Annotated in this window: 51 protein-coding genes and 1 pseudogene (1 of these 52 running past the window's edge); 24 read left to right on the top strand and 28 right to left on the bottom strand. The window is 72.7% G+C overall.

Annotated elements, in window-relative coordinates:
* From IG86_RS0129330 to IG86_RS0129320, 3 genes are all read left to right on the top strand, one after another.
* Positions 1-958 carry the 3' portion of an NtaA/DmoA family FMN-dependent monooxygenase gene (locus IG86_RS0129330; RefSeq protein WP_030825019.1) on the top strand. It extends 458 nt beyond the left edge of the window, so the window shows 958 of its 1416 coding nt (coding positions 459-1416); its start codon lies off the left edge, out of view; the stop codon is at positions 956-958.
* A 43-nt stretch (positions 959-1001) separates the two neighbouring features.
* Positions 1002-2135 carry an LLM class flavin-dependent oxidoreductase gene (locus IG86_RS0129325; protein WP_030825016.1) on the top strand — a complete coding sequence of 378 codons (1134 nt, stop codon included), beginning with the start codon at positions 1002-1004 and terminating at the stop codon, positions 2133-2135.
* Between the two features lie 68 nt (positions 2136-2203).
* Positions 2204-3430, top strand: a complete 1227-nt coding sequence (locus IG86_RS0129320; RefSeq protein WP_030900856.1) for an alpha/beta hydrolase family protein — start codon at positions 2204-2206, stop codon at positions 3428-3430.
* Between the two features lie 104 nt (positions 3431-3534).
* On the opposite strand, the gene IG86_RS0129315 is transcribed toward IG86_RS0129320, so the two are convergent.
* The 3 genes from IG86_RS0129315 to IG86_RS43215 form a co-directional block, all read right to left on the bottom strand.
* Positions 3535-3759 (bottom strand): DUF6480 family protein, encoded by a 225-nt coding sequence (locus IG86_RS0129315; RefSeq protein ID WP_030825009.1) that lies wholly within the window; start codon positions 3757-3759, stop codon positions 3535-3537.
* 119 nt (positions 3760-3878) lie between these two features.
* Positions 3879-4109: a DUF5133 domain-containing protein gene (locus IG86_RS0129310; RefSeq protein WP_030825007.1), complete on the bottom strand. Its 231-nt coding sequence runs from the start codon at positions 4107-4109 to the stop codon at positions 3879-3881.
* Complete coding sequence (locus tag IG86_RS43215) at positions 4103-4366, bottom strand: hypothetical protein (protein ID WP_030900855.1); 264 nt, start codon at positions 4364-4366, stop codon at positions 4103-4105. Before IG86_RS43215 ends, IG86_RS0129310 begins: the two co-directional genes overlap by 7 nt.
* Positions 4367-4401: 35 nt before the next feature.
* On the opposite strand from IG86_RS43215, the gene IG86_RS0129300 reads away from it, so the two are divergent.
* Positions 4402-4731, top strand: coding sequence for a plasmid stabilization protein (locus tag IG86_RS0129300; RefSeq protein ID WP_030900852.1), 330 nt, complete (start codon positions 4402-4404; stop codon positions 4729-4731).
* An 84-nt stretch (positions 4732-4815) separates the two neighbouring features.
* Here IG86_RS0129300 and IG86_RS0129295 read toward each other — a convergent pair whose 3' ends face one another.
* Positions 4816-5931, bottom strand: a complete 1116-nt coding sequence (locus IG86_RS0129295; RefSeq protein WP_030824997.1) for a glutamate--cysteine ligase — start codon at positions 5929-5931, stop codon at positions 4816-4818.
* Positions 5932-6098: 167 nt separating this feature from the next.
* Here IG86_RS0129295 and IG86_RS0129290 point away from each other — a divergent pair, with 167 nt between their 5' ends.
* The 4 genes from IG86_RS0129290 to IG86_RS0129275 all read left to right on the top strand — a co-directional run bounded on the left by IG86_RS0129290 (position 6099) and on the right by IG86_RS0129275 (position 11323).
* Complete coding sequence (locus tag IG86_RS0129290) at positions 6099-6281, top strand: hypothetical protein (protein ID WP_030660954.1); 183 nt, start codon at positions 6099-6101, stop codon at positions 6279-6281.
* A 192-nt stretch (positions 6282-6473) separates the two neighbouring features.
* Positions 6474-9797: a CHAT domain-containing protein gene (locus IG86_RS0129285; RefSeq protein WP_030900848.1), complete on the top strand. Its 3324-nt coding sequence runs from the start codon at positions 6474-6476 to the stop codon at positions 9795-9797.
* On the top strand, positions 9794-10318 hold the full coding sequence (locus IG86_RS0129280) for a hypothetical protein (protein WP_030900845.1): 525 nt from the start codon (positions 9794-9796) through the stop codon (positions 10316-10318). The genes IG86_RS0129285 and IG86_RS0129280 overlap by 4 nt, the downstream gene beginning before the upstream one ends.
* 3 nt (positions 10319-10321) lie before the next feature.
* Positions 10322-11323, top strand: a complete 1002-nt coding sequence (locus IG86_RS0129275) for a hypothetical protein (protein WP_030900843.1) — start codon at positions 10322-10324, stop codon at positions 11321-11323.
* A 156-nt stretch (positions 11324-11479) separates the two neighbouring features.
* On the opposite strand, the gene IG86_RS0129270 is transcribed toward IG86_RS0129275, so the two are convergent.
* The 4 genes from IG86_RS0129270 to IG86_RS0129255 form a co-directional block, all read right to left on the bottom strand.
* On the bottom strand, positions 11480-13774 hold the full coding sequence (locus tag IG86_RS0129270; RefSeq protein WP_107056299.1) for a S9 family peptidase: 2295 nt from the start codon (positions 13772-13774) through the stop codon (positions 11480-11482).
* A 43-nt stretch (positions 13775-13817) separates the two neighbouring features.
* Positions 13818-15599, bottom strand: coding sequence for an N-acetylglutaminylglutamine amidotransferase (locus IG86_RS0129265; RefSeq protein ID WP_030824985.1), 1782 nt, complete (start codon positions 15597-15599; stop codon positions 13818-13820).
* Between the two features lie 306 nt (positions 15600-15905).
* A complete protein-coding gene (locus IG86_RS0129260; RefSeq protein ID WP_030824983.1) occupies positions 15906-16103 on the bottom strand; it encodes a hypothetical protein in 198 nt (65 codons plus the stop codon).
* 124 nt (positions 16104-16227) lie between these two features.
* Positions 16228-16770 (bottom strand): cysteine hydrolase family protein, encoded by a 543-nt coding sequence (locus IG86_RS0129255; RefSeq protein WP_030824981.1) that lies wholly within the window; start codon positions 16768-16770, stop codon positions 16228-16230.
* A gap of 199 nt (positions 16771-16969) precedes the next feature.
* Here IG86_RS0129255 and IG86_RS0129250 point away from each other — a divergent pair, with 199 nt between their 5' ends.
* Together IG86_RS0129250 and dhaK are read left to right on the top strand one after the other, a co-directional pair.
* Complete coding sequence (locus IG86_RS0129250; RefSeq protein WP_234316091.1) at positions 16970-18229, top strand: PP2C family protein-serine/threonine phosphatase; 1260 nt, start codon at positions 16970-16972, stop codon at positions 18227-18229.
* Positions 18230-18288: 59 nt separating this feature from the next.
* Positions 18289-19293, top strand: coding sequence for a dihydroxyacetone kinase subunit DhaK (gene dhaK, locus IG86_RS0129245; RefSeq protein WP_030824977.1), 1005 nt, complete (start codon positions 18289-18291; stop codon positions 19291-19293).
* An 11-nt stretch (positions 19294-19304) separates the two neighbouring features.
* Here dhaK and IG86_RS0129240 read toward each other — a convergent pair whose 3' ends face one another.
* The 5 genes from IG86_RS0129240 to IG86_RS0129220 all read right to left on the bottom strand — a co-directional run bounded on the left by IG86_RS0129240 (position 19305) and on the right by IG86_RS0129220 (position 24720).
* Positions 19305-19877: a DUF2231 domain-containing protein gene (locus IG86_RS0129240; protein WP_051785491.1), complete on the bottom strand. Its 573-nt coding sequence runs from the start codon at positions 19875-19877 to the stop codon at positions 19305-19307.
* 88 nt (positions 19878-19965) lie between these two features.
* Positions 19966-20991 carry a phytase gene (locus IG86_RS0129235; protein ID WP_030824972.1) on the bottom strand — a complete coding sequence of 342 codons (1026 nt, stop codon included), beginning with the start codon at positions 20989-20991 and terminating at the stop codon, positions 19966-19968.
* A 110-nt stretch (positions 20992-21101) separates the two neighbouring features.
* Complete coding sequence (locus IG86_RS0129230) at positions 21102-23447, bottom strand: ABC transporter permease (RefSeq protein WP_030824969.1); 2346 nt, start codon at positions 23445-23447, stop codon at positions 21102-21104.
* A 2-nt stretch (positions 23448-23449) separates the two neighbouring features.
* Positions 23450-24217: an ABC transporter ATP-binding protein gene (locus IG86_RS0129225; protein WP_030824966.1), complete on the bottom strand. Its 768-nt coding sequence runs from the start codon at positions 24215-24217 to the stop codon at positions 23450-23452.
* Positions 24214-24720 carry a PadR family transcriptional regulator gene (locus IG86_RS0129220; protein ID WP_030824964.1) on the bottom strand — a complete coding sequence of 169 codons (507 nt, stop codon included), beginning with the start codon at positions 24718-24720 and terminating at the stop codon, positions 24214-24216. The genes IG86_RS0129225 and IG86_RS0129220 overlap by 4 nt, the downstream gene beginning before the upstream one ends.
* A gap of 168 nt (positions 24721-24888) precedes the next feature.
* On the opposite strand from IG86_RS0129220, the gene IG86_RS0129215 reads away from it, so the two are divergent.
* From IG86_RS0129215 to IG86_RS0129195, 5 genes are all read left to right on the top strand, one after another.
* Positions 24889-26163, top strand: a complete 1275-nt coding sequence (locus IG86_RS0129215; RefSeq protein WP_030900839.1) for an ABC transporter substrate-binding protein — start codon at positions 24889-24891, stop codon at positions 26161-26163.
* Positions 26164-26374: 211 nt separating this feature from the next.
* A complete protein-coding gene (locus IG86_RS0129210) occupies positions 26375-28087 on the top strand; it encodes a glycoside hydrolase family 13 protein (protein WP_078848307.1) in 1713 nt (570 codons plus the stop codon).
* Positions 28088-28134: 47 nt separating this feature from the next.
* A complete protein-coding gene (locus tag IG86_RS0129205; RefSeq protein WP_030824955.1) occupies positions 28135-29466 on the top strand; it encodes an ABC transporter substrate-binding protein in 1332 nt (443 codons plus the stop codon).
* 10 nt (positions 29467-29476) lie between these two features.
* On the top strand, positions 29477-30835 hold the full coding sequence (locus IG86_RS0129200; RefSeq protein WP_030900837.1) for an ABC transporter permease: 1359 nt from the start codon (positions 29477-29479) through the stop codon (positions 30833-30835).
* Positions 30832-31800 carry a carbohydrate ABC transporter permease gene (locus IG86_RS0129195; protein ID WP_078848306.1) on the top strand — a complete coding sequence of 323 codons (969 nt, stop codon included), beginning with the start codon at positions 30832-30834 and terminating at the stop codon, positions 31798-31800. The genes IG86_RS0129200 and IG86_RS0129195 overlap by 4 nt, the downstream gene beginning before the upstream one ends.
* A 79-nt stretch (positions 31801-31879) precedes the next feature.
* Here the strand turns inward: IG86_RS0129195 and IG86_RS0129190 are convergent, their stop codons facing one another.
* Entirely contained in the window at positions 31880-33295 is a 1416-nt protein-coding gene (locus IG86_RS0129190) for an amidase (protein ID WP_030900835.1), read from the bottom strand.
* A 279-nt stretch (positions 33296-33574) separates the two neighbouring features.
* Between IG86_RS0129190 and IG86_RS0129185 the strand changes: the two genes are divergently transcribed.
* The 3 genes from IG86_RS0129185 to IG86_RS0129175 all read left to right on the top strand — a co-directional run bounded on the left by IG86_RS0129185 (position 33575) and on the right by IG86_RS0129175 (position 36077).
* The gene (locus tag IG86_RS0129185) at positions 33575-34624 is read left to right on the top strand and encodes a terpene synthase family protein (protein ID WP_030900833.1); all 1050 of its coding nucleotides are present in this window, start codon (positions 33575-33577) and stop codon (positions 34622-34624) included.
* A 98-nt stretch (positions 34625-34722) separates the two neighbouring features.
* Positions 34723-35346, top strand: a complete 624-nt coding sequence (locus tag IG86_RS0129180) for a histidine phosphatase family protein (RefSeq protein WP_030824941.1) — start codon at positions 34723-34725, stop codon at positions 35344-35346.
* A gap of 305 nt (positions 35347-35651) precedes the next feature.
* Complete coding sequence (locus IG86_RS0129175) at positions 35652-36077, top strand: subtilase-type protease inhibitor (RefSeq protein WP_030900830.1); 426 nt, start codon at positions 35652-35654, stop codon at positions 36075-36077.
* A 35-nt stretch (positions 36078-36112) separates the two neighbouring features.
* Here IG86_RS0129175 and IG86_RS0129170 read toward each other — a convergent pair whose 3' ends face one another.
* The 6 genes and pseudogenes from IG86_RS0129170 to IG86_RS0129150 all read right to left on the bottom strand — a co-directional run bounded on the left by IG86_RS0129170 (position 36113) and on the right by IG86_RS0129150 (position 41928).
* The gene (locus IG86_RS0129170; protein WP_078906076.1) at positions 36113-37096 is read right to left on the bottom strand and encodes a DUF4344 domain-containing metallopeptidase; all 984 of its coding nucleotides are present in this window, start codon (positions 37094-37096) and stop codon (positions 36113-36115) included.
* 103 nt (positions 37097-37199) lie between these two features.
* Positions 37200-37937 (bottom strand): SAM-dependent methyltransferase, encoded by a 738-nt coding sequence (locus tag IG86_RS43745; RefSeq protein ID WP_167751174.1) that lies wholly within the window; start codon positions 37935-37937, stop codon positions 37200-37202.
* A 54-nt stretch (positions 37938-37991) separates the two neighbouring features.
* Positions 37992-39182 (bottom strand): annotated as a pseudogene (locus IG86_RS43740) (glycosyltransferase); the annotation flags it as partial.
* A 24-nt stretch (positions 39183-39206) separates the two neighbouring features.
* Positions 39207-40208, bottom strand: a complete 1002-nt coding sequence (locus tag IG86_RS0129160; RefSeq protein WP_030900825.1) for a GNAT family N-acetyltransferase — start codon at positions 40206-40208, stop codon at positions 39207-39209.
* A 61-nt stretch (positions 40209-40269) separates the two neighbouring features.
* Positions 40270-40911, bottom strand: a complete 642-nt coding sequence (locus tag IG86_RS0129155; RefSeq protein ID WP_030900822.1) for a hemerythrin domain-containing protein — start codon at positions 40909-40911, stop codon at positions 40270-40272.
* A 123-nt stretch (positions 40912-41034) separates the two neighbouring features.
* Positions 41035-41928, bottom strand: a complete 894-nt coding sequence (locus IG86_RS0129150) for a LysR family transcriptional regulator (RefSeq protein WP_030824920.1) — start codon at positions 41926-41928, stop codon at positions 41035-41037.
* Between the two features lie 145 nt (positions 41929-42073).
* Between IG86_RS0129150 and IG86_RS0129145 the strand changes: the two genes are divergently transcribed.
* On the top strand, positions 42074-43294 hold the full coding sequence (locus tag IG86_RS0129145) for a glycosyltransferase (protein ID WP_030824916.1): 1221 nt from the start codon (positions 42074-42076) through the stop codon (positions 43292-43294).
* A 44-nt stretch (positions 43295-43338) separates the two neighbouring features.
* On the opposite strand, the gene ppk2 is transcribed toward IG86_RS0129145, so the two are convergent.
* The 5 genes from ppk2 to IG86_RS0129120 all read right to left on the bottom strand — a co-directional run bounded on the left by ppk2 (position 43339) and on the right by IG86_RS0129120 (position 47620).
* Complete coding sequence (gene ppk2, locus IG86_RS0129140) at positions 43339-44136, bottom strand: polyphosphate kinase 2 (protein ID WP_030824914.1); 798 nt, start codon at positions 44134-44136, stop codon at positions 43339-43341.
* Between the two features lie 177 nt (positions 44137-44313).
* Positions 44314-44910 (bottom strand): hypothetical protein, encoded by a 597-nt coding sequence (locus tag IG86_RS0129135; RefSeq protein ID WP_030824911.1) that lies wholly within the window; start codon positions 44908-44910, stop codon positions 44314-44316.
* Positions 44907-46715 carry an alpha/beta hydrolase gene (locus tag IG86_RS0129130; protein ID WP_030824908.1) on the bottom strand — a complete coding sequence of 603 codons (1809 nt, stop codon included), beginning with the start codon at positions 46713-46715 and terminating at the stop codon, positions 44907-44909. Before IG86_RS0129130 ends, IG86_RS0129135 begins: the two co-directional genes overlap by 4 nt.
* Complete coding sequence (locus tag IG86_RS0129125) at positions 46712-47152, bottom strand: hypothetical protein (RefSeq protein WP_030824905.1); 441 nt, start codon at positions 47150-47152, stop codon at positions 46712-46714. The genes IG86_RS0129130 and IG86_RS0129125 overlap by 4 nt, the downstream gene beginning before the upstream one ends.
* A 198-nt stretch (positions 47153-47350) precedes the next feature.
* A complete protein-coding gene (locus tag IG86_RS0129120; RefSeq protein ID WP_030824901.1) occupies positions 47351-47620 on the bottom strand; it encodes an SH3 domain-containing protein in 270 nt (89 codons plus the stop codon).
* A gap of 402 nt (positions 47621-48022) precedes the next feature.
* Between IG86_RS0129120 and IG86_RS0129115 the strand changes: the two genes are divergently transcribed.
* Positions 48023-49726 (top strand): M4 family metallopeptidase, encoded by a 1704-nt coding sequence (locus tag IG86_RS0129115; RefSeq protein ID WP_030900814.1) that lies wholly within the window; start codon positions 48023-48025, stop codon positions 49724-49726.
* Positions 49727-49742: 16 nt separating this feature from the next.
* Positions 49743-51698 (top strand): M20/M25/M40 family metallo-hydrolase, encoded by a 1956-nt coding sequence (locus IG86_RS0129110; RefSeq protein ID WP_030900810.1) that lies wholly within the window; start codon positions 49743-49745, stop codon positions 51696-51698.
* Between the two features lie 52 nt (positions 51699-51750).
* On the opposite strand, the gene IG86_RS43210 is transcribed toward IG86_RS0129110, so the two are convergent.
* Positions 51751-52086 (bottom strand): hypothetical protein, encoded by a 336-nt coding sequence (locus tag IG86_RS43210; protein ID WP_157854924.1) that lies wholly within the window; start codon positions 52084-52086, stop codon positions 51751-51753.
* 505 nt (positions 52087-52591) lie between these two features.
* Here IG86_RS43210 and IG86_RS0129105 point away from each other — a divergent pair.
* Positions 52592-53095 carry an NUDIX hydrolase gene (locus IG86_RS0129105; RefSeq protein ID WP_030900807.1) on the top strand — a complete coding sequence of 168 codons (504 nt, stop codon included), beginning with the start codon at positions 52592-52594 and terminating at the stop codon, positions 53093-53095.
* On the opposite strand, the gene IG86_RS0129100 is transcribed toward IG86_RS0129105, so the two are convergent.
* The gene (locus tag IG86_RS0129100) at positions 53092-53538 is read right to left on the bottom strand and encodes a MarR family winged helix-turn-helix transcriptional regulator (protein ID WP_030900806.1); all 447 of its coding nucleotides are present in this window, start codon (positions 53536-53538) and stop codon (positions 53092-53094) included. The two genes, IG86_RS0129105 and IG86_RS0129100, sit on opposite strands and share 4 nt — an antisense overlap.
* A 265-nt stretch (positions 53539-53803) precedes the next feature.
* On the opposite strand from IG86_RS0129100, the gene IG86_RS0129095 reads away from it, so the two are divergent.
* Positions 53804-54385 carry a dihydrofolate reductase family protein gene (locus IG86_RS0129095; RefSeq protein ID WP_030900803.1) on the top strand — a complete coding sequence of 194 codons (582 nt, stop codon included), beginning with the start codon at positions 53804-53806 and terminating at the stop codon, positions 54383-54385.
* 90 nt (positions 54386-54475) lie between these two features.
* Complete coding sequence (locus IG86_RS0129090) at positions 54476-55093, top strand: hypothetical protein (protein ID WP_030824883.1); 618 nt, start codon at positions 54476-54478, stop codon at positions 55091-55093.
* 364 nt (positions 55094-55457) lie between these two features.
* Here the strand turns inward: IG86_RS0129090 and hemC are convergent, their stop codons facing one another.
* The gene (hemC, locus tag IG86_RS0129085; protein ID WP_030824880.1) at positions 55458-56390 is read right to left on the bottom strand and encodes a hydroxymethylbilane synthase; all 933 of its coding nucleotides are present in this window, start codon (positions 56388-56390) and stop codon (positions 55458-55460) included.
* Positions 56391-56648 lie beyond the last annotated feature (258 nt).

The raw sequence follows: 56648 nt of genomic DNA, 5'->3' as shown, positions 1-56648 counted from the left end.
CCGCGCCCAGGAGTTCCTGGCCACCGCGAACGAACTGTTCGACTCCTGGGAGCGGGGGGCGGTCGTCGCCGACGCCGCGTCGGGGCGGTTCCTGCGCGACGGACGGGCCGGGGCCTTCGCGCACCACGGCCGGCACTTCGACATCGAGGGCCGCTTCAACGTGCCGCGCAGCCCGCAGGGCAGGCCGGTGATCTTCCAGGCCGGGGATTCCGACGAGGGCCGGGAGTTCGCGGCGGCCTCCGCCGACGCGATCTTCGGCCGGTACGGGACCCTCGACGCGGGCCGGGCGTTCTACGCCGACGTCAAGCGCCGCCTGGCCGCGTACGGCCGTACCCGCGACCAGCTGAAGATCCTGCCCGCGGCCACCTTCGTCCTCGGCGACACCGACGCCGAGGCGCACGAAGCCGCGTACGAGGTGCGGCGGCTCCAGGTCAGCGGACAGACCGCGATCAAGTACCTGGAACACGTCTGGAACCGCGACCTGTCCGCATACGACCCGGACGGGCCGCTGCCCGACGTCGACCCCCTCCCCGGCGAGAACACCATCGCCCTCGGACGGGCCAGCGTCCGCCAGTTCCGCGACCCCCTGGAGACCGCCCGCCGGTGGCGCGCGCTCGCCGAGGCCAAGAACCTGTCGATCCGCGAACTCGTCATCTCCACCACCTCCGAGCAGACCTTCATCGGCTCCCCGGCCACCGTCGCCGACTCGATCGACACCCTGGTGCAGGCGGACGCCGCCGACGGCTTCATCCTGGTTCCCCACATCACGCCGGGTGGCCTGGACGTCTTCGCCGACACCGTGGTGCCACTGCTGCAGGAGCGCGGCGTCTTCCGTACCGACTACGAAGGCACCACCCTGCGCGACCACCTCGGGCTGGCCGTACCCGGTGCGGAGCCCGCCCGGCAAACCGCGGCCGCGGCCCCGGCCCCGGCCTCGACCTCGACCTCGGCCCCGTAAGGTTCCGGCCCTCATCCCGCCCCGACCACCAAGGAGCCCGGCCATGTCCGGCATTCCCCTCGGGGTCCTCGACCTCGTCCCGGTCCCGTCCGGTTCCGGCGCCGCCGAGGCCCTCCGCCACAGCATCGACCTCGCCCGGCAGACGGAGGCCTTCGGTTACGCCCGCTACTGGTTCGCGGAGCACCACCTGAACCCGGGGGTCGCCGGCACCTCGCCCGCCGTGGTGCTGGCCCTGACCGCCGCGGCGACGAGCACCATCCGGCTCGGCTCCGGGGCCGTCCAGCTCGGCCACCGCACCGCGCTGTCGACGGTGGAGGAGTTCGGCCTGATCGACGCCCTGCACCCGGGGCGGCTGGACCTGGGCCTGGGCCGCTCGGCCGGCGGACCGCAAGCGCGCTCCGCCGGGACCGCGGCGCCGGACGCCGCCCCCGTCGTGGACGGGTACGCCCCCAACGGGCTGCGCATCCCGGCCCGGTTCTCCTTCGCGCACCTGCTGGGCCATCCGCGGGTGGCGCTCCAGCAGCAGCTGCTCAACCTGCCCGGCGCCCGGCCCCAGGACTACGCCGAGCAGATCGACGACGTCCTCGCCCTGCTGCGCGGTGACTACCGCACCCCCGAGGGCCTGGAGGCGCACGCCGTTCCCGGCGAGGGGGCCGACGTACAGGTGTGGATCCTCGGCAGCAGCGGCGGGGTCAGCGCGGAGACGGCCGGCCGCAACGGGCTGCGGTTCGCCGCCAACTACCACGTCAGCCCGGCCACCGTGCTGGAGGCCGCCGAAGGGTACCGGGCCGCCTTCAAGCCGTCGGCGGAGCTCGACCGGCCGTACGTGACGGTGTCCGCCGACGTGGTCGTCGCCGAGGACGACGCGGCGGCGCGGGAACTGGCCACCGGGTACGCCCCCTGGGTGCGCAGCATCCGCACGGGCGAGGGCGCCATCCCCTACCCCACCCCGGCGCAGGCCCGTGCCCTGCCCTGGACGGACGCGGACCGGGCGCTGGTCGCCGACCGGGTGGAGACGCAGTTCGTCGGCTCCCCGCGGACGGTCGCCGACCACCTCGAACGGCTCCAGGAGGCCACCGGCGCCGACGAACTGCTGATCACCACGATCACGCACGGCCACGCGGACCGGGTCCGCTCCTACCGCCTGCTGGCCGAGGAGTGGGCGCGCCGCGCCTGACGCGGACCTGCGCCGCGTGCGGCCGCCCGGGGGCGCTCGTACGGTGGGGGTGAACTCCGGGAGGCGTCGTGGCGTACCGGTTCTGTGAGAACGAGCAGCTCGATTTCGAGGTGCGGGCACTCCTCGGGGCGGCCTGGCAGAAGGGTTCCGATCCCGGCGAGGTGCTGGCCACGGCCGCGGCCCTGGGCGGTGCGGACGGCCGCGGGTGGTTCGAGGGCTGGACGGAGCTGGCGCGGCGCGTCCGGTCGGACGGCGAACGGGCGGCAGCGGCGGGACGGCGGACGAGCGCCCGGGACGCGTGGCTGCGGGCCGCGGGCTACTTCGGAACGGGCCTGGTCGCGGCCGACGCGCTGACCGACGAGGGACGGCTCCTGGCGGTGTTCCGGGAGCACCGGGAGTGCTTCGACCGGTTCGCGGCGGCGTGGGAGCCGGCCGCGGAGCGGGTGGCGGTGCCGTACGAGGGGACCGAGCTGCCCGGCTACCTCTTCCGGCCCGCCGCGGGGCCCGCCACAGGCACCTCGGGCAGCGCGGGCGCGCCGACGGTGATCGTGAACAACGGCAGCGACGGCCCGGTGAGCACCGCGTGGACGATGCTCGGCGCGCCGGCCGTGGCACGCGGCTGGAACGCCCTCCTCTTCGACGGACCGGGGCAGCAGTCGATGCTGTTCGAGTACGGGATGCCGTTCCGTCCGGACTGGGAGAACGTGATCACCCCGGTGGTGGACTTCCTGCTGGGCCACGAGGGCGTCGACGCCGACCGGCTGGTGCTGGCGGGGATCAGCCAGGCGGGCTACTGGGTGCCGCGGGCGCTCGCCTTCGAGCACCGGATCGCGGCGGGGGTCGCGGATCCGGGTGTGGTGTCCGTCGTGGACAGCTGGTGGCACAACTTCCCGCCGGAGCTGCGCGAGCTGTTCGACACGGGTGATCGGGAGGCGTTCGACGGTGTCATGCGGGAAGGGTTCGCGCAGGACGGGGAGCTCGCCGCCTATTGGCGGTGGCGGGCCAAGCCCTACGGGATCGAGTCCCCCTACGATCTGCTCACCGAGGTGGCCCGGTACGAGCTGACGGGGGTGCTGGACCGGATCACGGTGCCGCTGCTGGTGACCTCGCCGGAGGGCGAGCACTTCTGGCCGGGGCAGTCGCGACGGCTGTACGAGGCGCTGCCGGGCGAGAAGGCGTTCGTGGAGTTCACTGCGGCGGAGGGCGCGGACCTGCACTGCGAGCCGCTGGGGCGGGCCCTGTTCGAGCAGCGGGTGTTCGACTGGCTGGCCGCCCGCCTCGGCGTCACGGCCTGACCGGCCGGCGGCCACGCGGGGCCGCGTCGAGCGTGCCGTCCCGCGGCTGCTGCGGTACGACCCCGCGTGCGGCGGACAGGCGGCGGCTCAGGCCTCGGCCGCCCTCATACGTTCAGCATGACGGCATAGGCGAGGAAGAAGAGGGCGCAGGCCAGGGCCACCAGGCAGATCAGCACGAGGGGGCCCTTGCCCCAGCCGCGCGTCAGCGGGCGGTACGGGCCCGCGCCCGAGCCGGTGCTCGACTCGCCGGGCGGCGTCTCGCCGGGCGGCACCCCGCCGTGGGGCCGGGGGGTGTTGCGCGGGTCCGGGTCCGGAACGTGTTGGGACATGTCTGCCTCCCTCACCTCGCCGGGCCGCGCCCGCCCTGCCGGCAGGGCGGCCGGGGTATCCGGCGCCTACCCACGGCGTGGCGCCCCATCCCTCGGCCCGTCGTCGGGTGGTGAACCCGTCAGCCGGAGGCGAGCACGGAGTCGTCGAGGGTGCCCGTGCCGGGCAGGTGATGGCGGGCGGCGATCAGCGCGGCGTGCACGTCCGTCGTGCCCGTGGCCACGCACAGCGCTCGCTCGACCGCCTGGATCTCCCTGCGTACGGGAGAGTCGCCTTCTGCCGCATCGAGTACGGACAGCGCCCAGTAACGGTCGACGAGGCCGGGCAGCACGGCCGGGTGGGCCATCAGCATGGGTGTTCGCCTTTCGTCGGCGGATCGGTCACGTGGCCGTCGCATACCCTGCCGATCACCGTTGAACCCTGCCGGAAATGAGTCGTCATCCGCAGGTCAGGCCGGTCCGCCGCGCCGTCGACCTCCGGGTGGAGGGCGAGGCCGGTGATGCGGTCGCGCAGTACGTCGGGGGTGACGTGGTCGAGGTCGAGGTCGCGGTCCGCAGCCGTTCGGTTCGTTTCGCGCGAAATGTGGGGATATGTGGGTACGCGCACCATGCCCGTCGCAACCCATCGTCGAGAAAGGTTCCGCCATGCCCCGAGGATCCAGCCCCAAGCGTGAGCGCCAGTACGAGCACATCAAGGAGTCCGGGGAGAAGCGCGGCATGTCCGAGGACCGCGCGAAGGAGATGGCCTCCCGGACGGTGAACAAGGAACGCGCACGTTCGGGTGAGAGCAAGACCGCGAGCCGCAGCTCGACCCGGGGCAAGTCCGCCTCGCAGCGCGGTGGCGAGAAGTCCGGTGGCGGCGGCAGCTCGTCCGGACGCACCAAGGACGACCTGTACCAGGAGGCGAAGAAGCGCGGCGTCGAGGGCCGCTCGACGATGACCAAGCAGCAGCTGAAAAATGCCCTCGGACACTGACCGCGGGTCGAGCACCCCTGTACGGGGAACGGGTGGCGGGACCCTCGGAACGGCTCGCGTCCGCCCCGCCGGCGGAGCCGCGCGTCACGGCCTGACGGTCAGCTCCGCGCACCGGGTGACGACGGACCCCAGGCTCTGCCCGTCGGCGTGCAGCCGCCGCTGGATGCGGGCACCGTTGCCCCGTTCGTGCAGCTGCGCGATGGCCTCGCGGACCCGCTCGTCGTCGTCGTGGTCCTTCAGCGCCTCGCGCACGTGCTGGTACAGGGCGTCGACGGCCCGCTCGGCGGACGTCTCCCGCATGGTCTCGGGGTGCAGCAGCGGTCCGTCCAGGCCCGAGCGGCCGGCCCGCCAGGAGGCCAGCCGCAGCAGACTCGTACCGACCCTGGCCGGCGGCTGCCCGTCCTGCCAGGCGCGGGACGCCGTCTCGACCAGGCCGCGGATGAGCGCCGCGAGCAGGACGGGCGTGGACGCGTCCAGGCAGACGTCGGCGACCCGGACCTCCACGGTGGGGTAGGTGGCGGACAGTCTGGCGTCGAAGTAGATCATGCCCTCGTCGCGCAGCACCCCGGTGTCGATCATGGCGCGGACCTGCTCGTGGTAGCGGTCGGCGGAGCCGAAGACGTCGACCGGGCCGGCGGAGGGCCATCGGTTCCACACCCGGCTGCGGTAGCCGGCGTAGCCGCTGTCCTCGCCCTGCCAGAAGGGGGAGTTCGCGCTCATCGCCATGAGGACGGCCAGCCAGGGCCTGATGCGGTCCAGCACCGCGACCCCTTCCTCGTCCGAGGCGACCGATACGTGGACGTGGCACCCGCAGGTCAGCTGCTCCTGCACCGTGAGTCCGAACTGCTCGCCCATCCACCGGTAGCGGCGGCCGACGTTGAGCGACGGCTGCACGGGCAGCGGCGATGTCGCGACCGCGGCGACCACGGCGCCGGCGCTCGCGGCGTGGCGGGCCGCCTCGCCGCGGATGCGGACGATCTCCTCATGGAGCTCGCCCATCTCCGTGATCGGTTTGGTGGCGAACTCCAGCTGTTCCTTGTGCAGTTCCTTCTCGAACTCGTGCTCCGGCCCGCCGTCGCCGCCGGGGCGCTGCCAGGTCCCGCGGTCCGCGGCCGCCAGGGCCGCCCCCGACACGGCGAGGGGAGCCCCGCTGTCCGCGTCCACGAGCAGGAGCTCTTCTTCCACGCCAACGCTTCGCATGTCGCCGCCTGTGCATCGAACGTTCAGATGCCCCGCACCTGCCCCCGCTCTCCCCGACCATGCGGCCGCCCCGGTCCGTGGCGGCCCGGTGGCTCCGGCCCGGGCCGCGGCTCATGATCCGGCCCGTACGGGGCACACGGCCGTCACCTACCGAAAGGGGCATGGACATGCTCGGCATCACCGCCGCAGTGCTGTTCTTCATCGCGTTCCTGATCAACGCGGCCGGCATCGCCACCAACGACGTGCTGAGTTCCACCAACTTCATGCTGATCGGCCTCGCCGCGCTCGCGCTGCACGTCGCCGGCATCGGCCACGGCTGGGCGGCCCGCGGACGTGGCCGCAGGCGCTGACCCAGCGCTCCCGCCCCCGAGGACGCTCCCCAAACGTTTCCTCGCGACTGTTACGGGTGAACTCGCCGCCTCTCGCTCGGCCGCGCCTTCCGCGGGCCGATAGGCTTCCCGCGCACCGTCCGTCCACGGTCGCGCACGAGGAGTGAGGGCTTGCAGCTCGGGGGGCACGGAGTCTGGCGGACTCGCGCGGGCGTGATCCAGCCGCCGTACATCAGCGATCACATGTGCCGGCTGGTGCACCTCGGCGTCGGAGCGGTCCCGCTCCTCCTGTGGTGGCACGCTCCGTCCGCCCCGGGAGCGCCGGGGCTGGTGCTGGCGTCACTGGTCCTCGCCCGGGTCGCCCTCTACGACCTGCGGCTGCGCGCCTTCGTCCGGCTGTTGCGGGGGCGCGAGCGGCTGAAGCGGGTGCTGATCCTCCTGTCGGCGGGCGGAGCGTCGGCCCTGTGGCCCGAAGCATGGCTCGGCGGTGCCGGACCGGGAGGGGAGGCGGGATCCTGGACCTCGGTGGGATGGGCGTCGGCCCTCCTGCTGGTCACGGCGCTCGGCTGCGTTCAGGAACTGCGCACGTGGCCGCACGTCAGGGGCGTCCTCTCCCGGCGGCTCCAGCCCTTCTGGGTACTGCGCCGGCTGACGGGCCACGGCTGGGGGCCCGCGCTCCTGGCGGTCACCCACCCCGACGAACCGGGGCTGCTGGTACCGGCCATCGCGGTGACGGCGGCCGAACTGGCCTTCTCCGGATACGCGGCCCGTACCGGGGACCGGCAGCTCCAGGTGGTGAACGCACTGCGCCTCCCGCTCCAGCCCGCCGTCCGGGTCCCCTGGATCCAGGGAAGCGTCCTCGGCGCCTGGGCCTACGACGCGGTGCTCCGCAGCCCCCGGCAACCGGACCTGGCACCCTGGGAGTTGACGCTGCGCCATGACGAGGTGCTGGCGGGCTCCCCCGGCTACGAGCTCGCGATCAGCTCCTGGCGGGCGAACGCGTCCATCCCGACCGCGGACGCGGAGCCCTGGGTGAGCACGGCCGAGGCGTACGCGGACTCCCTGAAGGCGCTCTTCCAGCACCAGGCGGGTACGGAGATCCCCGAGCCCGAGCGCCGCCGGCTGTTCGCCACGTGGCAGACCGTGGCCGCCATGACCGCCATGGCGCGGGCCGAAGTCAGCCTGACGACGGGGTTGTCGGACAACGCCGTGCGCAACCGCCGGTACGCCGCCGAGCTCTTCGCCGTCGCGGGCCTCCCCCTCAACGCGGCCGCCGCCCGGTGCCTCACCGCCGACACCCTCGCCTTCGAACTGGACCGTACGGAGGAGGCGTTGGCCGAAGTCGACGCGATGGGCGACCGCGCCGCCCTGCCGGCCGCCCTGCAACGCCTCGCGGAGCTCGTGGAGGGCGTCGCCGGCCGCACGGGCCACCGCAGCGGCGCGGACCGCCGACGGACCTTTCCCCTGCCGCTGGGTTCGGCGACCGCCCTGATCGAGGAACTTCCCACCTGGCTCCCCTACCTCTCCGTGCATCACCGCGGGATCGCCTTCGTGCGACACGTGGAACGGCGTGTCGCGGACGCGGCGTACCGGACCGGCGGCCGACAGCACGATGTGGTGCTGCCCAGCCCGAACCGGGGCTTCGCCGACATGTACCCGCTGCCCGTCGGCCATGGCATCGCCGAGGTCCTGGCCGACGCGCAGCGGTCCTACGCCCGCGGATCCCTCGAGACCGCCCGGCTCGCGGCCATGGACGTGCTCGAAGTCGCCCGCTCGGCGGACGACCTGGCCCAGCAGACGGCCGCCCACCGGCTGCTGGCCCGGACCGCGGCCCGCTCCGGCAACTGGTCCGAGCAGTACACCCACCTGATCTCGCTCGTCGCCTCGGTCGAGACCGCACGCGATCGGGTCGCCGACGCCGACCTGCGCATCGATCTCGACCTCGCCCGGCCCTGCGGTGAACTCGTCGCCCTCATCGTCGACCACCGGGTCCCCGGCGTACCCCTGACGGCGGCGGTGGAGGCCGCGGAACGGGGCCGGGGCCGCCTCATGCTGCAGACGATGGGCGGCGCCCATGAGACGGAACTCCCCACGGAACTCGTGGAGTTGCAGAAGAAGGAGCAGGACCTGCTACGGAGCGTCCGCAGCAGCGACCGGATCGGCACCCGCGGACCGTACGGCTTCGCGGTGCTCAACCCCTACTGGGGTCAGGTGAAACGGGCGAAGCTGGAGGAGGTCTGGCGCGCCATGGAGGCGACCGGCGCGGCCGGCGCCTCGTACGTGAGCGGTCGCCGGGGCGCGCCCGCGCAGTACGCGGAACTGCGCGACATGCTCCGACCCGGCGAGGTCCTGTGCGAGTTCGTCAGCGTCGGCGACCGCACCATCGTCCTCCTGGTGCGCCCGGACCGGGCCGAGCCGGTGGTCGTCGACCTGCGGCTGGGTGCGGAGGCGCTCACGCCGGGAAGGCCGGACGTCGGCCGGCCGGCACCGTCGTGGACCACCGGGCTGGCGCCCCTGGCCCGGGCCGTCGCCGAGCACACGAGGCCCGGCGAGGTCCTGTGGCTGGTGCCGGACGGCCCGCTGCACGACCTGCCGCTCCACGCGGTCACCGTGGCGGGTACTCCCTGGGGTGAGCGCAACCCGATGAGCTGTACGCCGAGTGCGTCGCTGATGCGGTACAGGCTCGGGCCCGCCGCACGGAACGAAACACGGGCGGCGCTGGTCCTCGCCGACTCCCGGGGCGACCTGACGCACGCCCGGGCCGAGGCGCGGGCCATCCGTGCGGTCCTGCCCTCCACCGAGGTCCGCACGGGGCCGTCGGCCACCCTGGAGACCCTGCGGGAACGGCTCTCACGGGCCCGTTACGACGTGGTCCACCTGGCCTGCCACTGCCGCCTGGACCGGGAACGGCCGTCCCGGTCGGGCATTCTCCTGGCCGACGGGGAACTCACCGCCGAGGACCTGCTCACGGTACGGCTCGACGTCCGCCTGGTCGTGCTCAGCGGCTGCGACACGGGCGTCCAGGAGCAACGCGCCGGCAATGAACTCATGGGACTGACACGGCAGTTCCTGCACGCCGGAGCCCGCTCCGTCCTGGTGACCCGGTGGCAGGTGGACGACATCTCCAGCGCGCTGCTGATGGCCGACTTCTACCGGCGGCTGAAGGACGGCAGCCCGACGGCGAAGGCGCTGTCCGCCGCCAGGCGCGGGCTGCGGAGCGTGAGCCTCGAACAGGCCCTGGAGCACTGCGAGCGGGAGCGGCGGGGTGAGCGGCTGCGCGCGGCGGATCCGGAGTCCGTGCACTCCCTGAGCCATGACATCGCCCGCCTGCGCCTGCGGGCGGGTGATGTCGGCGGCGCCCTCGCGGAGCTCGACGCCCTGCTCGCCGAGACGTCCGACGGATCCCCTCTCCGGCGCCGGCTCCTCGTGCTCCGGAATCGGGCCCGCTACGCGTCCGCCCGCCACGACCACCACCTCCCCGCCTTCGACCACCCGTACTACTGGGCTCCGTTCACCTTGGTAGGAGATTGGCGATGACCCTCGACGAGCTGCCCCTCGCCCCCGTCAGCACCCGCCCCGACGAGGCGACGGACGGGTACGTCGTGGCGCTGGACGCCGCCGGCGTGCCCACCGGCCTGGGGGTCGCCGGCGCCCCGGGCGCCCCACCCCCGGCGTCCGCCGCCGGCGGGAGCCTGCCGCCCGCCGTGCTCCTGCCCGCGCGCCTCACCCTGGACGAGCTCCTCACGGGCGAAGCGGTCACCCTGCTGCCGCTGAACCCCTTCGGTGCCGTCGTGATCGGCCCGTCCGGCATTCTGGGAGTGCTGGAACATCCGACGATCGCACGTCACTGCGCAGGGGTGGACGTACCTCCGGGCCGTACCCGGTCGGACCTCGCCCACCCCGAGGACGGGGTGCTGGCGGGCGTGGTCGGCGTCCCCGTCGCCAGGCTCGTGTGCCGGTGCGGCCTGCTGAACCAGGTCACTTTGTACGACCCCGACTACCCGCCGACGTGTCCGGGCGGCGACGCCGGTCATCCGCTCGAACCCCAGGAGCGGTGAGCGGTGTTCAGCGCCACCCTCGGGGAGATCGCGGTCGTGGCGGGCCGGCGGTCCGTCCGCGGCGCGCTGTTGCCGAGCGTCGTGTTCTGCTGCCTGGCGGGACTGGTCCTCGCGACCGGCCGGGGCTCCGCCCACGGGGCGCTGCAGGCATGGCGCCAGGGCTCGTGGGAGTCCAAGGTGCTCGTGGTCGCGGGCTTCGTCCTCGCCCTGGTCTGCGTGGCGACGGTGCTCGGCAGCGCCCAGACGTCGCTGCTCCGCCTGGCGGCGGGCCACTGGGGCCCGCTGGGGAACCGGACGCTCGGCCGACTCGGCCGGGGCCACCACCGACGTCTGGTGCGGCGATCGGACGACGCCCGCGCACACGACCGCTACCCGCCGCGCACCCGTCCGAACGAGATCATGCCGACCCGGCTCGGCAACGCCCTCAAAGCCGCCGAGCTCTATCCCCGCCTGCGCTACGGCATCGACGCGGCCCTGGTGTGGCCGCGGCTGCACCCCCTGCTCCCGGACACCTTCCTGATCATGCTCGGTGCGGCCCGGACGGGTCTGGCCGCGCTGCTCGGTTCCGCCTTCCTGTCCGCGGTCCTCGCGGTCGGCGGCGGCGGATACCTGTGGGCGGTCCGCGCGTCGACCCCGCTGTTCCTGCTGTGCCTGTGGGGCGGGGCACTGGTCGCGTGGATCTGCTACCGCGGCGCCCTGCTGCGGGCCGTCACCTACGGGCAGCACCTGCGGGTGGCCTTCGACCTGTACCGGGGGCACCTGCTGGAGGCCCTGGGGCGGCCCGTCGGCGACGGTGACGACGAGCGCGTGCACTGGGAACGGCTGTGCCTCTTCTGGCACCGCGGCGTCCTGCCCCACCACGTCGCCGCACCCGATCGCCCCGCGCCCGCCCCCGCTCCGGATCCCGATGGGGCCCCGCCCGTTTCCTCCCCGTCGCTCTCGACCCTGGCGGCGGCCGTCCTCGCGGCCGCCGGGGTCGCGGGTGCGCTCACCGGCGGCGGATGAGGGGTGCGGGACAACGGACTGGGGAGGTGCCACGGTGGTTCCCGACGGCCGGGGGTTTTCGGTTGCCCGGCACCTGCCCGGTGTCCGTCCCCTTGTCCCGCCGTCCCGGTGGACGCCGCTCCGCCGCCGGACGGCGGTGTCGGCCGTCGTGAGCGGTCAGGGGGGCGGGGTGGGGGCCAGGTGCCGTTCCAGCCAGTCCGCGGCCGCACGCCGGTAGAGCCTTCTGTTGTCCGCCCGCAGGAACTCGTGGCCCTCGTTGCGCAGCGTCAACTGCCGTGCCGGCACGCCGCGTTCCCGGGCCGCGCGGACGAACTGCTCCGATTCCGTCGGCGGCACGTTGGTGTCGTGTTCGCCGTGGACGGCCAGTACCGGGGCGCGCAGTTGGTCGACGCGGCTCATCGGGGACAGGGCGCGCAGCAGTTCCCGGTCGTGTTCGGGGTGGCCGTACTTGGCGGTGGCGGACTGGGCGATCCACGGTTCCGTGCCGGCGAAGAACGTGGCGAAGTCCGACATCCCGCAGACGGCGACGCCGGCGCGGAAGAGGTCGGGATGCCACACGAGGGAGGCCATGGTGAGGTAGCCGCCGTAACTGCGGCCCATCACGCCCAGGCGCACGGGGTCGGCGTAGCCGAGCGCGACCACGTGCGCGGCGCAGTCGGCGACGTCGTCGATCGCGGCGAACCGGCCGGCGCCTAGGTCGGCGTCCACGAAGGACCGCCCCCAGCCCGACGAGCCGCGGACGTCGGGGGCGAAGACGTCCAGGCCCCTGCCGAGGAGCTCGTGGTAGAGGGGGCTGAACACCGGCCGTTCCTGTTCCTCGGGGCCGCCGTGGAGGTGGATGACGCACGGCGCGGGCCGACCGGGATCCCGGCCGGGCGCCCGGTAGTACCAGCCTCCCAGCGTCAGCCCGTCCCGCGCGCGGCAGCGCAGGGGCACCGGGCGTACGGGGGGCCGCCCGGGCGGCGCCGCGTCCTCGTCCCGGGCCGACCAGCCGGCGCGCGCGGGTACGAGGCCCTGGTCCAGTTCCCAGATGCCGGGCCTGCGCCGGGAGCCCGCCAGCGCGGCGAACAGGCCGCCGCGTTCCAGGGGCGCGATGCGGGTCACGACTTCGTGCGGCAGGACCGGCCGGTGCCGCGGTCCGACGCCGCCGTCCTCGTCCGCGAGGGGGAGGCCGACGCTCTCCAGCTCGGTCGCCCCGTGCACGTTCCAGGCGAGGAGGGCCCATCGGCCGTGGTCGGGCACGCTCAGCAGGTCGAGGGCGGACCTCTCGCGTTCGGCCGCCATGGACACGGTCCGGGCCGCGCCCTCCTCGTCGAGCCGGACCTTCAGGAGCGCCGCGAACTCGCGGTCCGTGTCGCTGCGCAGCCACACGGTGCGCGCGTCGGCGGAGAACCGCCCGATCCAGGGGTCCCCGTCGGCGACGTGCAGGGAGAAGGTGGTGCGGCCGGAGGCGGTGTCGAGGACGAGGGCCTCGCGCCGGCCCCGTGGGCCGCGGCGGACGAGCGCGAAGCGGCCGTCCGGGCTGGTGTCGCACACGCGCAGCGACGCCGCCCCCTCCTCGCCGTACAGCAGGACGGGCGCGTGGGCGCCGTCCGGGTCGAGCAGGTAGGCGGCCAGCCCGCCGCTGCGGACCGGGCCGATGTCGGGGACCGGGCCCTGGTTCGGGACCGGGCCGAGGTTCGGCATGGCGCCCAGGTTCGGCACCGGGCCCAGGTTCGGGACGTTGCCGGGGTCTTGGACCGGCCGGCCGGCCGCCGCCTGCACCGGTGCGGCCGGGTCCTGCGCGGAGGCCCGGTTCGCCGCCCCGGCTCCGAGCAGGGTCGCCGGGCCGCCGCGCTCGGGCCAGGCCGCGCCGGGCGCCTTGGCGCCGGGCGCGGCCGGCGCACCGTCGGCGTCCGCCGGCAGGTGTCCCGCCCCGGTGTGCTCCGAGCCCGACGCCGAGGGCTGGGCGACCGTGACGGCCAGCGCGGTGCCGTCGCGGGTCCAGCACCCGAGGTGGGCCGAACTCCCCGGCTCGGCGCCGGCGAGCACCTGCCGTCCGGTTCCGTCCGGGCGCACCACCAGGACGCGGGTGTGCTCGCCGCCGCCCGGTGCCGAGGTGTAGGCGATCCAGCGCCCGTCGGGGGACCAGGAGACCTCGGTGACCGGATCGGGGTCGCCGTCCAGCACATGGGCCCCGTCCCCCCGGGCGGGGCCGCTCCACAGCTGGGGGACGCCGGACCGGTCGCAGATGAACGCGACGTGTTCACCGGTGGGGTTCGCCGACGGGTACCAGCACCCGTGGGCGGTGAGCAGGGTCGGCGGGTCGGCGCCCTGGTGGTCGGGCATCCGCACCGGCACGGGCGCCGGCGCGGGCGGCGGCGCGTCGCGGTCCGCGCCGGCCGGGGCCGCCGCGGTCCCGCCCGCCGTGCCGAGTACGTGATCCACGAGGTTCGTCTGCTCCAGGGGCATGGCCACCTCTCCCAGGCTTCCGCTTCCGGAAGGTTCCCACCACTCAGTCGATGCCGTGCGCCTGGAGCCAGATCTCCAGCGTCGCCACCTGCCACAGGGTGTTCGCCCCGCGCCGGGCCCGGTGGCGGTTGGGCGCCGCGAGCAGCTCGGCCACGATGCGCTCGTCGAAGATGGCGCGCCGGCGCGCTTCCGGGGCCGTCAGGGCGTCGCGTACCCGCGACAGGACGGGCTGGGCCATGTTCCGTACCGCGGGGACGGGGAAGTAGCCCTTCGGGCGGTCGACGACCTCGCGGGGCAGCACCGTGCGTCCGATCTCCTTGAGCACGGCCTTGCCGCCCTGTGCGAGCTTCAGCCGCGGCGGACAGGCGGCCGCCAGCTCGACGAGGTCCTGGTCGAGGAACGGCACCCTGGCTTCCAGTCCCCAGGCCATCGTCATGTTGTCGACCCGCTTGACCGGGTCGTCCGGCATGAGGGCGTGGACGTCCATGCGCAGGGCGGCGTCGAGGGCGGTATCGGCGCCGGGGGTCGCCATGTGGCGCCGGACGAAGTCCATCGAGGCGTCGTGACCGACGGCGAGGTCGGGGTGGATCATGGCGTTGAGGTCGGTGTGCGTCCGGTCGAAGTAGGCGCGGGCGTAGGCGTCGTCCGCACCGGTACGGGCGGCCGAGGCGATCTGCGGGTACCAGTGGTAGCCGGCGAACACCTCGTCGGCGCCCTGGCCGCACAGTACGACCTTGACCTCTTTGGAGACCTGTTCGGACAGCATGTGGAAAGCCACGGCGTCATGGCTGACCATCGGCTCGCTCATGGCGCCGATCGCGTCCTCCAGCGCGGCCGGAAGGCGGTCGGAGGGGATCATGAGCTGGTGGTGGTCGGTCGAGAACCGGTGCGCGATCAGGTCCGAGTACCGGAACTCGTCGCCGGTCTCCCCGTTCTCCTCCTCGAAGCCCATCGCGAAGGTCGGGATGTCCTCGTACCCGTCCTCGGCGAGCATCTGCACCAGCAGGCTGGAGTCCAGACCGCCGGACAGCAGCACCCCGACGGGGACGTCGGCGACCGTGCGCCTCCTGACCGCGGTGCGCAGCGCGTCGTGCACGGCCTCGCGCCAGAGCACCGGGTCGTCGCCGATGTCGGAGTGCCTGGTGTACGAGGGCTGCCAGTAGCAGTGGTCCTCGCGGGTGCCGTCTGGCTCGATGACCCGGACGGTGGCGGGCGGGAGCTTGCGTACGCCGGCCAGCACCGTGCGGGGTGCCACCACCGTGCCGTGCCAGCTCAGGTACTGGTGGAGGGCGACCGGGTCGAGGGAGGTGTCCACTCCCCCGCCCGCCAGCAGCGCCGGCAGGGAGGAGGCGAAGCGGAGGCGGTCGCAGTCCTCGGTGACGTACAGGGGCTTGATGCCCAGCCGGTCACGTCCCAGCACGACCCGGCCCGTGTGGTGCTCGACGACGGCGAAGGCGAACATGCCGACGAAGAAGTCGACGCACTCCCGGCCCCACTCCGCGTACGCCTTGACGACGACCTCGGTGTCGGAGTCCGAGAAGAAGCGGTACCCGAGCCTTTCGAGGCGGGCGCGCAGCTCGCGGTGGTTGTAGATGCAGCCGTTGAAGACCGCGGTGAGGCCGAGCTGTGCGTCGACCATGGGCTGGGCGCCGCGTTCGGACAGGTCGATGATGCGCAGCCGCCGGTGTCCCAGGGCCACCGCCTCCTGGGACCAGGCGCCTCTGCCGTCGGGCCCCCTCGGCTCCAGTACGTCGGTCATGCGTTCGACGGCGGCCAGGTCGGGGCGCCTCCCGTCGAAACGCACCTCTCCGCTCAGGCCGCACACGGGGCACCTCCCCACACCTCGGCGTCTCGGGACACCCGGGAGACCCCGCTCTTCACAGAGGACCAGGTCGCGTACACCATGCGTCTGCACTCCTGTGCCGGTTCGGCCGACACGTGCGAGCCGGTCCGAACGGGCGATCGACATGTCCGGCGCCTGCCCGCAGAACAGCTTCGGTAAGCGGACGCTCTCCCTGCTCGGTGCCGGGGCGGCGCCGTCAGGGGCGGCCGGGCCGGGGCGAGGGCCGGGCTCCAGTTTCCCGCAGGAACGGGGTCGGCGCAGGAGTTGCGAGTCGTCGTGGCCGTGTGCTCAGCCCGTGCCGCCGCCCGTGGCGGGCCTCCGCCGGGGCGCAGTTCCCGGCCGGGAGGCCCCGTCGTCCGGCTCGACACCTTCCAGCAGGCCGAACATCTGGTCGAGTACGCGCTGGAAGTCGCTCCACGGAGTCACCCGGTCCTCACCGTCGGCGTACGTGTCCGCAGGGCTTGCGCCCGCTCGTTTCGAGGCCATGATCCACCTCTTGGGCTCTCGTTGGCCGGCTCGCACCGATCCGGTCCGTTCGGTTCGTCTCGCGCGCGTCACGCGTGCCCGGGGCGTCTTCCCCGGTGCCGCAGGTTCATGCGGGGCGGCCCGGTCAGCCGTCGAACTCGACGTCTTCGACCGCGCAGACGTCGGCGGCCATGTTGCGGCTCATCATCCGCAGGGCCGCCGCGGCCAGGTCGGGGTCGATGTGTGCCACCGCGTCGTCCGCCACGACGACGTCGAAGTGCCGGATGTGGGCGTCCAGCGCCGAATACAGCACGCATTGCTCGGTCACCTGTCCGCACAGGACCAGGCGCTCCGCCCGGAGCTGGCCGAGCAGGTAGGCGAGCGGCGTCTCGAAGAAGATCGAGTGGCGGGCTTTGACCACGAAGAGCGAGTTCTCGTCGGGGGCGATCGGCTCGACCAGGTCCTTGTGGCGACCGGCGAGGGCGGCGCCCAGGATCTCGCCGTGGTGGGAGCGCCATTCGCCGAAGTTGTCGTTCACGTAGACGACGGGCGACTCGCTGGCGCGGGCGTTCTCGAGGAGTGAGGTGATGCCCGGCAGCGCCTCGCGGACCGACGCGACGAGGGCCTCGGCGTCCTCGTGCTCGTAGGTGTTGAGCATGTCGATCACGATGAGTGCCGTACGGGGCATCGGAGCCGCCACCTCTCGTCTCGTCCTCCGGCCGGTCTCCTCCCGGTCTCATCCTGTTCCGGGACCGGCGGCGACGCGACTGCGGCGGGTGACCGTCGTGTCGGCCGGGGCGACGCGCGGCTTGTTGTTCAAGATGGCCGCATGGAATCCCGGCACCGGACGAGAGGCATTCGATGGTCTGCGACGGTGTAGGGCGCCCGTGGTGAGCGACGGGGGCGCCGAGGAGCTGGGGCCGGTGCTCGCGTGGGTGCTCGACCGCTCCCACCAGGCGTCGGCCCTGGACGTCGCGGAACTGATCGACGAGGCCGCCCGCCGGCTGGGCATCGGATCGGCGCGGCTGTTCCTCGCCGACATCCAGCAGCTTCGGCTCAACCCGCTCCCGCGGCCCGGCGACCGGGGCCCGGACGCGCCGGCGAGTGCCGACATCGACGGTTCCCTGGCCGGCCTGGCCTACCGGACCCAGCGGGTGCAGCAGAACAGGGACGGGGACACCAGCTGGTTCCCCATGACCGACGGCGTCGAACGGATCGGCGTCATGCAGGTTTCCGGCCCCGGCACGGGCCGGACGGAGGCGGGCCGGGCGCTGGCGAGCCTGGCGACGTTGCTGGTGGTGTCCCAGTCCTCCCACGACGACCTCCTCGTCCGGCACCAGCGGACGAGCCCGATGAGCCTGCAGGCCGAACTGCTGTGGGCGTTCCTGCCACCGCGGACCATCGGCACCACCCGGGCCACCTCGGCCGCCATGCTGGAACCGGCCTACGACATCGGCGGAGACGCCTTCGACCACACCTTCGTCGACGGCACCCTGCACCTGACCATGCTGGACGCGATGGGCCACGACCTGGCCTCCGGAGGCGCGAGCGCCGCCGCCGTCGCCGCCTGCCGCGCCACGCGCCGTTCCGGCTCCGCCCTCCCGAGCATCGCCACCACCATCGACCGCACCCTGGCCCGGTGGATCCCCGACCGGCTCATGACCGGCGTCATCGCCGAACTCGACACCCACAGCGGTGACTTCCACTGGATCAACTGCGGCCACCCGCCACCGCTGCTCATCCGCGACGGCCGGGTCCTGCCCCGGGCCCTGGAGCGCGACGCCGAACTCCCCCTCGGCCTCGGGTTCCACGACCCGGAGCCTCCCGCCCGGCACCACGTACGCCTCCAGCCCGGCGACCGGGTGGTGATCCACAGCGACGGCGTGACCGAGGCCCGCTCCCCCGACGGCGACCTCTTCGGCGAGGACCGGCTGACCGACACCGTGATCCGCTCCCTCGCCTCGGGGCACAACGCCCCGGAATCCCTGCGCCGGCTCGTCCAGAACCTCCTCGCCCACCAGGAACACCGCCTGCGCGACGACGCCACCATCCTCCTGGCCGAATGGCACCCCGCCCCCGGACCCGGCCGCGACGGACCGGCACGTCGTTGGTGCGCCCCCAGGACGGCTCCTTTACCGTCGAAGTGAGCGGTGCGCGGTCGGCATGCCCTCGGACAGTCACCTGTGAGCCCACTGGGAGATGCGCCATGAAGATGCTGATCAACAGTCCTGAGACCGTGGTCGCCGATGCCCTGCGCGGGCTGGCCGCCGCACATCCGGACCTGGACGTGGACCCGGAGGCCCGGGTCGTCGTACGCAAGGGCGCGAACGAGGGCGGGCGGGTCGGCCTGGTGTCCGGCGGCGGCTCCGGGCACGAGCCCCTGCACGGCGGCTTCGTCGGCCCCGGGATGCTGTCGGCCGCCTGTCCGGGCGAGGTGTTCACCTCACCCGTGCCCGACCAGGTCCTGCGGGCCGCCAAGGCGGTGGACTCCGGCCAGGGGGTGCTGTTCATCGTCAAGAACTACACCGGGGACGTGCTGAACTTCGACATGGCCGCCGAACTCGCCGAGGAGGACGGCATCCGCGTCCAGCGCGTGCTGGTCGACGACGACGTGGCCGTCACCGACAGCCTCTACACGGCCGGCCGGCGCGGCACCGGGGCCACCCTGTTCGTGGAGAAGATCGCCGGGGCCGCAGCCGAGGAGGGCGCTCCGCTGGAGCAGGTCGCCGCGGTGGCCGAGCGGGTCAACAAGGCCTCCCGCAGTTTCGGCGTGGCGCTGAGCGCCTGCACCACCCCCGCCAAGGGCAGCCCCACCTTCGACCTGCCGGACGGCGAGCTCGAACTGGGCATCGGAATCCACGGCGAACCCGGTCGGGAGCGCCGCCCGATGATGTCGGCCCGGGAGATCGCGGAGTTCGCGGTGGGCGCCGTGCTGGACGACCTGGCGAACGTGGCCCCGGCCGACGGGCCGGTCCTGGCCCTGGTGAACGGCATGGGCGCGACGCCGCTGCTGGAGCTGTACGGGTTCCACGCGGAGGTGGCGCGGGTGCTCGCGGACCGCGGCGTACCGGTGGCGCGGACCCTCGTGGGGAACTACGTCACGTCCCTGGACATGGCGGGGTGCTCGGTGACGCTGTGCCGGGCCGACGACGAACTCCTGCGGCTGTGGGACGCGCCGGTGCAGACCCCGGCACTTCGCTGGGGCCGCTGACCGGACGCCCCTCAGGTGGCGGGATGGGCTCCGACGGCCTGTCGGTAGGCGACGTGGCCGCCCAGTGCGCCGGTGACGGCCACCGCCGCCAGCCCGGCCCACGACCACAGCCTGCCCTTCGCCGGGCGGCCGCCCAGGCGCGCCGCCAGGGAGATCGCGTAGCAGCTGACGGCCGCGGCGTTGGAGGCGGCGTGGGCGAGGCCGACCCGGGCCTGTTCGGGCGGCAGGTCGGCCCAGTCCGCCCAGCCGGCGATCGCGGCCGGGGCCACACCCGCGAGGCCGACGGCCGTCAGGGTCGTGGCCGCACGCCGCTGGCCGGGGACGGCGTCGAGCACCGCGGCGGAGAGCCAGCACCCGATGGGTACCTGGACGAGGACGGGATGGAGGGGATGGCCCAGGGGCCTGCCCCTGAGCAGGTCCCTCACCTCGCCCAGGGGGAGCGAGCGGATCCCCCGCTGGAGTACGCGGATCGCCGGGTCGGCCAGGGTGGTCCGTTCGAGGCGGTCCAGGGCCGTCAGCCACCACCCGGAGGCGGCGTTCAGGGCGGGGACTGCCTTCGTGGGGTCGAGGATTTCGGTGTTCATGGATGGCGCCTACCCGGCTTCGGGTCCGCGCCCCACGTTGGTGTCGCCCGAATGGGGCGCCGGCAGGACCGCCGGCGCCCGGGGGCCGTCACCCGAACCGTGCGGTGATGCGCTGGAGCGGCACGAACTTGAAGTTCTGGTTGCCGCTGGTGCCCGGCGCTCCGTTGGAGCCGTCCTGGCAGATGAAGACGCCCTGCGGGAAGGCCGGACCGAGGTCGGCGGCGGTGGCGTCGATGCCGTCGGTGTCCTCGCAGTCGTCGGCCGCCGTGCCGCCCGAGACGGCGAAGCGGCCGAGGTAGGCGCGCGTCGAGCGGTCGTAGACGGTGAAGTCGTTGCTGCCCTGCGAGGAGACGTAGATCCGGTTGCCGGCGGCGGTGATGCCCTCGGTGTCGGCGGTGATGTGACCGCCGGAGCCGGTGGAGTCGAGAGTGGTGCGGCCGGTGCCGGCGGTGGGCTCGGCTCCGTACACCCAGACGCCGACGTCCTCCTCGCCGAGGTAGAGCTTGCCGGTGGTCTCGTCGGCGTAGCACCCCTCGACGGCGGAGCCGGCGTCCCACAGGCGGACGGAGGTCGCCGTCACCGCGTCGCCGTCGACGGCGAGCTCCCACTGCTCGACGCGGCCGGAGGTGGAGTTGGGAAAGGCGTACAGCTTGCCCGAGGCGGGCGAGGTGTAGAGGCAGATGCCGTGCGCGGTGACCTCGGTGGGTATGTCGCGCAGTCGCTTGAGCTGCCGGGTCGTGGGGTCGATGCGGTAGACGTGCATGGCGCCGTCGCCGCCGGCGGCCTCGTCGTCGGCGGAGACCACGATGTTGCCGCGCAGGTCGACGTTGTTGCCGTAGTCGCCGGTGATGCGCTGGATGCGGGCGCCGGTCATGTCGTAGACCTCCAGCGCGCCCTTCTTGTCCGTGGCGACGACCACCGATTTCGCGGGGTCGGTCGGGTGGACCCAGATGGCGGGGTCGTCGGCGGCGTCGCCGCTGTGCGAGACCGGGGCGGTCTCCACGGTGGCGGTGACGGAGGTCGCCGCCGCGTGGGCGGGAGCGGCCGGCAATGCCAGTGCGGCCAGGACGGCGGCGGGCAGGGCCGCCCTGCGGACGGTGATGGCGAAGGACACCGGGTTCCCCTCGGTCGGTTGAAGGACAGGAGGAGGGTAGGGAGGCCCGGCGAGCGCCGCGTGAACGGCAGTTGAACCGGCGGGCGAGCTCCCGCCGGGGGCTCCGGCGGTCAGAGGGTCTCGCTGAGCGAGTCCGCCAGCCGCCGTCGTGCCGTCCGGGTCGCCGGCAGTGCGGCGGCCGCGACCGCTCCCAGTACCGCGCCCACGATCACCGTCAACAGCACCGGCAGCGGGGGCGGTTGGGCGATTCCCGCGCCGATTCCGCTCGACGCGCCCTGGGTGTCCACCAGCCAGCTGCCGGACAGGACGCCCACCGTCGTCCCGACCAGTGCGGACACGAGCGCGGTCAGGCCGGCGGCCGTCACGATCATCGCCCCGATCTGGCGGGGCGTCAGCCCGATGGCCTTCAGCGCGAGCAGGTCCCGGCCCCGGTCGCGTACGCCCGTGCCGATGAGCGTCAGCAGTTCGATCAGCCCGATGAGCGCCAGCACGGCGATCAGGGCGCCGATGACCCCGCGCGCCGGTTCCAGCCGGTCGGCCGGGTTGGGCGTCTCGCGGATCTCCAGTGTCGCGCCGGCCGCCGTGGCGAGGGCGCCGCTCACGGCCCGGGGGTCGGCTCCCTTACGCAGTTCCAGGGCGTGGAAGGCGGGCCGCAGCCGCGGGTCGCGCTCGCGCAGTGCGTCGAGGGTCGTGGTGATCACCCGGCCGCCGGATTCGGGCTCGATGGTGCGGCCGACGAGGTGCAGGATCTGCGGGCGTCCGCCGACGGTCATCCGTACCCAGTCGCCGACCCGTACGCCGAGGAGGTCCAGCAGCCCCTGGCCGGCCACGGCCTCGTCGGGGCCGGCGACCGCGCGCCCCTCCACCACCGCCGAGGGGTACGGCTGCCGGGCCGTGCCCAGGCCGCGCAGGGTGATGGTGCCGGTCTGTCCGGGGACGAGCGCCGCCATCTCCGCGCCCGGATGGACGGCGGCGACGTCCGGGACCGTCGCGAGGGTCTCCTCCAGCTCCGCGTCCGAAGGCCCGGCGGGCTGCTCGGACCGTACGGTCAGTGCCGCGGCCAGCCCCACCTGCGCGGGGCTGCTGCGGAACTGGTCCAGCGTCGACCAGGCCACGAGGGCGACCGTGATGAGCACCAGCGGCAGCGCGAGCCTGGCCACCGGTACGAGCGTCCGTCCCCGCCGGGGGAACGCCGCGCGCCACCCCAGGACGAGGGCGGGCGGCACCCGCATGCCGAGCGCACGCTTGCCGAGGGCGGTCATCGGCGCGGCCGACGGCAGCGCCGCCCGTGCCACCGGCACCGGCGGCACCCGTCCGGCCCGCCAGGCCGACAGCCCGGTGGAGGCTGCGATCAGCAGCACCGCGCCGCCGGGGATGCCGATCATCAGGGCGGTGTGTCCGGGCAGGTCCTGCCAGACGGCTGCGGCCTCTCCGATCCGGCCGGGTATCCGGGCGCCGAGCAGGGCGATCGCCGTCGTGCCGAGGGCCACGCCGAGAAGCGCGAAGGCCAGGTGCTGTACGAGGAAGCCGCGGGTGACCTGGCCGGGGGTGAAGCCGATCGCCTTGAGGACGGCGATGTCCCGCAGCTGGCCCCGGACGCGGGCGCCGACCGCCCCGGACGCGGCCAGGGCCGCGGCGAGCAGGGCGCCGACGCCGAAGACGGCGAAGACCGTGCCCAGGAGCCGGTCGTCGCCGCCCGCCTCGGCGCGGGCCTGCTGCCACTTGGTGACCTCGGCGACCCGGTCGGCGCCGAGTACGGTGACCGCGCGCTGGACGATGAAGTCGGTGTCGTCGGGGTCCTCCAGGCGCAGCCCGACGCTCTGCCCGGTGTCCGCCCGGGCGATCTCGTCGAGCGTGGCGGGGAGCACCCAGCCGATGCCGGCCGCGCCGCCCGGCTGGTAGCGGGGTTCGGCGGCGTCGGCCGTCCCGCTCACGCGCAGCAGGTGCGGGGCGCCGTCCGGTCCGGTGACGCGTACGGTGTCGCCCGGCTCCGCCCAGAGGGCCCGCGCGACGGAGGTCTCCAGCACGACGGAGCCGGTGGCCGGGCCGGTGCCGGTGTCGCCGGGGTCCGGGCGGGCGAGCCAGCTGCCCGCGGCGACGAGCGGCCGTCCGGTCTGCGGGGGCTCCACGTCTGCGGCGCGGAGCGTCACCCCGGCCCTGGCGCCGCGGGACTCGACCGTGGTCGCGGCCGTGCGGTAGGGCCCGGACAGCGCCGCGACGCCGTCCACCGCGGCCAGGGCCTTCGCGTCCGTGTCCGCCCCGGCGCGGGTGTGCAGCCAGATGTGCGCGCCCTGGGACTGGTTGAAGACCCGCTGCCAGGGGTTGGCGGCGTAGCCGAACAGCGCGCCGGCCAGCAGGAGCGAGGCGATCACGCCGGCGCTGGCGAGGACGACGAAGAGGGCTTCGCCGCGGTGTGCGCGGAAGTCGGCCTGCGCCCAGCGCAGAGTGGCCCGCACGGTCACTCCTTCAGTTCGAGTACGCCGGAGACGCCGCCGGCCGGGCCCGGGCGGCCGCCGCCGAGCTGTGCGTCGTCGGCTATTCGGCCGTCGAAGAAGCTGATGACGCGGTCGGCGGCGCTGGCCATCCGTGCGTCGTGGGTGACCATGATGATCGTCTGGCCGCGCTGGTGGAACCGCGTGAGCAGCCTCAGCACCTCACGGGTGCCCTTGCTGTCGAGGCTGCCGGCCGGTTCGTCGGCGAGCAGCAGTGCGGGGTGGTTGACCAGGGCCCGGGCGAGGGCGACCCGCTGCTGTTCGCCGCCGGACAGCTCTCCGGGCATGGAGCGTTCGCGGCCTTCGAGGCCGAGTTCGGCGAGCAGTTCGGCGCGGGAGTCGCGGGCGGCCTTCGGTGAGGCGCCGGCGAGCAGGGCGGGCAGTTCGACGTTGTCGGCGACGGTGAGGTTGGAGACGAGGTTGAAGAACTGGAAGACGACGCCGATGCTGCGGCGCCTGAGGACTGCCCAGCGGGCCTCGCGGTACGCGTCGACGCGCTCGCCGTCGAGCCAGAGCTTGCCGTCGTCGGGCCGCTGGAGGCCGCCGATGAGGTGCAGCAGGGTGGACTTGCCGGCGCCCGACGGCCCGGTGACCGCGACGAACTCGCCCGGCTGGACGGAGAGGTCCACGCCGCGGACCGCGGGCACCGGGGTGCCTTCGCCGTGGTGCGTCTTGGTCAGGCCCTCGGCGCGGACGATGGGCACGACAGGAGCGGCGGTGGCGTCGTCGCTCATTCCAGCTCCTCCTGACAGCGTTCCAGCCAGTCGAGGTCGGCCTGCAGGTGCAGCATGGCGCCCTCGATCAGCAGTTGGGAGATCTTGTTGTCGCGGTCCTCGGCCGCGGCCAGCTTCGACAGGTCCCGCATGGTGTTGAGGTACTGGCGCCGCTGCTTGTTGATCAGGGCGATCGGATCGGCCAGACCCGACTGCGGTGCGAGCGCCAGTTTCATGAAGAACTCGTCCCGTACCCGGGGTTCCTCGGCGGTGTCCTCGAACCAGGCCAGTACGGCCTCGCGCCCGGCGGCCGTGAGCTTGTACGTGCGCTTGTTGGGCCGGCCCGACTGTTCGACGTCCTCGCCCTCGATCAGGCCGCTCTTCTCCAGCCGGCCGAGGGTGACATAGATCTGGCCGACGTTCGGCTGAGGGTACGCGGCGCCCAGGAGCTTCTCAAGGTCCTGCTTGAGCTCGTAACCGTGCGCAGGGCTACGGGTGAGGAGCGCAAGGAGCGCCAGCCGCACTCGCCCCCCTCCTTCCCGCTGCGTAGTCAACTGTTCACTGGCACCCGGCCGGATGTCACCTGCGTCCGGTCCGTCTGCCTGGACGTCTAGTATCGCCCATGCCTAACGGGTATATATATGCCCACGATGGGACGGCGACGCAGCCGGATCGTGCACTGGGAGGAATCTATGCGGTGGATGCATGCCGCGGGTAGAGCTCTCCTGGTGGTGGCGGTCGTCCTGGCCGGGTACGCCGGCCTCGGTGTCCGCCCCGAGGCGGGTACGGCCTCCGATGCCCGCGGCCCGCTGACGCTCGTCACGGCGGGCGACCTGACCGACTACCTCGGCCCCCTGCTCGACGACTGGAACCGGAGCCGTCCCGACGAGCGGGTCACTCTCGTCGAGCTGCCCGACTCGGCCGACGAGACCCGGGCCCAGATGATCAGCGAGCTGCGCTCGGGCCGTGACCGGTTCGACGTGCTGAACATCGACGTCGCCTGGACGTCCGAGTTCGCGGCCGCCGGATGGATCTCCCCGCTCGAACGGGACCGGTTCCCCCTGGACGCCTTCCTGCGGCCGGTCGTGGACACCGCGACCTTCGACGGCAGGCTGTACGCGGTCCCGTACGTCACGAACGCAGGCCTGCTCTACTACCGCAAGGACGTCCTGGAGCAGGCGGGCGAGCAGCCCCCGCGGACCTGGTCCGAACTGGCCCGCCAGGCTCGCACGATCGCCCCGCGGTACGGGCTGGACGGCTACGCCGGCCAGTTCCTCCCGTACGAGGGGCTGACCGTCAACGTCACGGAGGCCGTGCACTCCGCGGGCGGTTCGATCCTTCGCGACGACGGCGCCCGCGTCACCGTGGACTCCGACGGGGCGCGCGCCGGGCTGCGGTTCCTCGCGGACGGGGTGCGGGAGGGCTGGATCTCCCGTGACGCGCTCGGCTACAAGGAGGAGGAGTCCCGCAAGGCGTTCCAGGACGGCCGGCTGCTGTTCCTGCGGAACTGGCCCTATGTGTACGCGGACGCGAGCGCGCCGGGGTCGAAGGTCGCGGGCAGGTTCGGCGCGGTGCCCCTGCCCGGCGCCGACGGGCCGGGCACCAGTGTGCTGGGCGGCTCCAACCTGGCCGTCAGCAGCCACGCGCGGCATCCGGCGTCGGCGGCCGATCTGATCTCCTACCTCACCAGTGAACGGGTGCAGCGGCGGGTCCTCACCGAGGGCTCGCTGCCACCGGTGCGCGCCGCGCTGTACGAGGATCCCGAGCTGGTCCGCGCCTACCCGTACCTGCCGACCCTGCGCGAGAGCGTGCTGTCGGCGGTGCCGCGGCCCAAGAGTCCGCGCTACGACCAGGTGAGTCTCGCCGTGCAGGCCGTGGGGCAGGACGTGATGGCGTTGCGCCAGACGCCGGACGAGGCGGTGGCGCGGTTGACGCGCGAGCTCGGGGCCATTTCCCGCACGGACTGATCGCACTCCTGCACCTCCCCGAGGGCTCCTACTTACATGTTAAGTAGGAGCCCTCTTTCGTGCACCTGGTCATTCGGGGACAAAACACCCCAGCTTTCGCCTGTTTCTGGACACATCGTTGACACCTTCCAGTCGCCGCTACTTAACATGCATGCATAACAGCGCACCTGATCCAGGGCGCTCTCGCATTCAGCAGACAGGTCGACGCGAGATGCTCAGCACCCTTCCGGCCGGTACCGGTCACCCCTCCCGCAGCGCCGCCCCCTCCGCCCCCTGGTGGCGCGACGCGGTGATCTACCAGGTCTACGTCCGCAGCTTCCTCGACAGCACCGGGGACGGCGTCGGCGACCTCGCCGGCGTCCGCGCAGGCCTCCCCTACCTGCGCAAGCTCGGCGTCGACGGCATCTGGCTCAGCCCCTTCTACCCGTCGCCGCAGCACGACCACGGCTACGACGTCGCCGACTACTGCGGCGTCGACCCGGTCTACGGCGACCTCGCCGAATTCGACCGGCTGGTGTCCGACGCCCACCGGCTCGGGCTCAAGCTGCTGCTCGACATCGTCCCCAACCACTGCTCCAGCGAGCACCCGTGGTTCCGCGAAGCGCTCGCCGCGGCCCCGGGCAGCGCCCCGCGCTCGCGCTTCCACTTCGCACCGGGCCGCGGCCCGGACGGCGCGGAGCCGCCGAACAACTGGCACGCCATGTTCGGCGGCCCGGCCTGGAGCCGGACCACCGGGCCCGACGGCACCCCCGGCGACTGGTACCTGCACCTCTTCACCCCCGAACAGCCCGACCTGAACTGGCGCGACCCCGTCGTGGGCGACGACTTCGAGCGGGTGCTGCGCTTCTGGCTGGACCGGGGCGTCGACGGTTTCCGCATCGACGTGGCCGCCGGGCTGTTCAAGCACCCCGAGCTGCCCGACTCGGACGACCCCGGGGCGGACGAGCGGGCCCGCGACGCCGTCAACCAGCTGGCCTGGAACCAGCCCGAGGTGCACGGCGTGTGGCGCCGCTGGCGCGCGGTCTGCGAGGAGTACACCGCCCGGGACGGGCACGAGCGGCTGCTGGTCGGCGAGGTGTCCGTGCCCACCGCGCGCGAGCACGCCGAGTACGTCCGCCCCGACGAACTGCACCAGGCGTTCTTCTTCGACCTGCTCAGCGCGCCCTGGGACGCCGACGCCTTCCGCACGACGATCACCGAGGCGATACGCGACATCGCCGGCACCGGCTCCACCGTCACCTGGGTCCTCAACAACCACGACCAGGTCCGCACGGTCACCCGTTACGCGGGCGAACCGGGGGTCGAGGGCAGCGGACTGGGAGCGGCCCGCGCCCGCGCCGCGGCCCTCCTGATGCTCGCCCTGCCCGGCGCCGCCTACGTGTACCAGGGCGAGGAACTCGGCCTCCCCGAGGTCCTCGACCTGCCCGACGAGGTCCTCACCGACCCGATCTTCCGCCGTACCGGCAGCCGCAAGCACGTGCGGGACGGCTGCCGCGTGCCCCTGCCCTGGTCCGGGCACGCCTCCCCGTTCGGCTTCAGCCAGGAGACGGCCGGCGTCAAGCCGTGGCTGCCGCAGCCCGAGTGGTTCGCCGAGCACGCCACCGACCGCGCCCTGGCCGACACCCGCTCCTTCTGGCACCTCTACCGCGACGGCCTCCAGCTGCGGCGCACCCTGCCGCAGCTCGGCGACGGCACCCTGCGCTGGCTGGACGCGCCCGCGCAGGTACTGGCCATCGCCCGCGGCGACGGCCTGATCTGCGCGGTGAACTTCGGCACCGAGCCGGTGCCCGCCCCGGTCCCCGGTACTCCGCTGCTCGCCAGCGGGCCCTGTCCCGACGGGGTGCTGCCCGCGGCGACCGCGGCCTGGTGGGCGGGCGAGTACCCGGCCCCGGGCCCGGCGGCCCCGCAGCCCGTGACCCCGTAGCAGCCCCTCCCCCCCCCCAGCCCCGGACTTCCCCGAAAGGACTCCTCATGCGACGACCGAGCAAGACGACCCGCCGTAGCGCCGCCACCGCGACGGCCGCCCTCGCCCTCGCCCTCGGCACCACCGCCTGCGGCGGCACCACCGGACCCGCGAGCGGCGGCGAACTCAGCGGCCAGACCGTCACCGTCGCCGGCGTCTGGACCGGCGCCGAACAGCAGAGCTTCAAGAAGGTCCTCGACGCCTTCACCCAGAAGACCGGCGCCCAGACCGTCTTCGTCCCCTCCGGCGACAACGTCTCCACCTTCGTCGGAAGCAAGATCGAAGGCGGCAACGCACCCGACGTGGTGATGGTGCCCCAAGTGGGCGTGCTCCAGCAGTTCGCGAAGAAGGGCTGGCTGCAGCCCCTGTCCGACCAGACCGCCCAGACGGCCGGGTCCACCCTCGCCCCGGTGTGGAAGAACTACGGCACCGTCGACGGCCAGTACTACGGCCTCTACTTCAAGGCCGCCCACAAGTCGACCGTCTGGTACGCCCCCGAGGCCTTCACCCAGGCCGGCGTCGGCGAGCCCAAGAGCTACAGCGACATGCTGAAGGCCGGCCGCACCCTCGCGGACTCCGGCCGCCCGGCCTTCGCCATAGCCGGCGAGGACGGCTGGACCCTCACCGACTGGTTCGAGAACGTCTACCTCTCCCAGGCCGGACCGGAGAAGTACGACCAGCTCGCCCAGCACCAGCTGAAGTGGACCGACGAGAGCGTCGTGCGGGCGCTGACCACCCTCGGGGAACTGTTCAAGGACAAGCAGCTCGTCGCCGGCGGCGCCCAGGCCGCGCTGGGGACCGACTTCCCCTCCTCGGTCGCGCAGGTCTTCGGCCCCGAGCCCAAGGCGGGCATGGTCTACGAGGGCGACTTCGTCGGCGGCGTCGCCAAGGGCCAGTTCGGCAAGAAGCTCGGACAGGACGCCAAGTTCTTCCCCTTCCCCTCGGTCGACGGCGGCAGGGCGCCGGTGGTCAGCGGCGGTGACGCGGCGGTCGTCCTCAAGGACGGCAAGAACGGCAAGGCCGGCATGAAACTGGTCGAGTTCCTGGCGAGCTCCGAGGCGGCCGAGGTCTGGGCCGGCGCGGGCGGCTTCCTGTCCCCGAACAACGAGGTCGACTTCGCCAAGTACAGCGACGACACCACGCGCAGCACCGCCAACTCGCTGATCGCTGCGGGCAATTCGATCCGCTTCGACATGTCGGACCAGGCCCCGGCCGCGTTCGGCGGCACCAAGGGCGCGGGCGAGTGGAAGCTCCTCCAGGACTTCCTGCGCGACCCCTCGGACCCGCAGGGCACCGCCGCGAAGCTCGAGGCCGAGGCCGCCAAGGCCTACGGGAACTGAGGCGACCGACATGGCTGACACCGTGACCGCCCACCCGTCGACCGGCCGCCCCGCGGCCGACGGGCGGCGCCGGGCCCAGCGCAGGAAGCGCCGCCTCGCGGTCGTCTTCGTCCTGCCGGCCCTGCTGCTGCTCGGCGCGCTGGTCGTCTACCCCGTCCTCTTCTCCTTCGGCCGCAGCCTCTTCGACGCGGACGGCGACCGGTTCGTCGGAGCCGCGAACTACGCGGCGATCGTGCAGGACCCGGCCACCCTCAAGGCGATCCGCAACAGCGCCATCTGGGTCGTCGTCGCCCCGACCCTGCTCACCGGGCTCGGGCTGCTGCTCGCCGTGCTCACCGAGAAGGTGCGCTGGGCGACCGCGTTCAAGCTGGTCCTCTTCCTGCCGATGGCCGTGTCCTTCCTCGCCGCGGGCATCATCTTCCGGCTCGCCTACGAGCAGGACCCGGACCGGGGCGTGCTCAACGCCGCCGTCGTCGGTGTCCACGACGGCTTCGACGACGCCGCCGCGTACCCCACGGCCCGCGCCCGGGAGGGCCACGGCCTGACGGGCGCGGCGGGCGGCCCCTACAGCACCGCGTCGACCGTACGGCCCGGGGGCTCGCTCAGCCTCGGGTTCATCGGGGTCGCCCCCGATGCCATGCCGGCCGGCGCGAAGGCCGCCGCTGCGGATGCGGCTGCCGACGCTCCCGGCACGGACGCGATCGGGGGCGTCGTCTACCTCGACTTCGCCCCCGGCGGCGCGGGCACGCCGGGCCGGGTCGACCCCGGCGAGAAGGGGCTACCCGGCATGACGGTCGAGGCCGTACGGGACGGCCGGGTCACCGCGACCGCCACCACGGCCGACGACGGCACCTTCCGCTTCACCGGCCTCGACGACGGCGCGTACACCGTCCGGCTGCCCGCGGCCAACTTCGAAGCCCCCTACCAGGGTGTGAACTGGCTCGGACCGGCACTGGTGACGCCGGCCATCATCGGCGCCTACCTGTGGGTCTGGACCGGCTTCTCGATGGTCCTGATCGGCGCCGGCCTCGCGGCCATCCCGCGCGACGCGCTGGAGGCGGCGCGCATGGACGGCGCCACCGAGGGCCAGATCTTCCGCAAGATCACCGTGCCGCTGCTCGCACCGGTGCTCACCGTCGTCTTCGTGACCCTGGTGATCAACGTGATGAAGGTCTTCGACCTCGTCTGGATCATCGCGCCCGGGCCGGTCCAGGAAGAGGCGAACGTACTGGCCACCCGCATGTGGCTGGTGTCCTTCGGCGGCGGCAACGACCAGGGGCTCGGCAGCGCGCTCAGCATGGTGCTCCTGCTGCTCGTCGTCCCGGCGATGATCTTCAACGTCCGGCGTTTCCGAAGGAGTGGAGCATGAGCGGCCACAGCACCGTCGAGCGGCACGGCCCGTCGCCGTCCCCGGCGTCCCCACCGGCGCTCCCGGCGTCGCCCTCCCCGGCGCCTTCCGCGTCCGCGCCCTCCTCCGCGCCCGGTCGGCGCCGCGGCGGCCGGCTCTCGCGCCTCCTGGGCAGCTCCGTCGTCCAGGGCGTCCTGATCCTGGTCGCCCTCGTATGGATCACGCCGCTGGCGGGCCTGCTGCTGTCCTCCCTGCGCTCCGAGCAGGACAACGCCACCGACGGCTGGTGGACCGCGCTCACCGACCCGTCGCAGCTGTCCCTGGACAACTACAGCGCACTGCTGCGGGATTCGGGCATCGGGGCGGCCTTCTGGAACACCGTCCTGATCTCCGTGCCGACCACCGTCCTGGTGGTCGTCATCGCGGCGCTCGCCGGATACGCCTTCGCATGGCTGGAGTTCCCCGGCAGGGACGCCGTGTTCCTCGTGGTCGTCGGACTCCTCGTGGTGCCCGTACAGATCGGGCTGCTCCCCGTGGCCAAACTCTTCGGCGCGGTGGGCCTGTTCGGGACGGTCGCGGGTGTCGTCCTCTTCCACGTCGCCTACGGCCTGCCGTTCGCGATCTTCCTGTTGCGCAACTACTTCGCCGAGATCCCGCGCGAGATGCTGGAGGCCGCCCGGATGGACGGCGGCAGCGAATGGCGGATCTTCTCCCGGCTCGTACTGCCGCTCGGCCGCCCGGCCATCGCGAGCCTGGCCATCTTCCAGTTCCTGTGGGTCTGGAACGACATGCTCGTGGCGCTGCTCTTCGCGGACAACGGCTCGCAGCCGCTCACGGTCGCCCTGCAGTCCCAGATGCGGCAGTTCGGCAGCAACATCGGCGTCCTCGCACCCGGGGCGTTCCTGTCACTGGTGGTCCCGCTGGTCGTCTTCTTCGCCTTCCAGCGGCACTTCGTCCAGGGCGTGATGGCGGGCTCGGTCAAGTAGCCACCGGGACACGCGCCGTACACCACCTCCGCACGAGTACACGTACTCGTGCGGAGGCGTCCGCACGCCCGCCCCGCCGTCACGCGGCCGGCAGCGGCGGGCGGCGCTCCGCCCACGGCCGCAACTCCTCCAGCTGCGCCGCGACCCGCAGCACCGACACCTCGTCGTCGCGGCGGCCCACCAGCTGCACGGCGAGCGGCAGCCCGTCCGTGCCGAAGCCGGCGGGCACGGACGCCGCCGGGTGGCCGGTGACGTTCCACAGCGCGGTGTAGGCGACCATCGGGCGCGAGCGCGCCAGCGCCGTCAGCAGGCCGGCGCCGTCCAGCGCGCCCACCCTGCGCGGGCGGGCGGCGATGACCGGGGTCAGCAGCAGGTCCATGGAGGTGAACATCCGGTCGGCGCGGTCCGCCAGCCGCTCCCCCGCCCGGATCCCGCGTTCCACGGCGGACTCGGGGACCAGGCGGGCGAGCGCGAGAGTGCTCCGGGTGCGGGGCTCCAGCAGGTCGGGACGTTCGACGGCGGCGGCCTCCGCGCGTACCCCGCCGCAGAACTGCGCCGCGAACGGGGCCGTCGCGTCCGGGTAGCGGGGGTTGACCTCGCGTACGTCGTGGCCCAGTTCACGCAGTGCCCGTACGGTCTCCAGCAGGGCTGCGACGTGCTCGGGATGCGGGCGGACCCCGGGCACGGCGGGCTTTGCGGAGTAGCCGATGCGCAGTCGGCCGGGCGGGGTCTCCAGTACCCGCACCCAGCCGGTGGTGACGGGGCGGGCGCTCCAGCGGTCGGCGGGGGTGGTGCCGGCCAGGACGTCGTAGAGCAGGGCGGCGTCGCGGACGGTGCGGGTCAGCGGTCCCACGGTGCCGAGGGCGTACCAGAGGTGGGGGTTCGGGGCGGTGGAGACGCGGCCGCGCTGCGGTTTGAGGCCGAACAGCCCGCAGCAGGCGGCCGGGATGCGGATGGACCCGCCGCCGTCGCCGCCGAGCGCCGCCCCGACCAGGCCGGCCGCGACGGCGGCGGCGCTGCCGCCGCTGGAGCCGCCGGGGGTGCGGGTGGTGTCCCACGGGTTGTGGGCGGTGCCGTGGGTGGCGGACTCGGTGAAGGGCCACTGGCCGAACTCGGGCATCGTCGTCTTGCCGATGACGACGGCTCCGGCGGCGCGCAGGCGGCGTACGGCCTCGGAATCGGCGGCGACGGGGGTGTGGTTGGCTGCGCCGCCGAAGGTGGTGACCTGACCGGCGACGTCGAGCTCGTCCTTCACGGCGATGGGCACGCCGTGGAGCGGGCCGTACGTCTGTTCCGCGGCCGCGTCCCGGGCGTCGGCCTCGGCGAGGGCCTCTTCGGCGAGGACGACCCGGAAGGCGCCGAGTGCGGGGTCGAACCGGGAGATGCGGCGCAGCGCGGCCTCGACGAGGGCGCGGGAGGTGACCTTGCCGGTGCGCACCAGTTCGGCCTGCCGCTCGACTCCCTGGAACATCAACTCCGCGTCGTCCCTGTCCATGCCCACCCCTTCGCCCCTACCTGTCGGTAATCCGGGCAAGGCTGTCGCCCCTCCGCCCGCGCGTCAAGCGCGCGCCGGCACTTTCGGCCTCGCCACGCCCCGTGCGGCGCGGGTTCACGGACCCGGCGGGGCGGCTCGCGGGGTGGTGCGGGTGGCGCATCGGGGTGAAGTGGGCTGGCGGGAGCGGTGCGGGGGAATGCTCCGACCTGCTCGGGCGGTGCGGGCCGCCGGGCGGCCGGCCCGCGCGGGCCGGGACCCGGCACCCGTGAGGAGGTGGTCATGTCCGCTCCGTCGCCGATCGCGCCGCCCCGGCCCCGGCTGTTCTGTCCGCTGCCCGGGGCGATCCACCCCGACCACCGTCAGGTCGAGGACGGCACCCGGAGGTGGGCCCGCGGGGCCGGACTCGACGGTCTGCCCGGCCACGAGGCGCTGCTGGGCCACCGGATGGGCGAGCTGGCCGCCCGGGTGCTGCCCGGGGCGGGCCGCGAGGCGGTCCAGCTCCTGGGCGATCTGGTGTTGTGGCTCTTCCACGTGGACGACGACTGCGAGGACGGCCCGCTGAGCGCACGGCCCGCCGGGCTCGCCGACCGCCTGAACCGGCTGCTGTACGCCGCCGAGCACCCCGGCGCGGAGCTGCTGCCGCCGGACCCGGTCGCCGATGCGGTGCGCGACCTGCGCCGGCGGACGGACGCGTCGTTCGGCCCGCAGGCCGGCGCCGCCTGGCTGGACGGCCTGCGGGTCTACTTCCTGTCCCTGCTGTGGGAGGCCGGGCAGCGCACGGCGCCGGAGTACCCGGGGATCGAGAGTTACGCGCTGATGCGGCTGCGTTCGGGGGCGGTTGACGTCTTCCTGCCGTTCCTCGAACACGCCCACGGCATCTTCCTCACCCCGGCCGAACGGCACGACCCGCGCCTGGCCGCCCTGAGGGAGATGGCCGCGTTCCTCATCGGCTGGGCCAACGACCTGCTGTCGTACCGCAAGGAGAGCAGCCGCCCGGGCCGCCGCCTGGACGTCGTCACCCTGTTGCGCCGCGACGGGGCGGGCCTCTGCGAGGCGGTGGCCGCGGCCGTCGGCCAGTACGACCGGGTGATGTGCCGCTTCCTCGAACTCGGGGCGCGGGCCGCGGCGACGGCGCCGGCCCTCGGCCGGTACGGGGCGGCCCTGCACCGGTTCGTACGGGGCTTCGGGGAGTGGGAGCTCACCTCGCCCCGCTACGGGTACCGGCTCGGCCCCCACCTGCTGGCACGGGCCTTCGCCGACCGCCCGGCCCCGGAGGCGGCCCGCCCGCTGGGCATCCCCGCCCTCCAGTGGTGGTGGGACGCACCGTGACGCGCTCGTGCGGCGGTTTCGGGGTCTGTGTGGAACCGGTCCGTGCGGGTCGGCGTCTCTTGGTGAGTCCACAAGATCGACTTCGCCGGAGGATGCCCATGCCCGGTACGGCCGCCCGCTACCTGTACCTCACCCGCCACGGCGAAGCGTCGTCCGACGAGAGCGAACTGACGGATGCCGGCCGGCGCCAGGCGGCCCTGCTCGGGCAGCGGCTCCGGGGCGTTCCGCTGACGGCCATCCACCACGGGCCGCTCGCCCGGGCCGAGCAGACCGCCCGGCTGATCGGTGAACAGCTGGACGGCGTTCCCCTCCACCGCTGCGAAGCCGCCGGCGACTTCGTCCCCTGTCTGCCGTCACGTGAGGAACTGCCGCCGGAGGCGGCCGACGCCTGGACCGGGTTCCTGGACCAGTTCACCGCCGAGGAACGGGAGCAGGGCCCCGGGCTCGCGGCGGCGGCGCTGGCGGCCTTCACCGGGCCCGTCGACGGGGACGCGCCGCGCCACGAGCTCGTCGTGACCCACAACTTCCTCCTCGGGTGGCTCGTCCGGGCAGCGTTCGCCGCGCCGGAGTGGCGCTGGCTGGGCATCAACCACGCCAACGCGGCCCTGACCGTCATCCGCTACACCCCCGACCGCCCGCCGGCCGTCCTCGTTTTCAACGACACCGGCCACCTCCCGGCCGAACTCCGCTGGACCGGCTTCCCGCAGGAACTCCACGTCTGAGATCCGGGGAAACCGCCTTCATCACGTCACCCTGCCCGGCAATTCGGCGGACCGCGCACCGCCGTCACCAGGGAGGGAGGGATCGCGGCGCGCGCCGAACCCCGCCCGGTGAGCCGTGCGGGGGCCCGGGACGTGCCCCGCCAGCTGCGCGAACACCCGCCGTGCATCCGGTATTCGAATGATCTGTCCGTAAATCGACCGCCCATTGGCGGCCCTCCTTGGGACCTGCCAGGCTCGTCTTCAGTTGAGCGTCAGATCACAGGCATCTAACCGCAATCAACCTTGAATCGAAGGCGAAACCTGTCATGCGTCACAACATCATCGCGGTATCCGCCCTCAGTCTCCTCTGTCTTGCAGGCAGCACCGGTCTCGCGGAGGCTCAACCCGCCAGTGCGCACGGCCCGTCCGCGATGGTCTTCACCATCGCCCAGGGGTCGGGCGCGCCCACGGACACCGTCCTGCGCGCGTCGACCCTCAGCTGCGCCTACACCGCCGAGGGCACCCACCCCGACCCGAGGGCCGCGTGCGACGCCCTCAACGCCACCGACGGGGAACTCAACCGCGTGCTGGCGGCACCGAACCCGTCGCGGGCCTGCCCGATGTACTTCGACCCCGTCACGGTCACGGCGGACGGCGTACTGCAGGGCAGGCGCGTGGCCTGGAAGCACACCTTCTCCAACCCGTGCGTGATGTCCACGACCCTGAACGACAACCCGGTGTACGCGTTCTGACGCCGCGCGGCCGACCGGCCCCTGTCGCGTTGCGCTCATTGCGACTTGCGCAAGTCGTCGAGCTTCTCGGCGAAGGCCTTCGTCTCGGCGATCAGCCTGTCGTGCGCGTCCGCCCGGCTCTTGTCGCCCTCGGCCTTGAACGCCTCGGTGAAGTGCGGCTGGAGTTGGGTCCACCAGCCGTGGTCGAGCATCGCCCAGGCCTGCGGGCACAGCGGGGCACGGGACTTCGGCAGGTAGCCGGCGTCGACCAGCGGGCCGTCGAACCTCTTGGGGTCGCTTCCCTCCAGGTAGCACAGGAAGTTGAAGACCCGCTGCTGGGTGACGGGGTGGTCGCTGGCGAACCCCTCCATGGTGAGCCGCCCCTGCCTGCGCGCGACCTCGTCGAAGAGGATGGCGGCGGCCGTCGACGGGTCCGGTCCGACTTCGTTGACGGTGTAGAAGGACGCGAACCCGTCGGCGGCGTCCTCCTCGAGTCCGAGGTTCGCCAGCATGAGCTGGCGCTGGAGGGCGTGGCCCATCTCGTGGCCGAAGATGAACTGGGTGGAGAGCACGGTCAGGTCCCGCGCGTTGTACTTGTCCTCGGGGAACAGGGCGGGACGTTTGACGGTCTTGACCACCTCGTCGAGGGACTGCTCGATCTCCGTCAGGAACGACGGCGGGATGAAGATCGTCCGTCCGTCGGGTTGGGTGACGGCGTCCGACACTCCCGGGGGGACCTTGTCGGTCACCTTGACGACCAGGTCGTGCGGGAGGGCGATCGACCCGTTCACCCAGTCCGCGGTCTGCTCCAGGATCCGGGATTTCCGGATCGCGTCGACGGCCGGCCGGTCCTCGGGCTTGATCGCGTCGTCCTCGTAGACGATCGTGACCTTGCCCTTCGGGTCGGGTGTCCCGTCGACGGAGGCCGCGGCGCCGGCACCCGTAGCGGTACTGGCGACCCCCGTGAGGCTCGCAGCGAGCAGCGTGCCCGCGAGGACGGCCCTCGCGGTGCTCCTGCGCCCGCCACCCCTGCTGAGCATGCCGGTCGGCTCCTTCCCGGAGCGGAGCGGCACGCGGATCCCCTCCGCGTGCCCTCTCTCCACCATGGCCCATTTCCACCCGTTCGGCGAGGGTGGGCAGTGATCAGTCCGAGGTTCGGCGCAGGACCAGGCTGAGGAACCCGAAGCTGTCCCGGTACCCGTGCAGCCATTGCGAACGCTGGGCGTCGGCCGTCTCCAGCACCTGTGCGGCGGCCGGGTCGGCGGGGTGGTCGAGTGCCCATGCGGCCAGCGAGCCCCAGCAGGCCCACTCGTAGTCGTCCAGCTCACGGCGGGTGCTGACATGGCCGTGGACGGGGGTCCAGCCGTCGGCGACCACGCGGTCCACCGTGGTCGCCAGGTCGTCCAGGTCACCGAACATCTCGACGGCCTCAGGCGAGGGCGTGCGGTCCCAGAACGACTCGCCGATCAGGACGCGGCCGCCGGGAGCCAGGTGCCTGCGGGCTGCCGCGAGGGTGGGGAGGAGACCGCCGAAGGCATGCGTGGCACCGATACTGATCACCAGGTCGAACGGCTGCGCGGAGACGAAGTCCGCGGCCTTCTGGTGGTGGAGGACCAGCCGGTCTTCCACTCCCAGCCGGGTCGCCGTGCGGCGGGCCTGCGCCAGGGCGACCTCGGACACGTCGACGCCCTCGGCGTGCAGGTCCGGGCGCGACGCCAGGGCGCGCAGCAGCCACTCCGCCGTGCCGCAGCCGAGGTCGAGCACGCGCTCGTCGCCGTGCGGGAGGCTCCGTTCGAGAAGCCCCCTGACCGAGTCGTCGTCGAGCGGGGACTTGATCGGGTGGTCGGCGTGGGCGATGCCGGAGATCTGTTCGCGGCTCATCGGCGGTACGGCGTCGGCGTGCTCCGTGTGCTGCGTGTGCTCCGTGTGCTCCGTGTTCAGGAGCAGTTGGGCGGCCACCGCCGTCCCGTCGGTGCGGATCGTGCCGGCGAGGGCCTTCGCCCGCGCCTGCGTCCCGGGGCTCAGGGCCGTCCCGAGCGCGGCCGACAGCGACGCGGCGGTCGGGGTCGGGCCGTCGTGTGCCGCGCCGATGCCCAGGTCGGCCACGCGGGCGGCCCAGTGCGGCTGGTCCACGAACTGGGGTACCACCACCTGGGGTGCGCCGGCGCGGGCGGCGGTGGTCGTGGTTCCGGCGCCCCCGTGGTGCACGACGGCGGCGACCCGGCGGAAGAGTGCCTGGTGGTTGACGTCGCCGACGGCGAAGCAGTCGTCCGCGTCGTCGGCCGGTCCCAGGTCGGCCCAGCCCCGGGAGACGAGCACGCGGCGGCCCTGCGCGCGGGCCGCCTCCACGGCCGCCCGGGCGATGTCGGCGGCCCCGCCCAGGGGCATGCTGCCGAAGCCGACGTACACGGGTGGGGTGCCGGCGTCCAGGAATGCCTCCAGGTCGGCGGGCAGGGGGCGTTCGTCGGGCAGGATCCACGCGCCGGTCTGCACGAGGTCCAGGTGCGTCAGGTCCTGCCACGGTGCCAGGACCGGGTCCGCCGCCAGCCACGGCCGTTCGGTGAAGACGTGGTCGCGGACGTTGTCCACGGGCGCGAGGCCGATCGCCTCGCGGTGGGCGTTGAGGGGCGCGAGGTAGAGGGCGTTGACCTTCTGGACGTCCAGGTCCCACAGCGCCTGCCTGTCGGTCATGTCGGCCGGGGCCGGCGGGCCCGGGCGCGGCGCCGGCCCGTAGTGCGCCGAGGGCATCTCGAACGGGTGGAAGGCCGCGTACACGTAGCGGATGCCCAGCTTCTCGGCGACGGAGCGGGCGCCGGCCGGCATCAGACCGCTCGCCACGAGGACGTCACAGCCCTCGGCCGCCTTGCCGACCGTCTCGAAGTGCGCGGCGACCAGCTCGGCCGCGAACGCGGCGGCGTCCGACGGCGGCGCCACCGTCCGCAGGGCGCGTACGTCGCGCCCGAAGGGCACCACTTCGGCGCCCACCGCGGTCAGCAGTTCCGCGAACTCCTCGTCCGGCGGCGCGCACACGCGTACCTCCGCGCCGAGTTCGCGCAACTGCGCCGCCAGTCCCGCCAGCGGGGCGATGTCGCCGCGCGATCCGTAGGCCATCAAGAGCACTCGCATGCTGGTTCTCGTTTCTGTGGAAGGTCAGTCGGTGGGCACGTCGAGCTGGAACTGGCCGGTGCGCCGGTAGGAGCGGAAGCCCAGCGCGGTGTTCACCGCCAGCATGTGGGTGTTGTCGTCGGCGTTGTCCGTCTCGATCTCGACGACGCCGGGGTGTTCGGCGCGCAGCCGGCGCACCATGGCGGCCTTGACCCACAGCCCCAGCCCGCGGCCCCGGTGCGCGGGAACGACCGCGGTGTCGTACTGCTGGGCCCGCGCGGGCGCTCCCTGGGGAAGCAGGATCTCGGTGTAGCCGGCCATGGTGCCGTCGTCGTGGACGGCGGCGATGGTCAGCAGGGTGTCTCCGCGGTCGGCGATCACCTGGGCCATGGCCCGGACGCGGTCGGCGTCCCAGGTCACGCGGCCGTAGTCCAGGTCGCCGACGGGCATGTCGTTCATCGCGTCCTTGGCGGCGGCGAAGGCGTCGGCGAGTTCGTCGGGAACCGATCCGGTCCAGCCGGCCAGCCGGTAGCCGGGGTGCTCGGCATCGGCGAGCCTGCGCGGGCCGGCCTCGTCCTGCTCCTGAAGGTGCAGCATGAGGTGGTCCAGGGTCAGTACGCGGCGGAAGCCGCGCCGTTCGCCGAAGGATGCGCCGGGTCCGTCGGCCGCGGACGTGGCGATCAGGCTGCGCCGGTTCTCGGTGCGGCAGGCCGCCACGACGGCCGACAGGAGGAGGGAGCCGGTCCCCAGGCGCCGGTGTGCGGGGGCGACGTGGAGTTCCAGTTCGGCGAGGTGCTCCTGGCCCGGGGAGGTGAAGAGCCGCAGGCCTGCGACCGCGACCGGGACCCCGTCCGCCCCGGTGGCCAGCCAGGACAGCCGGTGGCTGCCGAGTGCGGGCTTGGTGAGCTGGGCGTGTACCTGCCGGAGGGCGGGTGGCGGTACGCCGGGCAGGTCGTGGGCCGAAGAAGCCGCGACGACCTGGTGCCACGCGGCGGCCTCGGTGCCCGAGACGTGCCGGAGCGGAGTGACGTGTACGGACGGGGACATGGTGTCGGCTCCCGGGGTCGAGTCGGTCGATGTGCTTCGGGTGCGGGGCTGTGCGTGTACGTCAGGCCGCGGTGCCCGGGCTCCAGCGGTCCAGGGCGGCGTACTCGGGGATCCACCGGGTGGTGCAGGCGGCGTACGTGGATGCGGGCAGGCGGGCGAGGAGCCGGGCCGCGGTGCGTTCGTCGGCGCCGTCCAGCAGCCACGGCAGCAGCAGCGGGTCCTCCCGGCCGATGTGGCGGGCGTGGGCCCGGCACAGCCGGGCCGACTGCTCGGCGGTGAGCACCTGCCGGATCAGCGGCAGGGCGCCGTTCTCCTCGTGTTCGAGGTGCCCGGCCAGCCCGCGGGTCAGCGCGTCGATCAGCTGACCCGGCAGCAGCGGGCCGAGGCCGGGGTCGGCCAGGGCGTCGTCGATGGCCCGCACCACCGGTTCGATCGCGGCGTGTTCGACCTCCATCACCTCCACGAGGGCCAGGTCCTTCGGCCGGCCGGCCAGCCCCTGTCGCAGCGACGGCCACAGCGCCTCGTCCTCGGCCGTGTGGTGGGCGCGGAGGGCCGCCTTGAACAGCTTCCATCCGGCGGCGGTGGGCAGCACGTGCCGGGGGTCACGGTCCGCGGCGGTGGTGATCCGGTCCAGATGGGCCAGCTCCCGGCGCAGGGCGTCGTGCATGGCGTACATCACGGTCAGGTCGATGGCGCCGGTCACGGGGGCGGGGTTCTCATGCGTGTGTGCATGCCCCCAACGATCTTGCGACCGGCGCGGCCGATCAACGGGATTTTCGGCGCGGTTCGATAACCGCTGGGTTATCGAACCGCGCCCCGGCCCAGGTCAGAACCGGTACGCGCCGAGGTCTCGGACCGTGTCGGCCAGGGCGCGGATGAGTTCGTTCTCGGCTTCGGTGCGCCAGACCAGGGCGAAGGTCAGGCGGCTCATCTCGGGAACGGGCAGCCATCGGATGTTCGACAGGCCCCAGTACCTGGTGACATGGCCGGGGAAGGTGTGGATGATCTCGCCCATGCCGACGTGGCCGATCAGCTCGTCGGCGTTGTCCGAGGCCGCGGCCGTGATGCGCCGGATCGGCCGGCCCCGCGGGGTGTGGAAGGGCAGGTAGCTGTCCTCCCAGTAGTCGGGCAGGCCGAGGGCCGTGCCGTGCGGGAAGTCGGCGAGCAGCTCCACCGGCACGGAGTCCCGCTCCGCGAGCCGGTGGTCGGCGGCCACGGCGAGGATCCGGGAGTCGGTGCACAGCGTCGGCCCGACGGTGAAGTCCGGCTCCTCCACGGGCAGCCAGACGACCACGACGTCCATGGCACCGTTGCGGAGCTGGCCGAACACATCGGTGAAGGTCGCCTGACGGACCTGCAGTCCCCACTGCGGGTGGCGGGCGCGAAACGCCTTCCAGTAGGGGTACAGATCGGCCACGTTGAAGGGCATCAGGCTGACGCGGAGCTGTGCGGTGATGCCCCGCGCGGCGAGCCGGGCGCGTTCGAGGGATTCGTGCAGGCCCGCGTAGACCGGTTGCAGGTCGTCGCGGAACTGCCGGCCGACCTCGGTCAGGTGCACCGCGCGGCTGGTGCGGGTGAACAGCTCGGCGCCGATGCGCCGTTCCTGCTTCTTGATGGCCTGGCTGACACGCGCCTGGGAGACGTGGAGTCGCTGTGCGGTCCGGCCGAAGTGCAGTTCCTCGGCCAGTACGAGGAAGATCTCGATGTCCCGCAGCTCCACCGGCTCCCAGCCCCCGTAGCCCTCCGTCGATAACCCAGCGGTTATCGAACCGCGCGGAAGTCTACCTTGATCATTTATATGCCCGGCGGGAAGGTTGGGCACGACCGGAGCCGGGGCCGCATCCACGGAACGAGAAGGAAAACGCATGAACGTCTTGCTGATGGCGTACGGATCGCGCGGGGACATCGAACCGCTGGCCGGACTCGCGGTGCAATTGCGTACGCTCGGCGCGAAGGTGCAGGTGTGCGCACCACCGGACGAGGACTTCGCGCAGCGGCTGGCGGGGATCGGTGTGCCGATGGTGCCCGTCGGCCCGTCGGCCCGCGCGCTGATGAAGGCGGCTCCGAAGCCGTCGTCCCTCCCCCAGCGCGCCGCCGAGATCATCGCGAGCCAGTTCGAAGCGGGGCTGCCGGTGGCCGAGGGCTGTGACGTAGTGCTGGCGACCGGCGCGATGCCCGCCGCGGCCGGAGCCCGGTCGGTGGCCGAGAAGCTCGGCATTCCGTCGGTGTCCGTCACCTTCCAGCAGCTCACCCTGCCGTCGCCGCGGCGCGCGCCGCTGGCGTATCCGGGCCGGCCGTTCCCCGCGGAGGTGACCGACAACCGGGCGTTGTGGGACCTGGACGCCCAGAACGTCAACGCGCTGTTCGGCGAGGCGCTGAACACGAACCGGGCGTCGTTCGGTCTGCCGCCGGTGGCGGACGTCCGCGACTACGTCCTCGGCGACCGACCCTGGCTGGCGACGGACCCGGCGCTCGACCCGGCGCAGGAGGGCCTGGGCTTCGACATCGTCCAGACCGGTGCGTGGATCCTGCCCGACGGCAACCCGCTCGCGCCCGAGCTCGTGGCGTTCCTGGACGCCGGTGCGCCGCCGGTGTACGTGGGCTTCGGCAGCATGCCCCTCCACGGGGCGGAGGACGCCGCCCGGGTGGCCATCGAGGCGGTCCGGGCCAACGGCCGCCGCGTCGTGGTGTCCAGCGGCTGGGCCGATCTGGCCCTGATCGACGACCGGGCCGACTGCTTCGTGGTCGGCGAGGTCAACCATCAGGCGCTGTTCGGCCGGGTGGCGGCGGTCGTGCACCACGGCGGCGCGGGCACCACGACGACGGCCACCCGGGCCGGCGCACCCCAGGTGGTGGTTCCCCAGATGGCCGACCAGCCCTACTGGGCGGGCCGGGTGGCCGAGTTGGGCATCGGCGTGGCGCACGACGGTCCGGCGGTCACGTTCGAGTCCCTGTCGGCCGCGCTGCGGACGGCTCTGGCCCCCGGGACCCGCGCCCGGGCCACGGCCCTGGCCGGCGCGGTCCGCACGGACGGGGCAGCGGTGGCCGCCGAACTCCTCCTGGCCACGGCCGGCCGGCAGCCGTAACCCGCTGGAGTCGCCCGGGGCCGCTGACGCGGCGGCCGCCGCCCCTAGGGAGTGTCCGCGAGGGTGGCCGCGTGGTCGGGGACGGCCTTCTGGAGGTCCTTGGGCGGGCGCACGTAGCCCGTCGACGGGGGTCGCGGCGGGAGGACGAGCGACGGCAGCGCCACCTCCTCGTAGGGGACCGAGGACAGCAGGTGGGCGATCATGTTGAGTCTCGCGCTGCGTTTGTCGTCGCTCTCGACCACGTACCAGGGGCAGTCCTGCGTGTCCGTGTGGACGAGCATCTCGTCCTTGGCCCGGGAGTACGCCTCCCAGCGGGTGAGGGACTCCAGGTCCATCGGGGAGAGCTTCCAGCGCCGCAACGGGTCCTCCGTGCGGCGGCGGAAGCGTTCCTCCTGCACGGCGTCGCTGACGGAGAACCAGTACTTCCGGAGCAGGATCCCGTCTTCCACCAGCATCCGCTCGAACACCGGGCACTGGCGCAGGAAGCGCTGGTGCTCGGCGGGCGTGCAGAAGCCCATGACGTGCTCCACGCCGGCGCGGTTGTACCAGCTGCGGTCGAAGAGCACGATCTCGCCCGCGGCCGGCAGGTGCTCCACGTAGCGCTGGAAGTACCACTGGCCGCGTTCGCGCTCCGTCGGCTTCGGAAGGGCCGCGACGCGGGCCACGCGGGGATTGAGGTGCTCGGAGACCCGCTTGATCGTTCCTCCTTTGCCCGCCGCGTCGCGCCCCTCGAAGACGACGACGAGGCGGGCACCCTCCGTGCGCACCCATTCCTGGAGCTTGACCAGCTCCGTCTGCAGCCGCAGCAGCTCCCGCTCGTAGACCGCCCTCTTGAGACCCATGGCGCTCGCCTCCCCGTCGTGGTCCGGTGTGTCGATCAAGTCAGACACGACGGGCATGCGGGCGCAACGACGTCGTCTCGGGCACGGGCGTGTCGCTGCGCCGTGTCGGTACGCCGTGTCGGTACGCCGTGTCGCTGTGCCGGAGCCGAAGCACGGCTCCGGGGCGAGCCGGGGTGCTCAGGGCGCGGGGGTGGAGCCCGGCACCGGGGTTTCGGCGGACCAGAAGTCGGAGCGGACGTTGGGGGTGGGGATGGCGGTTTCGCCCTCGTAGGTGGGGCCGGTCGCCGCCTTGGTCGGCGCCGCCACCTTCGAACTCTTCACACAGGGGCTGGTGACCTCGAAGAAGGCCTGCCCCTGGTGGCCGAAGAGGACCATGATGCCGAAGCCGTCCGGGGACGTGGCGACGATCTCCGGCATGTCCTTGTCCGGATTCACCGTCTTGATCTGGTAGCCGCTCGCCTTCCAGAAGTTCTCGACCACACCGAGGAAGTTGCCGCGGCGCTGCTCGGAGACGACCGTCATCACCGTCCAGTAGCGCGTCAGGTCACAGCTCCCGGTCGTCGTGGTGTCGTGGACCCACTCGATGTCCGGCTTGATCGCCCCGACCGTCGCGTAGAACATCGCGTCGGCGCGCTCCGCCGCTCCCTGCATGTCCATGTCTGCCACTGTCCCTCGTCCGTCCTTGGTGCCGTCCGTCGGTCCGCATCCGGCCAGCAGCGCGCCGGCCACCGCCAGCGCACAGGTCAGGCGAACGGTCCGATTGATGCGCTTCATCGGTACTCTTCCCTCACGATCTTCTCAGGCTGTCCGGCGACGATCCTGGCGATGTTGTTCGCCGACGTCTGGTCCTTCTCCGGAGTGAAGTACTGGGAGTGGGCGTCGAACCCTCCGCCGTCGAAGATCATCCTCGGCCCGTCGTCGACCAGGAAGCGCTGCGCCCCGAAGGCCTTGCTCGCCGGGTCCTTGCCGAAGTACACGTCGTCGTTGCCGATGTCGAAGAGGTCACGTCCGACCGCGACCCCCAACGGGCCGCCCATCATCCAGCCGAGCGCCGCCTCGTCCTTCGAAGGCAGGTGGGTGACCGGGTCGTTGTCGGCGGCGCCGACGAACACGTGGTCCTTGCCCACGCCCAGCTCCGTCGCCTTCTGCGCGTCCACGCCGGGACTGCCGAGCAGGATCACGTCGTCGACGCCCGGGATGCCGCCGGACTGCTTGGCGGCCGTGCCCACGGTGAGGGAGCCGTAGGAATGCCCGATGGCCGTCACGTGCGGGTCCGGGTTCTCGTTCGTCGCCGAGAGGCCGGCCATGAACTGGTTGTACGCCGGGGCGCCCCGCTGCGCGTCCCCCCTCGTCATCACGTCCACGTTCTGCGGGGCGTCGTAGCCCAGCCAGATGATCGAGGCACTGGACGGGTCCAGGCGCTGGGCGCCCTTGGCCGTGTCCTGGGCCCGCTTCATCGTGTCCGTGACGAACTCGTCGTTGAGCTTGGTACTGAGACCGGGGACGTACGCCGAGACGTTCTTGGAGGTGTCGGGGTTGCCGTACGAGACGATCGCGCGTCCGTTGCCCTCGTCGCCGATGCCCAGGAGGAACATGGGCGGGCGGCTGGGCTCGTTCAGCTTGTCCTGGATCCCCCGCAGGGCGCTGAGCTTGGTCTCCGCGTCGTCGCCGCCGTGTCGCGCCAGGTCGTCGATGAGGACCGGCAGGTAGTTGCGGTTTGCCTCGTCGCGGGAGACCGCCGGGATGCCGTCCAGGCTGCCGATCAGGTCCGGGGCGATCTCCAGGTATTCCTGGCGCTGTTCCTCGGTCAGCCCGTCCCACCACTTCTTGCGGTCCGCGGGGCTCTTGTCCTGGGGGATGTCTTCGCCGAGGTACGTGCCGGCGGTGGAGCGGACGTCGGCGGTGTCGCGGAAGACGTCCTTCAGCGTGGCCTCGGTCACGTCGAGGCCCTTCTCCGCCTTCAGGCCGCCGAGGGTCTTGGCGTACCGGGCGTCTATCTCCTGTGCGGACCTCACGGCCCGGGCCACGCGGTCGGCCACGTCCTGCGCCTTCGCCGCGTTCGGGTTCAGCGGCTTGAAGCCCGAGTAGCCGGGGTACAGCGGCGACTGGCCCTGCTGGCCGAGGCCGGGCGGTTCCAGCGGGAGGCGGGAGCTGCCCTGGACCTTGCTGCCCGGGGCCTCCTTCTTCGCCCCGGTCAGGTCCTCGACCTCTGCGGCCGGGTAGCTGACGGAACCGTCGTCGTGGACGGTGAAGTTCAGGGCGGCGGCGTCCGCGAGCGCCTGCTTCAACTGGGTCTGGGGCTCGGCGAGATCGTTGGCGAGCCCGTTGAGGGCCGTACGGACCAGCCCGCACTCGGAGTGCAGGTACTGGAAGTTGCGGCTGAGGCGCTGGAGCCTGCCGAGGGCCGCCTCCGCCGACTCGCTCTTCTGGGTCTCGCGGAGCTTCGCGGACATCGCGCGGTCGACCCGTACGCGGTCGGAGTCCGAGCGGTCCGAGACCTCGTGCCACTTGTCGCCCGCCTCCGTGAACTCGGAGGTCTTGAGGTCGCGCAGCTGCTTCCAGGTGAGGGTCGAGGTCATCGCTTCTCGTCCGCCTTGGAGCCGCCGTCGACGCCCTTGAAGGACGCATCGACCGCCGCGTCCGTCTCGCCCATCTCCTTGGCGACCTTCAGCAGGGTCCCCTTGAGCTGCTCGCACTCGTCCCGCACCGACTGGAGGCGTTCCTCCCAGGACGTCAGCACGCTCTTGAGCGCGGCGACGGAGCTGAGGCCGGCGGCTCCCGAGTCGACGCCCTCGTGGCCGGGCCCGAGCGCCGAGCGGCTCGTCTCCGTGCTGGTGCGCAGGTCGCCGGCGGTGCTGGAGGCGCTGGTCCAGGGGCCTTTGCTGTGCTTGAGGTCCATGTTGCCGCCCCCGCCGCCCCCGCCGCCCCCGGAGTCGGGGGCCGTCGAGGCGAGCTTCATCGCGGGCCCGCCGTCGATCGGCCCGAACAGCTCCTGCCAGCGCTCCGAATAGGACACGGTTCCCCCGTCTACGTCTGCGTTCCGCTCCTGCGCCCCGAGAGACTAACGCAGGTCACGCACGTGTGTGCGATCGGGAACGGTTTACGCGGAGGAGTCCCCCGTGCCACCCCCCGCACGACCCCCCGATCCGCCCCGGGGACAACCACGGGCGGCTGCCCCGGGACGGTGTCGGGCGGCGCGGGGGCCGGCGGGCCGTCAGCCCTGGGGGCCTGCCGGGGCGTCCTTGGACAGCGGCACCTCTCCGGTGTTGTCGACGTGGCGGGCGGCGACCCAAACGGCCTGGTCGCGCAGCAGGTACCAGATGCTGTTGCCGTCGATGGTCTGCGCGTGCACCTTGCTGTGCAGGCCGATTTCGGCGCCGTGGCTCAGGTTGCCGACGAGGGACGAGTCGGTACTGGGATACCTCCGCAGGTTGACGCCGGTGCTGCTGACGACCGTGCCGAACGGCTGAGCTGGACTGGGCATCATGACCTCCACGGGAACGCCTGTGCGGCGGGACGTAGTCCGGTGTGCGGACGGGTTGTCTGCACGGTAGGGCCAATGCCCGTCGGGGGGCCGGAGGCGTGCGGGCATCGGGACGACCGGTGGCCGGGCATCATCCCGTTGGTCCGTCGTCGCTCCTGCTTCAACGATCCAGCAGGACAATGATGAGAGTTCAATTACTCGGCGTAATGGATCGCGCCGACCGCCGGCCACCGTCGCGAAGATCGCGAGAAGCCGACCTGCGGTGTTCGGTACGGCCCGACGACCGGCGAACCGGATCGCGACGCCGGTGGGCGCACCCGCCTTCCGGTTGCCACGTCCATCACGTTGCGTGACGATCGAAGAGGGGGTAAGGCGTCGGGGACATCGAGAGGGGTTGCGGCGATGTCAGATCTCGAACGGTACCGCTATCACGTTGCCGACGACCCGGAGGTGCGCGGTACGCCCCTGGGCCGCGAGAGGGTGCGCGGCATGCCGGCACCCGAGGGCGGAGAGGGCCGGCAGGAGTTCAACTCGGCCGAGTCCGCCGCGCGGTTCTACCTGGCCGAGAAGCTCGCCCGGGAGGAAGCACCGGGGCTGCGTCACGCGGTCCGGGAGGACCGGCCCGAGCGGGTTCCCGACCTGGCCCTGCTCGAGGCACCGCGCCGTCAGGCCGGTATGGGGACCACTCTGGTCCGCTTCGAGCAGACGCAGCAGGAGATCCCCATCTTCGGCACCGAGGCGCTGGTCGAGATAGACGAGGACCAGCGGCTGGTTTCGATGGACTGCCGTCTGGGTGAGGTGAGCGGTGTCGGCTCCGTGCCGGAGCTGTCCGGGACCGATGCGCTGGAGCGCGTGAAACAGGCGACGGGGAGCACGGTCTCCGCCGAGGACCTGCCACCCGCGACGCTCGCCTACGTCGAACAGGACGACGGCTGGCACCTGGCCTGGCACCTGCGCGAGGTGCCGGCGCAACTGCCGGCCATGCGCCGTGGACCGGGCGACCGCGGCCACGGTCTCGGCCGGTCCCCGCGCGAGGACTTCCCGCTCACCGGTTACCTCGTCGACGCGTACACCGGCGAGATCCTGCGGTCCTACGGGATGACGCCCACGGTGATGGTGCCCACCCGGCTGGAGGGCGAGGACGAGGTCAGCGTCCACCACCGGTTCCACGGCAGCCAGCAGAACGGCTCGTTCCTCCTGGACGACCGGTGGCGGCAGATCGCCACCTACGACCTGGCCTTCGCCGACCTCGCGCAGGCCGCCGCCCTCCCGGCCTCGGCGATCGGTTCCTCGCAGGCCGACTTCGGCACCGCCCACCGGGCCGGTGTCTCGGCCCATGTCAACGCCGAGCGGGTGGCCCGCTTCTACCGCGACCAGCTGTACCGCAACGGCATCGACGACGCCGAGATGGACCTGACCTCGGCGGTCAACTGCATCTACAGCGAGGACGGGCCGGGGCCCGAGTGGGTCAACGCCGTCTGGTGGAAGGGGCGGATGTGGTACGGCCAGGTCTCCGTGGACGCCCGCCTGGTCAGTCTGGCCCGCCACCTCGACGTCATCGCGCACGAGCTGACCCACGGAGTCATCGAGACCTCCAGCAACCTCGTCTACCAGGACCAGTCGGGCGCCCTGAACGAATCGCTGGCCGACACGATGGGCATCATCATCGCCAACTGGTACCAGGCGCCCGACCGCGACGACGTGCTCACCTGGACGTGGGAACTCGGCGTCGGACTGGGCCGCAACGGGCTGCCGCTGCGCGACATGAGCGACCCCGCTCGTACCGGCGACCCCAGCCACATGAGCGAATACCTGCACACCCCCACCGACAACGGCGGTGTCCACACCAACAGCAACATCCACAACAAGGCGATGCACCACCTGCTCACCTCCGTGGACGCGGCGGGAGCGCCGGTCCTGACGGTCGAGGAGTGGGCCCTGCTGGTCTATCTCGCCTTCGTGCGCCTGCTGAGGCTGTCGGGCTTCGCGGACATGCGCCAAGCCCTGCGGGACGTCACCAAGACGTACCTCGCCGGCAACACCGCCGCACAGACGGGCGCCCTGGCGGCCGTCGACGACGCCTACCAGAGCGTCGGCATCGCATAGAAGCGGACGAGCCGAAATGACCACACTCTTCTTCGACATCGGGGCGACCCTGGCGGACGGCCATCAAGAAGCGGACGGATCCTGGCTGCTGCAGCCCCGCCCCCGTGTCACGCAGGTTCTCGACGCTTTCGCGGAACTGCCCAAGGGCGTCATCTCCGACCCCGGCCCCGAACCGGGTGCGGCCGCGGGGATCGCGGAAGCCCTCCACGAGACGTTCCCCGACCGGTTCCCGGACGACCACCTCATCCACTTCGGCCCCAAGACCAGCCGCGCGATCTTCGACGAGGCGGTGGCGAGCACGGGCGAAGCGGCCGCCGACTGCGTCTTCGTGGGTGAGGACCACGAAGAGCGCGCCTTCGCCCGCACGGCGGGCCTGCGCACCGCACCCCACCCCGTGTTCACCCGGGCGGCCATCGAGAACCGCCCCGTCTTCTGGACGAGGATCGACGTGCCGCAGGCCCTGGGCCTGGGCGTGCTGGAGTCGGTGGCGAACGGCACGGAGGCCGTTGCCGTACACGTCGCCTCCCCTCAGCTCGTCCTCGCGATGGCGACCACACTCGGAGTGGAGACGCTCCGGCAGGCCGGGTTCACGACCGACGTCCGGCAACAGGTGGAGGACACGGCGGCGTTCCTGATCAGGGACGACCGCCCGGTCCCCGTGCCGGAGACCCTCGCGGGCGCCCCGGAGGCGTCCCGGACGGCGGCCGAAGGGGCGATGCGCGCCGCGGCCGCGTTCTGCTTCACCTCCGGCGAGCTGACCGGGTACCCGGAGCAGATCTCGTCGCTCGGGCCGGCGCCCGGCGGGGTCTACGTCGCCGCACCCGCCGGTCTCCCGATCGAGGAGGTGCACACGCCGGGAGCCAAGCCCGGACACACCGAGCGCCTGCTCCCGGACCCGGCGCTCCTGTCCCGCCCCGGTGAGACGCAGGCCGAGGGGTTCGCCGCGGCCCTGCACGCCGGGTTCGACGAGACGGGCGACGGTCTGCCCTCCCCCGAAACGCTCGCGGCCGTACGCGCGGCCGTGACGCCCGAGGTGCTGCGTGCTCACGTGGCCCGCATCTCCGGCGTCGACCCGCTGGTCCCGGGCGAGCCGCTGAAGGTCCGCAGCCGTGACGCCGCGAGCGCCGACAACGGGCTCGTCGTGGACGCGCTGGTCCGGCACTTCCAGGACCTGGGGCTGGTGGTGCGTCGGCATGCGTTCCGGTGGCGGGGACACCGGTTGTTCAATGTCGAAGCCGAGCACCGCGTCGAGGGGGCCGACTCCGCCGTTCTGATCACGGGACATCTGGACTCGACGGCGGAGAGCGGTGACTTCGTCGACGCGAACGGCGATCCCCGCCCCTACGACCCCTCGGTGGACCCGGCGCCCGGAGCGGACGACGACGGGAGCGGCACCGCGGCGGTCATGGCCGCGGCGGAGTGCCTGCACGCGCTCGTCGCGGAGGGCAGGGAGCCGACGCGTCACGTTCGTTTCGTGCTCTTCAACGCCGAGGAACAGGCGCTCTTCGGCAGCAAGCGCTACGCGCGCGCCGCCGCCGCCGCGGACGACCGCATCGCAGGCGTCTTCCAGATGGACATGATCGCCGGTTTGCAGGACGGCAGCCCGCCCGCGGTGGAGATCCATGCGGGCTCCTCCGTACCCGGGCCGGTCGTGGCCGCCTCCGACGCGCTCGGCGACCTGGTCGCGCGCACCGTCCCCGCCCTCGCCTCCGGCTTCGCGGTCCAGCAGCTCACCGGGCCCGGGGACCCCGCCCTGGGGCGGAGCGACCACGCGAGTTTCCACGAGCGGGGCTGGGCGGCCATCGCCGTCTCCGAGGACCTCTTCCGCGCCGACGGCAGCCAAGGCGGAACCGGCACCCGGAAGTACCACACGCCCGGCGACACCCTCCTCGACGAGGACCACGACACGCAGTACGCGGCCGCGATCGCGCGCTCCGTCACCGCGACCGCCCTGACCTTCGCGGGCCTGTAGTGGCACCCCACCTCGTCGCCCTCGTCCGAGCCGGCGCCCGCTTTTAACATGGTCAGCTGGTCGAGCGGCCCGCGCCCGCCACGGGCGGCCAAGCGATCAGCTTCAGATTCGTGGGGGTCGGATTCCTCACCAGACACCGCAACGTGAGCTGCCTGCGACGTAGCCGAGGTGTCCAACCGTGGTGGAGCAACGCGTCTCGGATGGCTCCGGCAACCAACCCCGGTGCGACCACCACGCCGTGCTCAACCCACGTCACCATGCGCTGTCCATCGACTTCCTCATGCAGGACGACGATCGCCACGCCGGGCTCGTCGTTGGGCGCGATCACCCAGCGGTAGCGCTCCCCGTCGACGACAACAACCCGAGATCCCTTTTTTGCTATGGCCATGCAATGCAGCGTTTCAGGTGTTGTATCGCCGCACCAGCTCGCACGGAGATCGACGCTGTGCCTCTGTCGGGGCGTCGTGCAGCACGGCGGGACCTCAAGCGATCCGGCGCCAGACGTCGACTGAATGGTGCCTCACACCCGCAAACTCCAGCCTCTATCCCGACGCGCTTCACACCTCTGACCAAGGGCAACCGATCCACAAGTATGGACAGTTACTCGGGTAGCTGGTGAGTACGACGCTCCCGCCTCCGACGGATCCGTCGCCGGCACTGAGGGATGCCCAGGCGGTGCCGGTGGCGTCCCGCTCAACACGGCGTCCGAAAGCTCCGCGGAAGTGAGCGGCGCGCCCCCTTTCCCGCGCGTCTCCACGCCGGCGCAGCCGGCCGCCGCGGAAGACAGGGCGAGGAGCACCACCGCTCCCCGTATGAAGCCCCGCACGCCGATCTCCCCCACTCGTCGCAAGATGAAGATCGCATTGTGCCAGTGCGGTCCTACGCTATCGGTCATGGCCACCCATGACCCGTCATTCATCGTCGACGACGACATCGAGGTGCCCGTTCCCGCGGCGGGCGAGGTGTGGACCGTCGGCGCCGTCGTCGTCAACGGGGACGGCGCGGCCTTCGCCCAGAAGCGAAGCCCGGACCGGCGGCTCTTCCCCGGCACCTGGGACATCGTGGGCGGCCATGTCGAGGCCGGCGAAACGGTCCTGGAAGCCCTCGCGCGCGAGATCGAGGAGGAGACCGGCTGGTGCCTGAGCCGCGTTCGGCGGTTCCTGGGCACCACGACCTGGACCGGTGACGACGGCGGCGGCCTGCGCCACGAGGCCGACTACCTCGTCGAGGTCGACGGCGACCTGGACGACCCCGCGCTGGAATGGTCCAAACACTCCGCCTACGGCTGGTTCGGCCCCGACGACCTCGACCGCCTGAAAGAGAACCGCGAGCCCGGTGAGTTCCTGATCCACGACCTCGTCGCACGCGCCCTGGCGGAGCGCCCGGAGACCGTCTAGTCGGCCGGGGCCTGTTCCTCGTAGCGGCGCACCTCGTCGATCACGCGGTGCAGGAGGCTGCGGGCGGCGGCGATGTCGGCCGTGGCGATGTCGGCGGTCAGTACCTCGTGGATCGCGCTCGCGCGGGTGGTGATCCGCTCCAGCGTGGCGTGCCCGAGCGGGGTGAGGGTCAGGAGCGGTGATCCGCGGTGGTCCGGGTTCGGCCGGAAGCCGGCCAGGTCCTCGCGTACGAGGTCGTTCGCGACCCGCTGTACTCCTTGCCGGGCGATCCCGAGGCGGCGGGCTGCCCGTGCGACGGTCAGCGGCTCCTCGGAGACGACGCTGAGGAGCTGCCAGCGGGCCTGGGTCTGTCCCTCGGCCGCTGCGACGCCCTCCCCCATCCTGCGGAGCAGGCCGGCCGCCTCGAACACGTCCGCGACCAGCAGCGCAAGCTCTTCCGCCACGTCACACCCCTCCGGAATCCGACAGCACCATGACAGTTCGGGAACTTGTTGTCATTGTACGGGCGACCGGCGGCCCGAGCCCGGCGCGTGGGCGGGCTCCCCTGACGGCCGGGGGAACTGCTGTCGGGCACGAGGTGGAGGTCTACGACCTGCACGAAGCCCACCCCGGGTCGGGCACCGACCGCTGCCGGCCGATTGATTTCGTAGCAAGAGCGACAGCCCACGGCACGCTAATTTGGGGCGCCCCGAAGCAGAGGAGAGCCCCGTGGGCAAGGTGGTCATGTACAGCTCGGTGTCGGTGGACGGCTTCGTCGCGGACGAGAACGACCAGCCCGGACCGTTGTTCGAATGGTTGTCCAGCGGCGACGTCCCGCTGGACGAGAGCGGCCAGTTGAAGGTGTCGCAGACGTCCTACGACTACACCCGGCCGTACTGGGACCGGATCGGAGTCACGATCGTCGGCCGCCACGTCTTCGACCTGACGGACGGCTGGGACGGGAAGCCGCCGGGCGGGATCGACCACGTGGTCGTCGTGACGCACCGGCCGGAGCCCGAGGGCTGGGACCCCGAGGCGCCGTTTCACTTCGTCGACGGCGTCGAGGCAGCCGTGGCCAAGGCGCAGGAGCTTGCGGGTGACCGCTTGGTCGAGGTCGCCGCGGGCGACGTCGGTGGCCAGGTGTTTGCCGCGGGCCTGATCGACGAGGTGCGCATGGACGTCGTGCCCGTCGTGTTCGGGTCCGGCAAGCGCTACTTCGGGTCGGCCGACGCGCAGCACCTGTTGGAGGACCCTGACGTGGCGATCCAGGGCAACCGGGTGCTTCACCTGCGCTATCGGGTGCGCCGTTGACCGATCAGAGCGGGGACGCGAAGAAGCCCACCGGGCACGTAGTGTTCTGACGAGCAATTGCTGCTGCTCCACAGGGGGTTGGGGGATTCCATGAACGGAACGGTCGAGGACGCTGCCGTCGGCGACGCGGAAGCGGAAACGGCACGCCGCAGACGTGTCCGGCGCAGCGCCGTCTGGGGCGGGGCAGCGGGTGCGGCAGGGGTCGTACCGGTCGCCATCAACGCCACCGAGTTCTGGCCTTGGTGGCTCAACCTGGCGTTCTGCCTCGTCGTCGGTGGTGGGGGCGCCTTTGCCGGGGCGGTGACCGGGCGCCGGGAAGGGCGCAGATCCGAGGTCCGCAGGAGCACGCTCGGTGCGGGCGAGAGAGAACTGGGCCAGTACCGGGTCAAACTCGTCCCCGAAGGCGTCCAGGCGCCCGCTCCGTTCAAGGAGGACGACTACACCTCCTACTCCCTGACGACGACCACGCACCGGCTCCAGCTGTGGGAGTTCGGCTACCTGGCGCAGTGGAGCCACCCGTGGGGCGAACTGCACCTGGCCATGGAAGACCACGTCGTGGTCATCACCGGCCCGCAGGGCCTTCTCGGCCGGTTCGTCCTCGCCCGGAACGTCGTACCCGCGGAACTCGTACTCGCCGCGAACCGTCTCCGGGCCCGCGCACCCGGCCGGCCGTCCGGCCCCTCGTCCTCGCCACCCCGCACCGGCTGAGTCGGCGCGGACAACAGAGGTGTACCTGCCACTGAACGTCTCGACGCAGGATCAGCCTCGGATCGGCCGACGGGTCCTCGGGCCCCAGAACGACGGCTGACCTCCGCAGCCAAGACACGCCCTAAAGGTTGTTTCACAAGGTCGTCTGGATCGATACGCCGTCCGCAATATGCAGGTCTATCCCCGGCGCTCGCCTGCCGAGAATCCGGGCAAATCGTCCTTAGTCGAGTCGGTCCGAGCCTGCCGCTCAGGGCTCGGTCACCTTGTGAAACAAGCTTTAGGTCGTGTCCGCAAAGTCCCGCCTGCACGGCGGGGTCCGGTGCGCCCGCCCTCCGGGCGGCCGACGCTACTTTGCGGACACTCCCTAGTGGGGGATGCTGTCGATGACCTCGCGTGCTCCCTGCCGGAGAAGGGCGACGGCGACGGAGGTGCCGAGGGTGGCGGGGTCGAGGCGGCCGGCCCATTCGTGGGCGTTGAGGACGACTTTGCCGTCGGGGGTGAACACCGAGGCCCGCAGGGAGAGGTCTCCGCTGCGTTCCGCCCGGGCGTATCCGGCGATGGGGCTGTTGCAGTGGCCTTGGAGGACGTGCAGCAGCATGCGCTCGGCGAGGGTCTCGCGGTGGGTGTCGGGGTCGCCGAGGGCGCTGACGGTCTCGATGAGGTCGGTGTCGTCCTGGCGGCACTGCAGGGCGAGGGTGCCGGCGCCGACGGGCGGCATGAGGGTGTCGACGGAGATGATCTCGGTGATGGCGTCCGGGCGGCCGATGCGGTGCAGGCCCGCGACGGCCAGGAGGAGCGCGTCGGCCTCGCCGCTGGCCAGTTTCTCCAGGCGGGAATTGGCGTTGCCGCGGATCGGTACGCAGATCAGATGCGGGTGAGCGGCGGCGAGCTGGGCGATCCGGCGCACGGAGGAGGTGCCGACGCGGGTGCCCGCCGGCAGCCGGTCGAGGGTGAGTCCGCCGGGGTGGACGAGGGCGTCACGGATGTCGTCACGCTTGAGGAACGCCGCGAAGGCGGTCCCGGCCGGCAGCGGGCGGTCGGCCGGGACGTCCTTGACGCAGTGCACGGCGAGGTCCGCCTCGCCCGCGAGGATCGCCGCGTCCACCTCCTTGGTGAACGCGCCCTTGCCCTCGACCTGGCTGAGGTCGCCCATCCACTTGTCACCGGTGGTCTTCACCGGCAGGACGGTGGTCGCGATCCCGGGACGGAGGGCTGCGAGCTCGGTGCGGACGCGCTCCACCTGGGCCAGGGCCATCGGCGAATCGCGGGAGACGATACGGATCGGATCAGCGGGCACAGGCGCACGATACGCCCCCACAGGCGCGCTGCGACCACACGCCCTGACGCCCACCGCATGCGCTTCGCACGGAAGTTGGGGGCTTCGGGAAGTTGTTCGACAACCCCGTCCACCCGCTGTTGGTCGCCCTCGGACCAGGTGGACTGCGTGAACGTGTCGTCCGCGACGTAGCGGGCCTCGGGGGCGAGGAGCGCGAGGAGCGCGAGGAGCGCGAGGCCCCCGTACGGTGCAGCAGGCGTCCGCTGCCCGCGTGGGGGG

The organism is Streptomyces virginiae (genome assembly GCF_000720455.1).
Lineage (GTDB): Bacteria > Actinomycetota > Actinomycetes > Streptomycetales > Streptomycetaceae > Streptomyces > Streptomyces virginiae.
This window is presented reverse-complemented; position numbering and strand designations above follow the sequence as displayed.

Bases quoted from the DNA above. Each gene is read 5' to 3' on its own strand.
- IG86_RS0129325 (WP_030825016.1), top strand. From the start codon at position 1,002: ATGTCCGGCATTCCCCTCGGGGTCCTCGACCTCGTCCCGGTCCCGTCC.
- IG86_RS0129315 (WP_030825009.1), bottom strand. From the start codon at position 3,759: ATGTCCCAACACGTTCCGGACCCGGACCCGCGCAACACCCCCCGGCCC.
- IG86_RS0129310 (WP_030825007.1), bottom strand. From the start codon at position 4,109: ATGCTGATGGCCCACCCGGCCGTGCTGCCCGGCCTCGTCGACCGTTAC.
- IG86_RS43215 (WP_030900855.1), bottom strand. From the start codon at position 4,366: ATGGTGCGCGTACCCACATATCCCCACATTTCGCGCGAAACGAACCGA.
- IG86_RS0129300 (WP_030900852.1), top strand. From the start codon at position 4,402: ATGCCCCGAGGATCCAGCCCCAAGCGTGAGCGCCAGTACGAGCACATC.
- IG86_RS0129295 (WP_030824997.1), bottom strand. From the start codon at position 5,931: ATGCGAAGCGTTGGCGTGGAAGAAGAGCTCCTGCTCGTGGACGCGGAC.
- IG86_RS0129290 (WP_030660954.1), top strand. From the start codon at position 6,099: ATGCTCGGCATCACCGCCGCAGTGCTGTTCTTCATCGCGTTCCTGATC.
- IG86_RS0129280 (WP_030900845.1), top strand. From the start codon at position 9,794: ATGACCCTCGACGAGCTGCCCCTCGCCCCCGTCAGCACCCGCCCCGAC.
- IG86_RS0129270 (WP_107056299.1), bottom strand. From the start codon at position 13,774: ATGCCCCTGGAGCAGACGAACCTCGTGGATCACGTACTCGGCACGGCG.
- IG86_RS0129260 (WP_030824983.1), bottom strand. From the start codon at position 16,103: ATGGCCTCGAAACGAGCGGGCGCAAGCCCTGCGGACACGTACGCCGAC.
- IG86_RS0129255 (WP_030824981.1), bottom strand. From the start codon at position 16,770: ATGCCCCGTACGGCACTCATCGTGATCGACATGCTCAACACCTACGAG.
- dhaK (WP_030824977.1), top strand. From the start codon at position 18,289: ATGAAGATGCTGATCAACAGTCCTGAGACCGTGGTCGCCGATGCCCTG.
- IG86_RS0129240 (WP_051785491.1), bottom strand. From the start codon at position 19,877: ATGAACACCGAAATCCTCGACCCCACGAAGGCAGTCCCCGCCCTGAAC.
- IG86_RS0129225 (WP_030824966.1), bottom strand. From the start codon at position 24,217: ATGAGCGACGACGCCACCGCCGCTCCTGTCGTGCCCATCGTCCGCGCC.
- IG86_RS0129215 (WP_030900839.1), top strand. From the start codon at position 24,889: ATGCGGTGGATGCATGCCGCGGGTAGAGCTCTCCTGGTGGTGGCGGTC.
- IG86_RS0129210 (WP_078848307.1), top strand. From the start codon at position 26,375: ATGCTCAGCACCCTTCCGGCCGGTACCGGTCACCCCTCCCGCAGCGCC.
- IG86_RS0129205 (WP_030824955.1), top strand. From the start codon at position 28,135: ATGCGACGACCGAGCAAGACGACCCGCCGTAGCGCCGCCACCGCGACG.
- IG86_RS0129200 (WP_030900837.1), top strand. From the start codon at position 29,477: ATGGCTGACACCGTGACCGCCCACCCGTCGACCGGCCGCCCCGCGGCC.
- IG86_RS0129195 (WP_078848306.1), top strand. From the start codon at position 30,832: ATGAGCGGCCACAGCACCGTCGAGCGGCACGGCCCGTCGCCGTCCCCG.
- IG86_RS0129190 (WP_030900835.1), bottom strand. From the start codon at position 33,295: ATGGACAGGGACGACGCGGAGTTGATGTTCCAGGGAGTCGAGCGGCAG.
- IG86_RS0129185 (WP_030900833.1), top strand. From the start codon at position 33,575: ATGTCCGCTCCGTCGCCGATCGCGCCGCCCCGGCCCCGGCTGTTCTGT.
- IG86_RS0129180 (WP_030824941.1), top strand. From the start codon at position 34,723: ATGCCCGGTACGGCCGCCCGCTACCTGTACCTCACCCGCCACGGCGAA.
- IG86_RS0129175 (WP_030900830.1), top strand. From the start codon at position 35,652: ATGCGTCACAACATCATCGCGGTATCCGCCCTCAGTCTCCTCTGTCTT.
- IG86_RS0129170 (WP_078906076.1), bottom strand. From the start codon at position 37,096: ATGCTCAGCAGGGGTGGCGGGCGCAGGAGCACCGCGAGGGCCGTCCTC.
- IG86_RS43745 (WP_167751174.1), bottom strand. From the start codon at position 37,937: ATGAGCCGCGAACAGATCTCCGGCATCGCCCACGCCGACCACCCGATC.
- IG86_RS0129160 (WP_030900825.1), bottom strand. From the start codon at position 40,208: ATGTCCCCGTCCGTACACGTCACTCCGCTCCGGCACGTCTCGGGCACC.
- IG86_RS0129145 (WP_030824916.1), top strand. From the start codon at position 42,074: ATGAACGTCTTGCTGATGGCGTACGGATCGCGCGGGGACATCGAACCG.
- ppk2 (WP_030824914.1), bottom strand. From the start codon at position 44,136: ATGGGTCTCAAGAGGGCGGTCTACGAGCGGGAGCTGCTGCGGCTGCAG.
- IG86_RS0129135 (WP_030824911.1), bottom strand. From the start codon at position 44,910: ATGAAGCGCATCAATCGGACCGTTCGCCTGACCTGTGCGCTGGCGGTG.
- IG86_RS0129130 (WP_030824908.1), bottom strand. From the start codon at position 46,715: ATGACCTCGACCCTCACCTGGAAGCAGCTGCGCGACCTCAAGACCTCC.
- IG86_RS0129120 (WP_030824901.1), bottom strand. From the start codon at position 47,620: ATGCCCAGTCCAGCTCAGCCGTTCGGCACGGTCGTCAGCAGCACCGGC.
- IG86_RS0129115 (WP_030900814.1), top strand. From the start codon at position 48,023: ATGTCAGATCTCGAACGGTACCGCTATCACGTTGCCGACGACCCGGAG.
- IG86_RS0129110 (WP_030900810.1), top strand. From the start codon at position 49,743: ATGACCACACTCTTCTTCGACATCGGGGCGACCCTGGCGGACGGCCAT.
- IG86_RS43210 (WP_157854924.1), bottom strand. From the start codon at position 52,086: ATGGCCATAGCAAAAAAGGGATCTCGGGTTGTTGTCGTCGACGGGGAG.
- IG86_RS0129105 (WP_030900807.1), top strand. From the start codon at position 52,592: ATGGCCACCCATGACCCGTCATTCATCGTCGACGACGACATCGAGGTG.
- IG86_RS0129090 (WP_030824883.1), top strand. From the start codon at position 54,476: ATGAACGGAACGGTCGAGGACGCTGCCGTCGGCGACGCGGAAGCGGAA.